This window comes from Pseudomonas sp. XP1 (genome assembly GCF_053557675.1).
This window is the reverse complement of sequence record NZ_JBNRIJ010000003.1, coordinates 8,991-51,363: the sequence shown is the minus strand read 5'-3', so window position 1 is coordinate 51,363 and position 42,373 is coordinate 8,991. Positions and strand designations below refer to the sequence as shown.

Genomic DNA, 42,373 nt, shown 5'->3' with positions numbered 1-42,373 from the left:
CGGCTGCTCTTTGTCGACAACGGCTTTCAGCGCCTTGGCCACGGCCAGGGAATTCAGTTCGTCAGCGGCTTCGACCAGGATGGCACGATCGGCACCCAGGGCCAGGGCGGTACGCAGTTGCTCCTGGGCAGTGGCCGGGCCGACGGAAACGACGACGATCTCGGACGCGACACCCTTTTCCTTCAGGCGTACGGCTTCTTCCACGGCGATTTCGCAGAAGGGGTTCATGGACATCTTGACGTTAGCAAGGTCGACGCCGGAGCTGTCCGCCTTGACGCGAACCTTGACGTTGTAGTCGACCACTCGTTTGACGCTTACCAATACCCTCATAGGCTCTCCAGTCATTGATGTTACGAATGCGGGGTAGGGGGGTTGCCTGGTAATGACGGTATCGCAGCGGGTGCGGGTGGGGATCGTCCGTTTCAACTAGCGGCCGGCTGTTACCTCGGATCAGAGCGGCTCACTTGAGCGGCTATTGGTTTTCTCTGGGGTTGATGTAGCGGGATGGTGCAGGTAGGTACCGTTCGGATCGGTAATCTGGAAGACGTTACCGTGCCGCCAACCATCAGCATGGGGGTCTGCTGCTGGGACTCGAATGTTGGCCCGCTGAGCTTTGATCTTGGCAGAATCCACTCCCAGACGCCGATTGCGCTGCTCGACCATGTCAGCGTTCGCTTGGCCGTCTGCTGTGAATCCCATCATCAACTGTGGTACGCCGACGGGAAGTGCTTTGTCCTGGTCTGTGTGCCAGGTGTGCCATGTCTTCCCATAAGTATGAGCAAGCCGCTCCACGAGCATATGTTCAGCAGACGCAGGGATCCCGGGAGCGATCAATTGCCCAGAGGAGACCTCATAGCCATGGCTGTGCCACATCGACTTCTCCTTGATCGGCAACGAAGCGAACAGCTTCTCGTCGATGATGTACTCGACGCCCATGATCTTCGCATCCTTGGTGTTGCCGTCGAAGATGACGCACTGGATGACATCCTCATTCAGGATGGAGCAGTAATGATGCGCTTCCATCTGCAGGTCCGGATGCCCGTTGTAAAAGTGAAAGCCATCCAGGTAGGCGTTGATAGCCTCAATGGGGGGCTTGGATTGCAATGCGGCTGCTCCGGCTTCCAGCAGGTGGGTTTTGGCTGACGCGGGCCTGCCAGGTGTCTCCACTGGTGACTTTGTATCGGTAGCGGAGCAAGCCCACAGCAGGCTACAGGCGAGAGAAAAGGAAATCGATTGAAGTAACTGGCGCATGAGCATGTCTCTGGTTGTAGTCCCTAGAGGACAACCTTGGCTTGGTAAGCGGACAGCCCAACAGACGAATGGCCGGATTCAGAGAGCAAACGCGGTGGTGACAGTCACAGTCACTGCATGTGCGAAGCTCACCCAATACGTCATTTAACATAATACTCATTATGCGCTAGTCTGTATTTGGTCACTTGACCACGAGTGAGCCACTTTGGGACCAAGGAATGCTCCCTGGTCTAGATAAACCGTCCTGATCCGTCGCTCGCTTACCATCACAAGCGCCAACTTGGGGCCTGTATGCGTCAGCCTCGTCTTTTGGACTGTTGGTTACAGCTGGACATCAGGCCAGGCCATTGCACCTGAACCCAGAGTGTTTAAATGAAGCTTGGTACGGTCACCTTCGACTTTGTTTCCCAGGAAAACCCGGTGCATGCATTGCCACGCTGACGACAAGTGCCTGTCAGTCAGTGCCTTGGAGGTTGCCACGCTGCTCATCGCTGGCAACCGAACACCCGGTGGATCGCTTGACGCGGTCAATTGTTGGAGCCCGCCTTGTGTCGCCATGGGCTTGCAAGGTAGCCCCCGGCAATTCATGCCTTTTCTTTGAAACTTTGGGGCCGCTGCGCAGCCCATCGCGGCACAGGGCCGCTCCTACAAGGGCCCGCGCAGGATTGGGAAGAAAGTTGATTACACTTAATGCAGGCCTCAAGCCTGCAAGCGCTATGACCAGTGCAAGCGACATCAGACACATCAGGACCGCGCGATACTTGAGGCCAAGGCACTCCCCATTTGCCGCGCTTAATATGCAAAATGGGTATAACTACACTAAATACTCATTTAGCGTAGTTATATAGAACCCGCCTCTGCACCCAATCCTCAAACAAGCCCGCCAAAACGCCTGTAAAAGCCTTCATTCACATCCGGCAAAGGCCCATCAGCCGTCTCCAGCGCTGCATTCAGCCATTCTTCCGCCTTGGCAAACACAAGCCGATAGAGGTTACGGCACAACTGCCGCGCGGCCCTTCCCTCCCAATCCCCAGGCAGTAGCTCGTCCGGCAGCTGCGGATCGCGCAGCAGCAGCCGGCGGTATTCGTGAATCAGCAGCGTTCGTGCCAGGAAACAATCCTGCGCATCGAGCTGTTGCTGCTCTTTCAAACCTTGCCAAAGTGGCCTGAACAGCTGGATGAACTCGCTGTACTGCTGCCCCAGCTCGTCGATTCGCCAGCTTTCCCGAACCTGGGCGCGCATGGCCTTGGATGCCAGCACTTCCTGGGTGTGGGTTTCGAAGACGATGCTGTCGTCGCTCGCCTCCAGGTCACGCAAGGTGGTGGCCAGGTCGGCGCGGTCTGCCCGTGGGCAGCCCAGCAGGTTCGGCGCCATGGCCCCGAAGCCCTGCCATTCCAACTCTTCACGCAAAGCCTTGCGTTTGCCGGCCTCCAGTTGCGAGAGCAACACCAGCGTCCAGGCACCGTCCCAGGCTGGCTGGCTCGGGCTGTAGACCCGCTTGAAGGCTTTCTCGAACCGCCGGCGGCCCGTACCTGTCAGGCTGTAGTAACTGCGGCGGCCGACCTTTTCGGCGGTGAGCCAGCCTTCCTTGGTAAGGCGGAAGATCGATGTGCGGATCAGGCGCTCGTTGATGCCGATCGGCTCCAGCAGGTTGATCAGGCTGCCCAACCAAACGGTTCCGCCGTGGGGTTCGATGGCGTCGCCGTATAAAGTGATGATCAGGGAACTGGCGCGGATTGGCGTCTGTTCCTGGAAGCGGGTGATCAAGTTGTTCAGTGGGGCGAGATTGCTCATGGGCGAACTATGCGCGGTTAAAGCACCGACTATACCTGCGCGGCGTGCCGCGTGGCCATTGCGCGACGCTGCCAGGCTCATGCCGATGCCTGGCCTTTGGGCCTGACGCCGGTGTCTTCCATGCGTGGGCGCTCGGGCTCGACCTCGGTCAGCGGCGGGCATTCGACCATGCTGTTCATGCAGCGTTGCGCCAAGTGTTGGTACTCCGCCGTGCCGCGTTGCTTCCAGGCCAGTTCCTGTTCGGTCAACGGGCGTTTGACCTGAGCTGGCGAGCCCATCACCAGGCTTTGCGCCGCACATTCGAAGCCCGCCTTGACGAATGCCGTGGCCGCGACAATGCAACGCGGTGCCACATGGGCACCATCCATCACCACTGCGTTCATGCCGATCAAGGCGTCTTCGCCCACGCGGCAGCCGTGCAGCACGGCACCGTGCCCGACATGCCCGTTGCGTTCGACCACCGTATCGCCACCCGGGAAACCGTGCATCACGCAGGTGTCCTGCAGGTTGGCGCCCTCCTCCAGCACGATACGACCGAAATCCCCCCTCATTGATGCCAGGGGGCCGACGTAGCAACGAGGGCCGACGATGACATCACCGATCAGCACGGCGCTGGGGTGCACGTAGGCTGTCGGATGAACCACGGGCGTCAGGCCGTCCAGTCGATAGCAAGGCATGGCAAAGCTCCTGAAATGATTTCAAATGCGCCTTGATCTTGTATCACAATCTTGTGGTGCGTCAATCAGCATGGTCGTGTATCGCTTTTGCTGGAGTCATCGCGCTCCCATAAATTCAGCATTATGCGTTGAATACAGGGTGATGAAGCGATTCAACATCATGAAACCCTTTGCTGAGGCAGTTGTCACTCACACAAAAAGAGATACATGAAACAATTTTGGATGTTGCATTGTTGTATCGCGTAATGCATATACTGGTTCCACCTGGACGTGATCCCGCATCACGCCCCTGCAAACAATTCCAAGAAATGCCGGCCCCACGATGTGCCGTGCGTGCAGCCAGAGGAACCCGACATGCCGCGATATCTCGATGTGCAGGCGCCCGACCACGGTGTGCTGCTCATTACTTTGCAACGGCCCGAGGCACTCAACGCCCTGTGCACCGAGCTACTGGCAGAGCTGGCCGCCGCGCTGGAAGCGGCCGGGCAAGACGAGCAGACCCGCGCGGTGGTCATCACCGGCAGCCGCAAGGCATTCGCCGCAGGCGCCGATATCCGCGAAATGGCCGAGCGCGATCTGGTCGGCATCCTCAACGACCCCCGGGTGGCCCACTGGCAAAGCATCGCCGCCTTCCCCAAGCCACTGATCGCCGCCGTCAACGGCTATGCCCTGGGTGGCGGCTGCGAACTGGTGATGTGCGCCGACATCGTCATCGCCGGCAGCGACGCCCGTTTCGGCCAGCCGGAAATCAACCTCGGCATCATCCCCGGCGCCGGTGGCACTCAGCGCCTGCTGCGGGCTGTAGGCAAGCCGCTGGCCATGCAAATGGTGCTGACCGGCGAAGCCATCACCGCCCGTCATGCCTTGCAGGCCGGGCTGGTCAGCGAAATCACCCAGCCGGAACTCACCGTCGAACGCGCCCTGCACGTCGCCCGCAGCATCGCCGCCAAGGCCCCGCTGGCGGTGCGCCTGGCCAAGGAAGCGCTGCTCAAGGCCGGCGATACCGACCTGGCCAGCGGCCTGCGTTTCGAACGCCATGCCTTCACCCTGCTGGCCGGCACCGCCGACCGCGACGAAGGCATCCGTGCCTTCCAGGAAAAACGCCAGGCCCGCTTCCAGGGCCGCTGATCACCTTTCCCTCGACTGACGGAGCGAGTCTGTCATGACTTTCCAGCACATCCTGTTTTCCATCGAGGACGGCGTCGCCCTCCTCTCGTTGAATCGCCCCGAGCAGCTGAACAGCTTCAATACCGCCATGCACCTGGAAGTGCGCGAGGCACTCAAGCAAGTACGCCAGAGCAGCGAAGCACGGGTGTTGTTGCTGACTGCCGAAGGCCGTGGATTCTGCGCCGGCCAGGACCTGTCCGACCGCAACGTCGCCCCGGGCGCCGAGATGCCGGACCTGGGCGAATCGATCGACAAGTTCTACAACCCGCTGGTGCGCACCCTGCGCGACCTGCCGCTGCCGGTAGTCTGCGCGGTGAACGGTGTGGCTGCCGGTGCCGGTGCCAACATTCCGCTGGCTTGCGACCTGGTGCTGGCGGCCCGCTCGGCCAGCTTCATCCAGGCCTTCTGCAAGATTGGCCTGGTACCCGACTCCGGCGGTACCTGGCTGCTGCCGCGCCTGGTCGGCATGGCGCGGGCCAAGGCCCTGGCGATGCTGGGCGAGCGCCTGGGCGCCGAACAGGCCCAGCAATGGGGGCTGATCCACCGCGTGGTGGACGATGCCGCGCTGCGCGACGAAGCCCTCACCCTTGCCCGACAGCTCGCCACCCAGCCCACTTACGGCCTGGCCCTGATCAAGCGCAGCCTCAACGCCAGTTTCGACAACGGTTTCGATGAACAGCTGGAACTGGAGCGCGACCTGCAGCGCCTGGCCGGGCGCAGCGAGGACTATCGTGAAGGCGTGAGTGCCTTCATGAACAAGCGCACGCCGGCATTCAAGGGGCGTTGATCATGAGCGCACTCGCAAGCAACGCTCAGGTGGCGGTGATCGGTGCGGGCGCCATGGGCGCAGGCATCGCTCAGGTTGCGGCTCAGGCCGGCCACCCGGTAAAGCTCTACGACAACCGCCCTGGCGCGGCAGCCCAGGCGGTGGCCGGCATAGAGCGGCAACTTGCCCGCCTGGTGGAAAAAGGCAAGTTGCCGGCTGCCGAACGGGAAGCCATCAGCGCCCGGCTGTGCCCGGTGGACCACCTCGAAGCCCTGGCCGATGCTCGCCTGGTGATCGAGGCCATCGTCGAGAACCTGCAGGTCAAGCAAGCGCTGTTCAACCAGCTGGAAGCCTTGTGCGCCACCGACTGCATACTCGCCAGCAACACCTCGTCGCTGTCCATCACCAGCCTCGCCGCCGGGCTGCAGCGCCCGCAACAGGTGGTTGGCATGCATTTCTTCAACCCGGCACCGCTGATGGCCCTGGTCGAAGTGGTCGCGGGCCTGGCCACCGCCCCGGCCGTTGCCACGTGCATTCATGCCACCGCCCAGGCCTGGGGCAAGCAGCCGGTGCACACACGCTCCACGCCGGGCTTCATCGTCAACCGTGTGGCGCGGCCGTTCTACGCCGAGAGCCTGCGCCTGCTGCAGGAAGGCGCAGCCGATTGCGCCAGCCTCGATGCGCTGCTGCGTGATGCCGGTGGTTTCCGCATGGGCGCGTTCGAACTCACCGACCTGATTGGCCACGATGTCAATTACGCCGTCACCTGTTCGGTCTTCGATGCATTTTATGGCGACTTCCGCTTCCAGCCTTCGCTGGTGCAGAAGGAACTGGTGGACGCGGGCCGCCTCGGGCGCAAGACCGGCCAAGGCTTCTATAGCTATGCCGAAGGCGCCGAACGCCCGCAGCCAGCCGAACTGCACAGCCCCGCCATCGTCGACGCCTGCGTCGTCGAAGGCGACCTGGGGGTGATGCAGCCGCTGATCGAACGCCTGCGCCAAAGCGGCATCGCCGTGACCCAGCGCGCCGGCAGCGGCTTGCTCCACGTCGGCGATGCCACCCTGGCGCTGTCCGATGGCCGCCTGGCCAGCCAGCGGGCCCGGGACGACGGCCTGCGCAACCTGGTGCTGCTGGACCTCGCGCTGGACTACACCACCGCCACCCGCCTCGCCATCAGCTGGTCGGCCGACACCAGCGACAACGCTCGCGACCAGGCGGTGGCCTTGCTGCGGCGTGCCGGCCTGAAGGTAACGGCGGTCGCCGACCTGCCCGGCCTGGTGGTGCTGCGTACCGTGGCGATGCTCGCCAACGAGGCCGCCGATGCTGTGCTGCAAGGTGTCGGCAGCGCCGCTGACATCGACCTGGCCATGCGTGCCGGCGTCAACTACCCCTGCGGCCCGCTGGCCTGGGCCGCGAACATCGGCATCCCCCACACCCTGCGCGTGCTCGACAACCTGCAGCGCAGCTACGGCGAGAGCCGCTACCGCCCTTCCCTGCTGTTACGCCGCTGCGAAGCCAAAGGAGGCACCCTGCATGACTGAAGTCGAACTGGCACAAGCCTGTGCCGAGGCCATGTACGCCCGCGACCAGGCCACCCAGGGCCTGGGCATCCGCCTGCTGGAAGCCGGCCCGGGCCAGGCGTGCCTGCGCATGCTGGTACGCGCCGACATGATCCAGGGTCATGGCACCTGCCATGGCGGTTTCCTGTTCGCCCTGGCCGACTCGGCATTTGCCTTCGCCTGCAACAGTTACGACCAGGCCACTGTCGCCCTGGGCTGCAGCATCGACTACCTGGCCCCGGCGCTGCTCGATGATGTACTTACAGCCCGCGCCAGCGAGGTCAGCCGCAAGGGCCGTACCGGCCTTTACGACGTCCGCATCGAGAACCAGCGCGGTGAGCTGGTGGCGATGTTCCATGGCAAGTCCTACAAAGTGCGCGGCACCGTGCTGGCGCAGGAGACGCAAGATGACTGAACACACCCTGGCCGATGCCTTGATCATCGACGCCGTGCGCACCCCCATCGGCCGTTATGCCGGGGCCTTGAGCGGCGTGCGCGCCGATGACCTGGCCGCCATCCCGCTCAAGGCCCTGATCCAGCGCAACCCCGGGCTGGACTGGAAAGCCATCGACGACGTCATCCTCGGCTGCGCCAACCAGGCTGGCGAGGACAACCGCAACGTCGCGCACATGGCCAGCCTGCTGGCCGGGCTGCCGATCGAGGTGCCCGGCACCACCATCAACCGCCTGTGTGGCTCCGGCCTGGACGCCATCGGCAATGCAGCCCGCGCCCTGCGCTGCGGCGAAGCCGGGCTGATGCTGGCCGGCGGCGTGGAGTCGATGTCACGCGCACCGTTCGTCATGGGCAAGTCGGAGCAGGCGTTCGGCCGTGCGGCCGAGCTGTTCGACACCACCATCGGCTGGCGCTTCGTCAACCCGCTGATGAAGGCAGCCTTCGGTACCGATTCGATGCCGGAAACAGCCGAGAACGTTGCCGAGCGGTTCGGTATTTCCCGCGCCGACCAGGACGCCTTTGCCCTGCGCAGCCAGCACAAGGCCGCCGCCGCCCAGGTACGTGGGCGCCTGGCACGGGAAATCGTGCCGGTCCAGATCCCGCAGCGCAAAGGCCCGGCCAAAGTGGTCGAGCACGACGAACATCCCCGCGGCGATACCACCCTGGAGCAACTGGCCAGGCTGGGTACCCCGTTCCGCGACGGCGGCAGCGTCACCGCCGGCAATGCCTCCGGGGTCAACGATGGTGCCTGCGCCCTGCTGCTCGCCAGCAGCGCTGCCGCGCGTCGCCATGGCCTGAAGGCCCGCGGCCGCATAGTCGGCATGGCGGTGGCAGGGGTCGAACCACGGCTGATGGGCATCGGCCCGGTGCCGGCTACCCGCAAGGTGCTGGAACTTACCGGGTTGTCGCTGGCCGATATGGACGTCATCGAGCTCAACGAGGCTTTTGCCGCCCAGGGCCTCGCGGTGCTGCGCGAGCTCGGCCTGGCCGACGACGACGAGCGGGTTAACCGCAATGGTGGTGCCATCGCCCTGGGTCACCCGTTGGGCATGAGTGGTGCACGCCTGGTCACCACCGCATTGCACGAGCTGGAAGAAACCGCCGGACGCTACGCCTTGTGCACCATGTGCATCGGCGTTGGCCAGGGCATCGCGATGGTCATCGAACGCCTCTGAGCGGCTGGGACCATCGGCTTGTTACCGAACCGAACGCAGCCGTATATGCTGCTTCCATGACACTCACCGCACGGCCTGCAACCGGTGCCGCGCGGCGTACAAGAACAATTCGAGTGAAGCCATGAACATGTACCATGATGCCGATCGTGCTCTGCTGGACCCGATGGAAACCGCCAGTGTCGACGCCTTGCGCCAGCACCAGCTGGAGCGCCTGCGCTGGAGCCTGAAGCACGCCTATGACAACGTGCCGCTGTACCGTCAGCGTTTTGCCGAATACGGCGCCCACCCCGACGACCTCAAGTGCCTGGAAGACCTGGCGAAGTTCCCCTTCACCGGCAAGAACGACCTGCGCGACAACTACCCCTACGGCATGTTCGCCGTGCCCCAGCAAGAGGTGGTGCGCCTGCACGCCTCCAGTGGCACCACCGGCAAGCCGACAGTGGTGGGCTACACCCAGAACGACATCGACACCTGGGCCAATGTGGTCGCCCGCTCGATCCGCGCCGCGGGCGGGCGCAAAGGGGACAAGGTGCATGTCTCCTATGGCTACGGCCTGTTCACTGGCGGGCTTGGCGCGCATTACGGTGCCGAGCGCCTGGGCTGCACGGTGATCCCCATGTCCGGTGGCCAGACCGAAAAGCAGGTGCAGCTGATTCGCGACTTTCAGCCCGACATCATCATGGTCACCCCTTCCTACATGCTCAACCTGGCCGACGAGATCGAGCGCCAGGGCATCGACCCGCAAGACCTCAAGCTGCGCCTGGGCATATTCGGCGCAGAGCCGTGGACCGATGAGCTGCGCCGCTCGATCGAGCAAAGGCTGGGCATCGATGCCCTCGACATTTATGGCCTGTCGGAAATCATGGGGCCAGGAGTGGCGATGGAGTGCATCGAAACCAAGGATGGCCCGACCATCTGGGAGGACCATTTCTACCCCGAGATCATCGACCCGGTCACCGGCGCGGTGCTGCCGGACGGCCAGCTGGGCGAACTGGTGTTCACCTCGCTGAGCAAGGAAGCGTTGCCCATGGTGCGCTACCGCACCCGCGACCTCACTCGCCTGCTGCCCGGCACCGCCAGGCCGATGCGGCGGATTGGCAAGATCACCGGCCGCAGCGATGACATGCTGATCATTCGCGGGGTCAACGTGTTCCCGACCCAGATCGAGGAGCAGGTGCTGAAAATAAAACAGCTTTCAGAGCTTTATGAGATTCACCTGTATCGTAATGGCAACCTGGACAGTGTCGAGGTGCATGTGGAACTGCGTGCGGAGTGCCAGCAACTCGATGAAGGCCAGCGCAAGCTGTTGACCGGGGAGCTGACCAAGCAGATCAAGACCTATATCGGCATCAGCACCCAGGTATGCCTGCAGCCCTGCGGCACCCTCAAGCGTTCCGAGGGCAAGGCCTGTCACGTGTTCGACAAACGGTTGGCCAGCTGATTCATTCGGCTGCCTTTACGGCCCCGGCATCGTCCGGGGCTTTTTTTTGCCTTAGAGATTGCTGGGGGCGCTTTGCGCCCCTTTCGCGACGCAAGGCCGCTCCTACAGGGGAACGCAATCTTCTGTAGGAGCGGCCTTGTGTCGCGAAAGGGCTGTACAGCAGCCCCCTTGGCCCGCAAAGCGATACACAAATCTTATTCGATACACATAAAACAGTTTGACGTTATGTTTTGTATCGCTTACAAATGACTCATGCCTTAGCAGGAGTCGGAACACATGTACGCACAGCTAGTGGAAACCGGAGTCAAGCGCGTCAAGTCGCTGGAGGAGATGTCGCCCGAGGAGCGCAACTTCCAGGAAAAGATCGACGCCGAAATCAAGATCGAAGCCAAGAACTGGATGCCCGAGGCCTATCGCCAGACCCTCATCCGGCAGATCTCCCAGCACGCCCACTCGGAAATCGTCGGCATGCTGCCCGAAGGCAACTGGGTCACCCGGGCCCCCAGCCTCAAGCGCAAGCTGCAGCTGATGGCCAAGATCCAGGACGAAGCCGGCCACGGTCTGTACCTGTACAGCGCCATGGAAACCCTGGGCGCCGACCGTGACGAAGAAATCGCCAAGCTGCACAGTGGCAAGGCCAAGTACTCGAGCATCTTCAACTACCCCACTCTCAGCTGGGCCGACATGGGCGCAGTGGGCTGGCTGGTCGATGGCGCCGCCATCGTCAACCAGGTGGTGCTGCAGCGCACCTCCTACGGCCCGTATTCGCGCGCGATGATCCGTATCTGCAAGGAAGAGAGCTTCCACCAGCGCCAGGGCTACGAAATCCTCCTAACCATGATGCGCCACGGCACCCAGGCCCAGCGGGACATGGTCCAGGACGCGATCAACCGCCTGTGGTGGCCGGCACTGATGATGTTCGGCCCCAGCGACGAGCACTCCCCCAACAGCGCCCAGTCCATGGCCTGGAAGATCAAGCGCCAGACCAACGATGAACTGCGCCAGCGCTTCATCGACCAGACCGTGCCGCAGCTCGAACTGCTCGGCTGCACCGCCCCCGACCCTGAACTGAAGTGGAACGCCGAGCGCGGCCATTACGACTTCGGCGAAATCCAGTGGGACGAGTTCTACGAGGTGATCAAAGGCAATGGCCCGTGCAACCAGGAACGTGTCGCCACCCGGCGCAAGGCCATCGAGGACGGTGCCTGGGTACGCGAGGCCGCCGTGGCCTACGCGCGCAAGCAACAGAACAAGAACGCCGCCTGAGCGGCGAATGATGCGGAGATCGAAAATGTCTGTCTGGACCCTCTACGAAGTGTTCGTGCGCAGCAAGCACGGCCTTAACCACAAGCATGTCGGCAGCGTGCACGCCGCCGATGCCGCCATGGCCATCGAAAACGCCCGCGAGCTGTACACCCGCCGCAGCGAAGGCGTGAGCCTGTGGGTGGTGCCTTCGGCACTGATCACTGCCTCTTCCCCGGACGAGAAAGACCCATTGTTCGCCCCGGCGGACGACAAGGTCTACCGCCATGCCAGCTTCTACGAACTGCCCGACGAAGTCGGGCACATGTGAGGTTGGCCATGCACAACGAAGCCCTTGTCCCCTACTTGCTGCTGCTCGGCGACAGTGCCCTGGTGCAGGGCCAGCGCCTCTGCGAATGGTGTGGCCGCGCCCCGGCCATCGAAGAAGAGCTGGCCCTGATGAACGTCGGCCTCGACCTGGTCGGCCAGGCGCGCAACTGGCTGGAGTACGCCGCCGAGTTGCTCGATGATGGCCGTGACGCCGATGCCCTGGCCTTCCGCCGTGACGAGCGGGCCTATCGCAACCTATTGCTGGTCGAGCAGCCCAACGGCGATTTCGCCGTGACCATGACCAAGCAGTTCTTGTATGACGCCTGGCATTTCGCCGTGCTTCAGGGCCTGGCCGGCTCGAACGACGAACGTATCGCCGGTATCGCCGCCAAGGCCCTGAAGGAAGTCACCTACCATCTGCGCCGTTCCAGCGAGTGGGTGCAGCGCCTGGGTGGTGGCACCGAAGAAAGCCGCCAACGCATGCTCGCGGCCATCCCGGCACTGTGGCGCTTCACCGTCGAACTGGCCACTGGTAGCGACAACGAAGTGTGCCTGGCGCAAGCGGGCGTCGCCGCCGACCCCGCTGCCGTCGGCGCGGCCTGGCTCAAGCAGGTTGTCGAGACCTTCACTTCGGTCGAGCTGCCACTGCCCAAGGCCGCCAGCCACTTTTACCTGGACGGTCGCAAAGGCTTGCACACCGAGCACCTGGGCCTGCTGCTGGCCGAGATGCAGTTCCTGCCAAGGGCGTACCCCGATGCAACCTGGTGAGCTGATTGCCGGCGACCGTGGTGCCCGCGCGCAACAAAGCGACGACCTGGCACGGGCCTGGGCGGTACTGGCCCAGGTCATGGACCCGGAAGTGCCGGTGGTCAGCGTGGTCGACCTTGGGATCGTGCGCGACCTCGACTGGCGCGCCGGGCACCTGCACCTGGTCGTCACGCCGACCTACTCCGGCTGCCCGGCCACCGAGGTGATCGAACGGGATATCCGCCAGGCGCTGGAGCAGGCCGGTTTCCCCGCGCCGGCTCTCGACCGTCGGCTGACCCCGGCCTGGAGCACCGACTGGATCAGCGAACTGGGCCGCGAGCGCCTGCGCGCCTACGGCATCGCCCCGCCACAGGGCAGCGCCAGCAAACGCAGCCTGCTCGGCGAGGCGCCGCAGGTGTGTTGCCCGCAGTGCGGCAGTGCCCATACCGAATTGCTCAGCCAGTTCGGCTCCACGGCTTGCAAGGCGCTTTACCGCTGCCGCGAATGCCTGGAGCCGTTTGACTATTTCAAATGCATTTGAGCCGTGGAGAACGCCATGAGCCAGTTTCACAGCCTTACCATCAAGCAAGTGCGCAACGAGACCCGCGATGCGGTGTCGATTGCCTTCGACGTGCCCGAGCACCTGCAGGCGCAGTTCCGCTTCACCCAGGGCCAGTACCTGGTCATGCGTACCCAGCTGGACAACGAAGAAGTCCGTCGTTCCTACTCCATCTGCAGTGCCGTGCAGGACGGCGAATTGCGTGTGGCGGTAAAGCGCGTGCCTGGCGGGCGTTTCTCGGCATTTGCCAACGACGTGCTCAAGGCCGGCCAGCAACTGGAAGTGATGCCGCCAACGGGCAGCTTCTTCGTGCCACTGGAGCCAGCCCGCCAGGGCAATTACCTGGGCGTGGCTGCCGGCAGCGGCATCACACCGATCCTGTCGATCATCGCCACTACCCTGGCCAGCGAGCCACACAGCCGCTTCACCCTGCTGTACGGCAACCGTTCAAGCTCCGGCGCACTGTTTCGCGACAAGCTGGAAGACCTGAAGAACCGTTACCTCGACCGCCTGAACCTGATTTTCGTGTTCAGCCGCGAGCAGCAGGATGTCGACCTGTACAACGGTCGCATCGATGCCGACAAGTGCGGCCAGCTGTTCTCGCGCTGGATGGACGTTGCCAACCTGGATGCCGCATTCATCTGCGGCCCGCAGGCGATGACCGAGACGGTGCGCGACAGCCTGCAGGCCAATGGCCTGGTCAAGGAACGCATCCATTTCGAGCTGTTCGCCGCAGCCGGCAGCGAAGCCCGGCGTGAGGCTCGTGAAGCGGCGCGCCAGGTGGACTCGGCGCTCAGCCACATCACCGTGATCAGCGACGGCCGCGCCCTCACCTTCGACCTGCCACGCAACACCCAGAACGTGCTGGACGCCGGCAATGCCATCGGCGCCGAGCTGCCGTACTCGTGCAAGGCCGGCGTGTGCTCGACCTGCAAGTGCCGGGTGATCGAGGGCGAAGTGGAGATGGACAGCAACCATGCCCTGGAGGACTACGAAGTGGCGGCCGGGTACGTGCTGTCGTGCCAGACCTACCCGGTGAGCGACAAGGTGGTGCTCGATTTCGACCAGCTCTGAAACCGCGTCGCCTGCTTCGCGGGCGCGCCCGCTCCCACAGGGATAGCGCAAGTCTCAAGCACACCGCCGCACCTGTGGGAGCGGGCATGCCCGCGAAGAGGCCCTAAGCAACACCGCAACACCCGCGTGACCTCAACAAAACAATTACAACACCCAGAGACCGCAACCCATGACACCCGAACGCATCGAAAGCATCGTCAACCACCCCGACTTCCAGCACCTGGTGCAACGCAAACGCCGCCTCAACGGCAGCCTGACCCTGGCCATGCTGGTGATCTACTACGGCTTCGTCCTGCTGGTGGCGTTCTCCCCCAGCACCCTCGGCCAGTCCCTCAGCGGTGGCGTCACCACCGTCGGCATGCTGGTGGGCGTACTGATGGTGCTGCTGTCCTTCGCCCTGACCGGTATCTACGTGCACCGCGCCAACAATGTGCTCGACCCGCTCAACGACAAGGTCAAGCAGGAGTGCGCGCAATGAACTGGACTGCCATCTCGATGTTCATGGTGTTCGTCTGCTTCACCCTGCTGGTCACCCGCTGGGCTGCCATGCGCACCCGCTCGGCCAGCGACTTCTACACCGCCGGCGGGGGCCTGACCGGCATGCAGAACGGCCTGGCGATCGCCGGCGACATGATCAGCGCCGCGTCGTTCCTGGGCATTTCGGCCATGATGTTCATGAACGGCTACGACGGCCTGCTGTATGCCCTGGGCGTACTGGCCGGCTGGCCGATCATCCTGTTCCTGATCGCCGAACGCTTGCGCAACCTGGGCAAGTACACCTTCGCCGACGTGGTCAGCTACCGCCTGGCGCAAACCCCGGTGCGCCTGACCTCGGCCTTCGGCACCCTGGTGGTGGCGCTGATGTACCTGGTGGCGCAGATGGTCGGTGCCGGCAAGCTGATCGAGCTGCTGTTCGGCATCAGCTACCTGTACGCGGTGATGCTGGTCGGCGTGCTGATGGTCGCCTACGTCACCTTCGGCGGCATGCTCGCCACCACCTGGGTGCAGATCATCAAGGCGGTGATGCTGCTGTCAGGCACCAGCTTCATGGCCTTCATGGTGCTCAGGCATTTCGGCTTCAGCACCGAGGCGATGTTCGCCAGCGCCGTGGCCGTGCATGCCAAGGGCCAGGCGATCATGGCCCCGGGTGGCTTGCTGTCCAACCCGGTGGATGCCATTTCCCTGGGCCTGGGCATGATGTTCGGTACCGCCGGCCTGCCGCATATCCTGATGCGCTTCTTCACCGTCAGCGATGCCAAGGAAGCGCGCAAGAGCGTGTTCTATGCCACCGGGTTCATCGGCTACTTCTACCTGCTGCTGATCGTCATCGGCTTTGGTGCCATCGTCATGGTTGGCACCGAGCCGTCCTACCGTGACGCCACCGGCGCGATCATCGGCGGCGGCAACATGGTCGCCGTGCACCTGGCCCAGGCCGTGGGTGGCAACCTGTTCCTCGGCTTCATCTCCGCTGTGGCTTTCGCCACCATCCTGGCGGTGGTCGCCGGCCTGGCGCTGTCCGGTGCATCGGCCGTTTCCCACGACCTGTATGCCTGCGTGGTACGCCAGGGCAAGGCCAGCGAGCAGGAGGAAATGCGCGTCTCGCGTATCGCCACCCTGCTGATCGGCCTGCTGGCGGTCATTCTCGGCCTGATGTTCGAGTCGCAGAACATCGCCTTCCTTTCCGGCCTGGTGCTGGCGGTGGCCGCCTCGGTCAACTTCCCGGTGCTGCTGCTTTCGATGTTCTGGAAAGGCCTGACCACCCGCGGCGCGGTGTGCGGCAGCATGGCCGGCCTGGTTTCGGCGGTGCTGCTGGTGGTGCTGGGCCCGGCGGTATGGGTCAACGTGCTGCATCACGAAAAGGCGCTGTTCCCCTACAGCAACCCGGCGCTGTTCTCCATGAGCCTGGCCTTCCTCGGCGCCTGGGTGTTCTCGGTCACGGACAGCTCCGAACGGGCCAGCCAGGAACGTGGCCGCTACCTGGCCCAGTTCATCCGCTCGATGACCGGAATCGGCGCTGCCGGCGCCAGCAAGCACTGACTTTCAGGGAAGAACAACCATGTCGGGTAAAACAACAACAATGAACCGCACGCACTTCATTTCGGCCGCCTGGCTGGCCACATTCGCCATGCCGTTGCCGGCCATGGCGGACTTCATCGGCGACAGCCACGCCCGGTTGGAACTGCGCAATCACTACCTCAACCGCGACTTCCGCCAGAGCAACGCACCGCAGGCCAAGGCCGAGGAATGGGGCCAGGGCTTTACCGCCAAGCTGGAGTCGGGCTTTACCGAAGGCCCGGTCGGCTTTGGTGTCGACGCCATGGGGCAACTGGGCATCAAGCTCGACTCCAGCCGCGACCGCCGCAATACCGGCCTGCTGCCTTTCGGCCCGAACAGCCATGAGCCGGTCGATGACTATAGCGAACTGGGCCTGACCGGCAAGGTGCGGGTGTCCAAGAGCACCCTGCGCCTGGGTACCTTGCAACCGATCCTGCCGGTGGTTGTGTACAACGACACGCGCCTGCTGGCATCTACCTTCCAGGGTGGCTTGCTCACCAGCCAGGATCTGGCCGGCCTGACGTTCAACGCCGGCCGCCTGACCAAGGCCAACCTGCGTGATTCCTCGGGCCGCGACGACATCGGCTACGGCGCCGCCAGCAGCGACCACCTGGACTTCGGCGGCGGCAGCTACGCCATCACCCCGCAAACCAGCGTCAGCTACTACTACGCCAAGCTCGAGGACATCTACCGCCAGCAGTTCGTCGGCCTGATCGATACCCGCCCGCTGGGCGAAGGCCTGAGCCTGCGCACCGACCTGCGCTACTTCGACAGCCGCAACGACGGCGCCGAGCGTGCCGGCAACATCGACAACCGCAACTTCAACGCCATGTTCACCCTTGGCGTACGGGCCCACAAGTTCACCGCCGCCTGGCAGCAGATGTCCGGCGACAGTGCCTTCCCGTTCGTGAACGGCGGCGACCCGTTCACCGTCAACCTGGTCACCTACAACACCTTCACCCGCGCCGGGCTGGACTCGTGGCAGGTGCGCTACGACTACGACTTCGTCGCCATGGGTATCCCTGGCCTGAGCTTCATGACCCGCTACACCGATGGCCGCCACGCCGAAACCGCCACCGTCAGCAATGGCCGTGAGCGCGAACGCGACACCGACATCACCTATGTCATCCAGAGCGGCCCGTTCAAGGACGTCAGCCTGCGCTGGCGCAACGTCACCTTCCGTTCCGGCAATGGCCTGACCAACGCCGTGGACGAAAACCGCCTGATCATCGGCTACACCGTGGCGCTGTGGTAACAGCGCCCCTCTACATTGGAGAACAGCATGTCTGCCGCCCCTACCCTGCAAAGCTTCATCGCTGGCCGCTGGCTTGGCCAGCACGGCGCCCAGGCCCTGCGTAGCGCCCTGGATGGCCACGTTCTGGCCTACAGCCACGAAGAGCGCCCGGATTTCGCCGAAGCCGTGGACTTTGCCCGCGCCCGTGGCCTGGCTGCGCTGATGGCCATGGACTTCCAGCAACGCGCTGCCCGCCTGAAGGCGCTGGCCCTGTACCTGGCCGAGCGCAAGGAGCAGCTTTACGCCCTGTCCCACCACAGCGGCGCCACCCGTGCCGACAGCTGGATCGACATCGAAGGCGGTAACGCCACGCTGTTCTCCTATGCGGGCATTGGCAGCCGCGAGTTGCCGTCGGGCAACCTGATGCATGAAGGCCCGGCCATTCCACTGGGCAAGCAAGGCCATTTCGCCGGCAGCCACATCCTGGTGCCGCGCGCCGGCGTGGCGGTGCACATCAACGCCTTCAACTTCCCCATCTGGGGCATGCTGGAGAAGTTCGCCCCGACCTTCCTGGCCGGCATGCCGTGCATCGTCAAGCCGGCGACCTCGACCAGCTACCTGACCGAGGCCGTGGTGCGCCTGATGAATGCATCCGGTCTGTTGCCCGAAGGCAGCCTGCAACTGGTGATCGGCAGCACCGGCGACCTGCTCGACCGCCTGCAAGGCCAGGACGTGGTGACCTTCACCGGTTCCGCCGACACCGCCGCCAAGTTGCGCGTCACGCCGAACCTGGTGCGCAACTCGGTGCCATTCACCGCCGAGGCCGATTCGCTGAACTGCGCCATCCTCGGCCCGGATGTGACCCCGGACAGCGAAGAGTTCGACCTGTACATCAAGGAGGTGGTCCGCGAAATGACCACCAAGGCCGGCCAGAAATGCACCGCCATCCGCCGTGCCATCGTACCGGCCAGGCACATCGACGCCGTTGCCACCCGCCTGCGGGAACGGCTGGCCAAGGTGGTGGTCGGTGACCCGTCGCTGGAAGGTGTGCGCATGGGCGCCCTGGCCTCCCACGACCAGCAGCACGATGTGGCCGAACGGGTGCGCAGCCTGCTGCAGAGCTGCGATCAGCTGTTCGGTGCCAGCGATGGTTTTGCACCGCGTGGCGAAGGTGTGGCCGAGGGGGCTTTCTTTGCCCCGACCCTGCTGCAGGCCCGTGACCCGCATGCCGAAGGCGGTGCCCACGATATCGAAGCGTTCGGCCCGGTCAGCACGTTGATGGCCTATGACGACCTCGATGAAGCTCTGGCGCTGGCCGCGCGGGGCAAAGGCAGCCTGGTGGCAACCCTGGTCACCGCCGACCGCAGCGTGGCAGCCAAGGCCATTCCGGTGGCTGCCGCCTGGCATGGCCGTCTGCTGGTGCTCGACAGCGAGGCGGCCAAGGAATCCACGGGGCATGGCTCGCCATTGCCACAGCTCAAGCACGGCGGCCCGGGCCGCGCTGGTGGTGGTGAGGAGCTGGGTGGCCTGCGTGCCGTCAAGCATTACCTGCAGCGTGCCGCAGTCCAGGGTTCGCCGAGCATGCTCTCGGCGGTAACCGGCGAATACGTGCGCGGTGGCGAAGTGATCGAAACCGAAGTGCACCCGTTCCGCCGCTATTTCGAGCAGTTGCGCATCGGTGAGTCGCTGCTCACCCACCGGCGCACCGTGACCGAAGCCGACCTGGTCAACTTCGGTTGCCTGTCGGGTGACCATTTCTACATGCATTTCGACGAGATCGCCGCCAAGCAATCGCAGTTCGGCAAGCGCATCGCCCACGGCTATTTCGTGTTGTCGGCAGCGGCCGGGCTATTCGTCTCCCCGGGTGCAGGCCCGGTACTGGCCAACTACGGCCTGGATACCCTGCGCTTCATCAACCCGGTGGGCATCGGCGACACCATCCAGGCGCGCCTGACCTGCAAGCGCAAGATAGACCAGGGCAAGACCAGCCCGCTGGGCCAGCCCCAGGGCGTGGTGGCGTGGGATGTGGAGGTGACCAACCAGCTGGGCGAGCTGGTCGCCAGCTACGACATTCTCACCCTGGTGCTGAAACAGCCCTGACAGTGCCGTTGGTCAGGGGCGGTGGGTATCCAACCGACCTCCCCTGGCTATGGCCGCTCTCATTCAATGAGGGGTGGTCAATGGCTTCGCCTCTCACTCCTGTATTGGGCCCGCCTGATCGCGGGCCGTTTTTTCATCGAGAACGAGGGTTGCAGGATGGAAGACTTGCTTGGTATGGGTGGCGGCAGCGCACCGGATGACTGGCCTGAACTCGAACCGGACCGGGGCAATGACCGGGCAGATGACCCGGATGCCGACCCCAACGTAACAGATGACGAAGAAAACCGCCCGGGCGTGCCGGCCAGCGACCCCGAGTCCGGTGCCTGACACTCATGCGGGCGGCCTGCACATACCTGCAGGAACGGCCTTGCCAACATAACCCTCGGGTTACGGCATCACCGGCGGCAGGTACTGCAACGTCGTGCCCAATGCCCACAGCAACACCAGCACCAGCGGCACGTGCACCAGCAACTGCACGAACGAAAAGCCGATCAGGTCACGTGCCTTGAGCCCCAGCACCCCCAGTAGCGGCAGCATGTAGAACGGGTTGATCAGGTTCGGCAAGGCTTCGGCGGCGTTGTAGATCTGCACTGCCCAGCCCAGGTGGTACTGCAGGTCATTGGCCACCAGCATCACGTACGGCGCCTCGATGATCCACTTGCCACCGCCCGAAGGGATGAAGAAGCCCAGCACCGCCGAATACACGCCCATCAGCACGGCATAGGTGTCATGCGTGGCGATCTGGGTGAAGAACAGCGAAATGTGGTGGGCCAGGGTCTGCTCGTCGACGCCCTTCACTTGCGTGAGGATGGCCGCGATCGAACCATACAGCGGGAACTGGATCAGCACCCCGGTGGTGGTCGGAACCGCACGCGCCACCGCATCGAGGAAGCTGCGCGGGCGCCAGTGCAGCAAGGCACCGAGCATGATGAACAACAGGTTGTAGGTGTTCAGCCCGGAAATGGCGGTAATCGCCGGCTTGGTGGCGAACTCCTGGTACAGCCAGCCGGCGGCCAGGGCCACCAGCAGCAGGATCAGAATGGGGCTGTGTTCAAGCCATTCGCCCGGGCGGGTGCGCTGGGGTGCCGGTGGCGCGGTGAAGCTTGGGTCGACTCCGCAGTCCTGGGCGCTGCGCGCACTGTTCGGGCCCGGGGCCGTGGCGTAGGCGATCACCAGCGAGACCACCACCAACGCCGCCAGCATCACGCCGGACTGCCAGAGGAAGATGGTTTCGGTGAACGGGATCACCCCGGTAATCGACAGGATCGACGGTGGCAGGCTGGCCGGGTTGGCCTGCAGTTGCGCCGCCGACGAAGACAGGCCCAGCGCCCACACCGCGCCCAGGCCCAGGTAGGCGGCGGCGCCGGCGGCGCGGTAGTCCATCTTCAGCTCGGTGCGCCGGGCCAGGGCGCGCACCAGCAGGCCGCCGAACACCAGCGACAGGCCCCAGTTGAGCAGCGATGCCAGCATCGAGATCAGCGCCACCCAGCACACCGCCGAACGGCCATTGCCGGGGATGCGCGCCAGGCGGTCGATCAGCCGCGCCGCGGGCGGCGAACTGGCTACCACATAGCCGCCGATCACCACGAAGGCCATCTGCATGGTGAACGGGATAAGGCTCCAGAAGCCATCGCCAAAGGCCTTGGCGGTGTCGGTCGGCTTGGCGCCCATGGCCAGGGCACCGATGCACACCAGCAGCACCGCCAGGGCGGCAAACACCCAGGAATCGGGGAACCAGCGTTCGGCCCAGTTGGAGCAGCGCAAGGCAAAGCGCGCGGAACGGCTGTCTTGAATTTCAGCGGCCACAGTTCAATTCCTTTTATTGGTTTTATCGGATACATCAGCAAACGCAAAACCCCTGTAGGAGCGGCCTTGTGTCGCGAAAGGGCCGCAAAGCGGCCCCTCGATCTCGGCATCGATGCCAAAATCGAAGGGCTGCGGTGCAGCCCTTTCGCGACACAAGGCCGCTCCTACAGGGGCGGTGCGCGGCGATAGATTAGAAGGTCATTTCCTTCACATCATCCGGCACGATCAGCTTGCCGGCGGTTTTCTCGATGATTTCCTCAACGCTCACCCCTGGCGCAGTCTCGCGCAGGATGAAGGCGCCGTCTTCGATTTCCAGGTAGGCCAGGTCGGTCAGCACCTTGCGGATGCAGCCAGCGCCGGTCAACGGCAGGCTGCACTGCGGCAGCAGTTTGGACTCGCCGTCCTTGGAGGCGTGAGTCATGGTGACGATGATGTTCTCGGCACCGGCCACCAGGTCCATGGCGCCGCCCATGCCCTTCACCAGCTTGCCCGGGATCATCCACGAGGCGATATTGCCTTGCACATCCACTTCGAAAGCGCCGAGCACGGTCAGGTCGACATGGCCGCCACGGATCATGGCGAACGACTGCGCAGAATCGAAGATCGAGGCACCGCGGCGGGCGGTGACGGTCTGCTTGCCGGCGTTGATCATGTCGGCATCGATGGTGCCTTCAGTGGGGAATTCGCCCATGCCGAGCAGGCCGTTTTCCGATTGCAACATCACATCCATGTCGGCGGGTACGTAGTTGGCCACCAGGGTCGGAATGCCGATGCCCAGGTTGACGTAGTAGCCGTCCTTCAGTTCACGGGCGACGCGTTGCGCCATCTGTTCGCGGGTCAGTGCCATGGTCAGGATCTCTTTGTTGTTCTGGTGGATGGCGCTCAGGCCTTGACGGTGCGCTTTTCGATACGCTTTTCGAAGGTGCCGACGATGACGCGGTCCACATAGATGCCCGGGGTGTGGATCTCGCTGGGCAACAGCACGCCAGGTTCGACAATCTCTTCCACTTCGACCACGGTGATCTTGCCGGCAGTGGCTGCCAGCGGGTTGAAGTTTTGCGCGGTGTTGCGGTACACCACGTTGCCGTAGTGGTCGGCCTTCCAGCCCTTGACGATGGCGAAGTCGCCGGTGATGGATTCTTCGAGGATGTACTTGCGGCCGTTGAACTCGCGCACTTCCTTGCCGTCGGCAACCGGGGTGCCGTAGCCGGTGGCCGTGTAGAAGGCCGGGATGCCGGCGCCACCGGCGCGCATTTTCTCGGCGAGGGTGCCTTGCGGGGTCAGTTCCACTTCCAGCTCGCCGCTCAGCAGCTGGCGTTCGAACTCGGCGTTCTCGCCCACGTAGGACGCGACCATCTTGCGGATCTGCCGGTCCTCCAGCAGCACGCCCAGGCCAAAGCCATCGACACCGCAGTTGTTGGAAACCACCGTAAGGCCCTTGACGCCACGGCGCTTGATTTCGCTGATAAGGTTTTCCGGGATGCCGCACAGGCCGAAACCACCAGCCAGTACCGTCATGTTGTCGGTCAGGCCTTCGAGTGCCTGTTCATAGGTTGCAACGCGCTTGTCCAGTCCGGCCATGCTGATCCGCCTTTTGTAGTTGTTGAACCGACGAGGCTGTCGGTGAGCGTGTGAGGACATCTTCACCGCAAGCGACTGATTTGTTAATTTTGTTTTCATCATCGATTGATAACTTTTGCAAAACAACCAAAAGGCCTGTCATGAACGTCAAGCAACTGCGCGCCTTTGTCGCTGTGGCCAAGTACCAGAGCTTCGCTCAGGCCGGTGAACACCTGCATGTCTCACAACCGGCCCTGAGCCTGACCATCAAGGCCCTGGAAGAAAACCTTGGCGGCGCCCTGCTGAGCCGCACCACACGCAGCGTCAGCCTGACTGCCGAGGGCGAGGTGCTGCTGCCGCTGGCGCGGCGCCTGCTGGCCGACTGGGACGACACCGAAGAAATGCTGCGCCAGCGTTTCACCCTGCAACTGGGCCGGGTTTCGGTGGCGGCCATGCCGGCCTTTGCCGGCAACCTGCTGCCCCACTCGCTGAAGGTATTTCGCCAGCGTTACCCGAAGGTCAACGTCACGGTGCACGATGTGATCAACGAACAGGTGCAGGAACTGGTGCGCCATCGTCGCGTCGAACTGGGCATCGGCTTCGAACCGGACAACATCGATGGCCTGGATTTCCACCCGTTGTACATGGACCGCTTCGTCGCCGTGGTGCCCGCCGATTCGCCCTTGGCGCAGCTGCCTCGGGTCAGCTGGGCACAGTTGCTGGCCGAAGACTTCGTTGCCCTGCAACGCCCTTCGGCGGTGCGCCTGCTGATGGAACAGAACGTGGCCGCCCAGCACGGCAAACTGGCGGTGGCTTTCGAAAGCCACCAGCTGTCGACCATCGGCCGCATGGTTGCCAGTGGCCTGGGGGTCAGTGCCGTGCCGGCACTGTGCATCAACCAGATGCAGGAGCTTGGCGCCCGCTGCGTGACCCTGGTCGAGCCCACGGTCGAGCGCCGCATCGGCGTGGTTGCCCTCAGCGAACACAAGCTTTCCACGGCGGCGCAAGCGCTGCTTGAGGTACTGCTTACCAATACCCGCATACCGGAGGTGACATGCGTTACGTGAAACTGGCAGGTTCGAGCGTTCCGGCCATCGGCCAGGGTACCTGGTACATGGGTGAAGATCCGGCCCGCAAGGCGGCCGAGGTGGCGGCCCTGCAACAGGGCATCGAACTTGGCCTGAGCCTGATCGATACCGCCGAGATGTATGCCGAAGGTGGCGCGGAAGAAGTGGTCGGCCAGGCCATTGCCGGGCGCCGCGACCAAGTGTTCCTGGTCAGCAAGGTGTACCCGCACAATGCCAGCCGGCTCGGTATGGCGGCGGCCTGCGAACGCAGCCTCACGCGCCTGGGCACTGACTGCATCGACCTGTATCTGTTGCACTGGCGTGGCCAGCACCCGCTGGAGGAAACCGTCGAGGCCTTCGAGCGCTTGCGCGAGCAAGGCAAGATCAAGCGCTGGGGTGTTTCCAATTTCGACGTCGACGACCTGCGCGAGCTGCACAACCCCGATTGCGCCACCAACCAGGTGCTGTACAACCCGGCCCAGCGTGGCATCGAGTTCGACCTGTTGCCGTGGTGCGAAAAGCGCGCCCTGCCGACCATGGCCTACTGCCCGCTGGCCCAGGCCGGGCGCCTGCTGCTGCACCCGGTGCTGGCGCAAATCGCCGAGCGCCATGGCGCCACGGCGGCTCAGGTCAGCCTGGCCTGGGTGACCCGGGATGACGGGGTGATAGCCATCCCCAAGGCCGTGGCGCCCGAGCATGTGCGGCTGAATGCGGCTGCGGGTTCGTTGACCCTGACCAGCGAAGACCTGCGGGCGATCGACCGGGCGTTCCCGGCACCGACACGCAAGCAACGGTTGGCGATGGTGTAACAGAACTGAATTCGCAGGCAATCCCGGTACCCTGTGGGAGCGGCTTTAGCAGCGAAGAGTCCAACGCGGTGCATGGCACCGGCTGCGCCGGTATTCGCGGCTGAAGCCGCTCCCACAGGGGCCGCGCAGAAATCAGGATTTTGCGCCATGTGTCGGGATCAATGGAAATCCCGGCTGCGTACGTCCAGCCCTTGCAACAACGGGCTCACATCCTCCAGCCGCCGCGCGATCAGGTGGCGTACGCCATTCGCCTGCTCCAGCCGCCCGCTGACCTTGAGCAACTGCGACCCCACCAGCGCCCGCCGCTGCCGTTCGGCGAGCTCCCGCCACACCACCACATTGACCATGCCGTGCTCGTCCTCCAGGGTGACGAAGGTCACGCCGCTGGCGGTCTGTGGCCGCTGGCGGCCCACCACCAGCCCAGCCACGGCAATATTGTCACCATGCCCGACACCTTGCAGCTCGCGCGAACTGCGACAGCCCAGTGCCCGCAGGCGTGAGCGCAACAAGGTCAAGGGATGCGGCCCAAGTGTGGTACCGAGGGCCTGGTAATCGGCCATCAGGTCCTCTGCCACGCTGGGAACGGGCAGTTCGACGGTGCTTTCCGGCAAGGCTTGCATATCGGCGAACAAAGGCAGTTGCGGCTGCACCGCCGCCACCTGCCAGCGCGCCTGGTGCCGGTCGCTGGCCAAGGCGCGCAGCGCGCCGGCATCGGCCAACCGGGCCCGGGCCCGCGAATCGAGCCCGGCACGCAGGCACAGGTCTTCGACATCGCGCCATGGCCGCTGCGCCCTCGCCTGCTCCAGGCGCCTGGCGTCGGCCTCGGCAAAGCCCCGTACCAGGCGCAAGCCCATGCGAATGGCCAGCACCTCTCCAGGTTCAGGCTCGAGCGTGCAGTCCCAGTCACTGTGGCACACATCCACCGGCCTGACCTCGATACCCTGGCGCCGGGCCTCTTGCAGCAACTGGTCGGGGCTGTAGAAGCCCATGGGCCAGCTGTTGACCAGCGCGCAGGTGAAAATCGCCGGCTCATGGCACTTGAGCCAGCTGCTGGCATAGCACAACAAGGCAAAGCTGGCCGCGTGCGATTCCGGAAAGCCATAGCTGCCAAAGCCTTTGATCTGCTCGAAGATGCGCTCGGCAAACGCCAGGTCGTAACCATTGCGCAACATGCCCTGCACCAGCCGCTCGCGGTGCGGCTCCAGGCCGCCGTGGCGCTTCCAGGCGGCCATGCTGCGGCGCAACTGGTCGGCCTCGCCCGGGGTATAGTCGGCCGCGACCATCGCCAGTTCCATCACCTGCTCCTGAAACAGCGGCACACCCAGGGTGCGCTCGAACACTTCCTTCAGTTGCGGCGAAGGGTACGTCACCGGCTCCTGCTTCAGCCGTCGGCGCAGGTAAGGGTGGACCATGTCGCCCTGGATCGGCCCGGGGCGGACGATGGCCACCTCGATGACCAGGTCGTAGAACTTTTCGGGCCGCAGCCGCGGCAACATGGCCATCTGCGCGCGTGACTCGATCTGGAACACGCCCATGGTCTCGGCACGGCTGATCATCGCGTAGGTGGCCGGGTCTTCGCCGGGGATGGTCGCCAGGGTCAGGTGCCGACCGCGGTGGCGGTGCAGCAGGTCGAAGCAACGGCGCAAGGCGCTGAGCATGCCCAGCGCCAGCACATCGACCTTGAGCAGGCCGAGCATGTCCAGGTCGTCCTTGTCCCACTGGATCACCGTGCGCTCCGGCATCGCGGCATTCTCCACCGGCACCAGCTCGTCCAGGGGTTGCTGGGCGATAACGAAACCGCCCGGGTGCTGTGACAGGTGCCGGGGGAAGCCGATCAGTTCGCCGGCCAGCACCAGCACACGGCGCAGCGAAGGGCTGCCCGCCTCGAAACCGGCCTCGGCCAGGCGCTGGTCATCGGGTATGCGATCGCTCCAGCGGCCACAGCATTTGGCCAGGGCGTCCACCTGGTCGGCGGGCAGCCCCAGCACCCGCGCCACATCCCGCACCGCACCGGCGGCATGATAGGTGTTGACCACCGCAGTGAGCGCCGCCCGGTGCCGGCCATAGCGACGGAATACGTACTGGATCACCTCCTCGCGCCGGTCGTGCTCGAAGTCCACGTCGATGTCCGGCGGCTCGTTGCGCTCTCGCGACAGGAAGCGCTCGAACAACAGGTGGTGTTCCATAGGGTCGAGCTCGGTGATGCCCAGCACGAAGCACACCACCGAGTTGGCAGCCGACCCCCGCCCCTGGCACAGAATGCGCTGGCTGCGGGCGAAGGCGACGATGTCGTGCACCGTCAGGAAGTAGCTTTCGTAGCCCAGCTCCTCGATCAGCGCCAGCTCCTTGGCCAGCACATCCCGCACCTTGCTGCTCGGCCCGTTTGGCCAGCGCGACGGCAAACCCTGCTGGCACAATTCGCGCAACCAGCTCGCCGGGGTATGCCCATGTGGCACCAGTTCGCGTGGGTACTGGTATTTCAATTCGCTCAGTTCGAACTGGCAGCGCGCAGCGATGGCCAGGGTCTCGGCCAGCAGGTCGGCGGGATAGAGTTCGCCCAGTTGCGCCTGGCTGCGCAGGTGCCGCTCGCCATTGGCAAACAGGAAGCGCCCGGCGTCGGCCACCAGGCAATGCTGGCGAATGGCGGTCATGCAATCCTGCAAGGCGCGGCGACCACGCACGTGCATGTGCACGTCGCCACAGGCCACGGCGCGGATGCCGACCCTGGCCGCCAGGCTACGCAAGCGTTCAAGGCGCAAGGTATCGTCACTGCCGCGGTGCAGGTGCACCGCCAGCCACAGACGCTCACCGAACACACCGTGCAGCCACTGCCCGGGGGTGTCATCGCCGCTGTCATCGGGTACCCACAATGCCAGCAGGCCCTGATGGTGCTGCTGCAGGTCATCGCCAAACAGTTGGTATTCGCCCTTCTGCGCCCGCCGCCGGGCCCGGGTTATCAGCGCGCACAGGTTCTGGTAGCCGGCCAGGTCCTGCACCAGCAGCACCAGCTTTGGGCCGCCCTGCAACTGCACTTCACTGCCCACGATCAGCCGCAGCTGGTGTTCCTTGGCTGCCTGCCAGGCACGGACGATGCCGGCCAGGGTGCATTCGTCGGTGATCGCCAGCGCCTGGTAGCCCTGTTCACGCGCGCGCCGGAACAGCTCGTCGGCGCTCGACGCGCCGCGCTGGAAGCTGAAGTTGGACAGGCAGTGCAGCTCTGCATACCCCGGGGTGTTCATGCGAACCAGCCATGCAGCCACAACGGGCCGGCCTTGCCCAGGTCGCGGTAGGCCCAGCCGCGCAGGCCGTCACGGGTTTCGATGCGGTAATAGTCGCGGCGCACATCGCCGCCATCCCACCAGCCCGATTCGATGCGCTCGGCATGGCCTTGCAGGCGATAGCCGCTTTCGTCCAGCGCCATGGGAGCCGACAGCAGCCAGCCAGGACGGCTGCCAGGGACGACCGGCATGTTGCCCTGGGCACCCTGCTCTACCGCTTGCCAGGCACATTCAGGGCGATGATCGGCTGCCGCGCTCAGGCCCTTGACCGCCTCATCGCCCAAGCGGGCACGCAGCCTTTCGCGCAATTGTTCCCAAGGTTGCGCCTGTTGCGCACGCGGGTCGAACAATGCCTGGCGTTGCGGCACGAAGGGTGGCAGGTCCTCGGCAACCAGCCGCAGGTTGCGCACCGGTGCGGGAATGCGCAGCGGTTCCAGGCGCCCGCGCGCCAGTTCGAACAGCATCGCGGCATCGCGTTCGGCGGCCAGCAGGCCTACCTTCAGCAAGGTATCCGGCCCTTCGACGTGCTCCAGGTGCAGGCAGAAACGCTGCACGCCACAGTCACGCCCGGCGAGGAACGCGGCAAGGTCGTTGAGCATGCGCCGCAGCGGGAACAGCAGGGCCTGGTGCGATTCGACGTCGAAATTCAGCTCCAGCCGGGTCTCGAAACGGTCCGGCGGCTGGTAGAAGCCCAGCCCCAGGTTGCGCAGGCCGAGCAACTGGTCAAGGTGCAGTTGCACCTGGGCCGGAAAGCGCCTGGCCAGGCTGTCGCGGGGCAAGGCCAGCACCTGGCTCAACTGGCGCAGGCCCATGCGGGCAAAGGCCTCGGCAGCCTGGGCTGGCAGGCCGATACGCTCGATGGGCATGCCCAGCAGCGCCGCACGGGTGGCATCGGCGTCACTCACGGCCAGGCCATCGTGAGCGTTGGCGAGCATGCGCGCCGCCACCGGGTTGCTGGCCAGGACGATACGTTGGCGCAAGCCCAGTTCCGCCAGTTCCTGGCGCAGGCGTGCCTCGAACAGCGGCCAGGGGCCGAACAGCTGCAGGCTGGAGCCCACCTCCAGCAACAGCGCCCGTGGGTAGTGCAGGCTGACCTGGGCACTGAAGCGGTAGGCCCAGGCTGCCAGCAACTGCTGCACCTGGTCGATGCGCCTGGGGTCGGCTTCGACGCAGCTGAAGCCATCGGCCAGCGCACGCGCCGCCGTCAGGGTTTGCCCGGCCCGCAGGCCGAGCGCGGCCGCCGCCGTGTTGACCGCCTGCAGCACGCGTCGCTGGGTCGGCCCGCCAAGCAGCACCAGGGGCGTATCGGGGTCGTCACGCTCACGCAGGACCGTGTCCAGCGCCAGCTGAGGGAACAGGATGCAGGCCCAGAGCATGTTGCATCAGCCCCGCCCCGGGCAGGCGATGGGCAGCGCCGGAGGCATGCCGCCACGGCTTTTCAGCACGCGCCATTGTGCCGGACGGGTGTCGACGGCAATGCGCAGCGCTGCGGGTGAAGGGTTGTGGGCCGCCTGTTGCGGCCGGCAGGCGAAGGCCAGCGCCTGCCCGGTTTCGGCAGCCACCTGCAAGCGCCGCAGGGCGCGGTCATCGGCTCGTTCCGGCCAGCACAGCACCGCCGCGCAACTGCCAGAGCGCAGGCACTGCTCGGCGGCCCACAGGGCATCGGCAGGTGCGGCGTCCACCTGTACCAGCCAGCGCAGGTCCACCCCCGCGGCCTGCCAGGCCGGGGCGTAAGGAATGAATGGCGGAGCCACCAGCACGATTCGGCTGGCCTCAGCGCTCAAGCGGGCCAGGGTTGGCCACAGCAGCTGCAATTCGCCACAGCCGGGGCTGGCCAGCAACAGCTCGCTGAGCGCAGCCGCGGGCCAACCGCCTTCCGGCAGGCATTGGTCAAGGGTGGCATGGCCCGTGGGCTGCAGGCCGAGCGGCCGCGCCTGGGCCTGCCGACCGCGCCATACCCGGCGCTGGTCGAGCAACCTGTCGAGGTCGACCACCGCGCCCATCAGTCACGCCTCAGCAAGCCGCAGAACACGCCTTCGATGAAGAACTCCTGTTCAGGCCGCACATCGATGGGCGCATAGGCCGGGTTGCGTGGCAACAGCCGGTAATTGCCACCCTGGCGCTGCAGGCGCTTGATGGTCACCTCGCCGTCCAGGCGCGCGACCACGATCTGGCCATCGCGGGCATCGGCCTGCTGGAGGATGCCAACCAGGTCACCGTCGAAAATGCCGTCGTCGATCATCGAGTCGCCGCGCACCTTCAGCAGGTAGTCGGGGGTACGGCGGAACAGGCTGGGGTCGAGCAGCAACTGCTCGTGAATGTCGAGGTCCGGGCCGATGGGGGCGCCTGCCGCCACCTGGCCCAGCACCGGCACTTCGAGGATTTCCGGGCGGCGCAGCCGTTCGGCCAGGCGTATGCCCCGCGCCTGGTTTGGCGTGACGTCGATGTAGCCGGCCTGACACAGGGCGGTGATGTGCTTGCGCGCGACACTGCGCGAGGCGAAACCGAAGCGCGTGGCGATATCGGCCAGGCTCGGCGGCTGGCCGTGATCGGCAATGCGTTCACGGATGAACTCGAAGATGGCGCGGCGTTTTGGGGTTAGATTGTCCATGGAGCACATTTGTACTCTTTTCGGGGCGCGCTGAACAGCCCCCTTCGTCGACGGCTTGACGGCTGCGTTCAATGGCTGGGCTGATACTCCAGGGAAAAGGCTGATGCTTTTGGATGGCGAAATGGGTTTACCCCTGTTTCACCCAGCCACAGGCGCATGCTCGGCCATCAACTCGATCATCCAGTCGATAAATACCCGCACCTTGGCGCTGACATGGCGATTCGGCGGGAATGCCAGGTACATCGGCATTGGCGTCATCTGCCAGTCTTCGAACAACGGCAGCAGCTCGCCGCTGGCCAGGTGCGGTCTGGCCATGTACTGCGGGAGCCAGATTATCCCCAGGCCAGCCAAGCCGGCGGCAAGGTACGCATTGCCGTCGTCGACCATCAGCTGCGAGCGGCCGTGGGCTTCCATGCGCTCCTCGCCCCGCTGCATCGCGTAGGGCAAGGCTTTGCCTGTACGAAACCAGAGGAAGCCGACGGTGTTGTGTCGGCCCTCCTCCAGCTCACGGGGGTGCACCGGCGTACCGAAGCGCTGCAAATAGCTGGGCGCGGCATAGATGCCGAGTTTCAAATCGCCCACATGCCTTGCCACCAGGGATTGATCGGTGATCTCGCCGCCACGCACCACGCAGTCGACGTTTTCACCAATGATGTCGACGATACGATCGCTCACGCCCACAGTCAGCTGAATTTCTGGATAGCGTGCAAAGAACCCTGGCAAGGCTGGTATCAGCAGCATTCGCGCCAGTGGGCTGGGTACATCGACTCGCAGCCGCCCGCGTGGTGTCATCGACGCGCTGGACAAACTGGTCTCGGCGTCGTCCATGTCGACCAGCAGCCGGACGACGCGTTCGTAGTAGGCCGCACCGTCGGCGGTGACATTGACCTTGCGTGTGGTGCGGTTGAGCAGGCGCACACGCAGCCTCGCTTCCAGTTGCTGAACGAGCTGCGTCACGGTGGTCTTGCTCATGTGCAGCGTGGCTGCCGCCTTGGTGAAACTGCCGGTTTCCACCACGCGGACAAATGCCTGCATTGCATCGAAACGGTCCATTCCACGTCTCACTCGCGCCTGGATTGTTTGGATTATACAAACAGTCATGGCCAGCGCTGCCCGTTTATTCAGGCCGGCGGCCTTTCTTATAGTGGCTTCACCCTAATCACCGGGCCGCCAGCGCCCCGAACGAGGTACGCAATGTCCAGCAAACGTGATGTCGTCTTCCCGCCTGATCGCCATGCTTTGTATGAGCGCCACCGTTACTCGCCAGCGATTCGTTCCAACGGTTTTCTGTTCGTTTCCGGCCAGGTAGGTAGCCGCAAGGACGGCTCGGCCGAGCCGGACCTCGCGGCGCAGGTTCGCATGGCCTTCGCCAACCTCAACGCGATCCTGGCCGAAGCCGGCAGTAGTTTCGAGGATGTGGTTGACACGACCATCTTCATGGTCGACCCGGACTCGAAATTCGAGACCATCTGGGAGGTGGCGGCCGAGTATTGGGGTGAGGCTCCCTACCCGACGGTGACCGCTATCGGCGTGACCTGGCTGTCGGGCTTCGACTTCGAGATCAAGGTGATCGCGAAACTACCGCAATGATGCTGAAGGCTATATGGCTGGTCCGGGAACCTGACTGCGGAAGACGGTGTGCGGGAAGCCCTCGCGGCGATCCGCACCATCGTTCAGGCGATGCAGCGCTCCAATAGACCGGATAGTGGAAATATATTTTGCGCACCAAATATCATCGCGCAATATTAAACCCAGGCAGCAAGCAGTCGCTGATCCCACTACCCAAGCTAACGGAGCATGACCATGAACATCATCAAAGCAATCACTCTCACCACCCTGACCTTCGGCAGCAGCGTCGGCGCCTTCGCCCAGACAGCCTCTGCGTACCAGTACGGCATGAACCTGGACATCGCCCAGGTGATCGCTGTGGAGGCTTCGAGCCACACCACCGGCAACGCCGAGATCGCCACCCTCACCTACCGTGACAGCGACGGCAAGGTACAGAAGATCAGCTACCTGCGCCCAGCCACCTACGCCAACCAGAACTGATGACCAAACTTCGAAAGCCGGAGCGTGCCAACGGCCGGTTACTCGGTTGCCTTTCCAGCTTTGGCAGTTGCTGACTCGATGCGCAGGCGCCAACCTCGAGTTCGAGCACAGCTCTGCCAAGGCTGCCGTACTCCAGTACACTCAGAAGTCGCGAAGTTCACGTAACTCCAAAGGCAAAGAATCTCCCTTCTGGCCCGCCCACGATTTCTGGACCTGAATACCCAATGCTGACTGCCCTGCTGTTCGACCTCGACGGAACCCTCACCGACACTGACACCCTGCACCTGCAGGCCTTTCGCCAACTGCTGCGCGAGCATGACGGCCGCGAGCTGAGCCAGGCGCAGTTCGATGCCCAGGTCAGCGGCCGCGCCAACGGCGAGCTGTTCGCCGAGCTGTTTGCCGGTGCCAGTGCCGAACAATGCCAGGTGCTGGCCGACCGCAAGGAGGCGCTGTTCCGCGACATGTCGCCGTCTCTCGAGCCGATGCCGGGCCTTGTGCGCCTGCTGGAGCATGCCCGGGCTCGTGACATCGGCATGTGCGTGGTGACCAACGCACCGCGGCTGAACGCCGAGCACATGTTGAACGCCATGGGCCTGGGCCAGCGCTTCGAGCATGTGCTGGTGGCCGAGGAACTGGCACGGCCCAAGCCGGACCCGTTGCCCTACCTGACCGGCTTGCAGCGGCTGGGTGCCGAAGCCGACCAGGCACTGGCCTTCGAGGATTCGCTGCCGGGGGTGGCGGCAGCGAGTGGCGCGGGGATCTTTACCGTGGGCGTGGCCACTACCCAGACGCCGGAGCGGTTGCTGGCGGCGGGGGCTGGGTTGGTGATCGATGATTTCAACGACCCGGCGTTGTGGGCGTTGATCGAGCGTCGGGCTTGAGGTATCTGGTGGGTTTGAGAGCGAAGCGCCGCGCGGGCGGCGCTCGATCTCAAACCCACCATAACCCCCAAGCCGCACACCCCAGGCCCCCATGCTGATCGACGAAGAACTGACCCTCAAGAAGCTGGAAACCTTCCTCGCCTTCATGCGCACCGGCAACCTCGGCCGCGCTGCCGCGGAGCTGGCCACCAGTGCCGTCAGCGTGCACCGCGCCATCCACTCGCTGGAAAGCGCACTGCGCTGCCCGCTGTTCAAGCATGAAGGCCGCCAGCTGATCCCGCTGGAAAGCGCCTACGTGCTTGAGAAAAAGGCCCGGCAGCTGATCCAGGACGCCGAGCAGATGGTCCGCCAGACCCGCGAGGCCGCCGGCTTCTACGCCGAGCGCTTCCGCCTGGGTGCGCTCTACTCGCTGACGGTGAAAACCGTGCCCAAGCTGGTCATGGGCCTCAAGCTGCGCCGCAGCGAACTCAACATCGACCTGACCCTTGGCTCCAACGTCGACCTGCTGCAACGCCTGAAGAATCACGAGTTGGAGGCCATCCTCGTGTCGCTCGACGAAAGCGTCAGCGACCCGGCCTGCGAGCAGCTGCCGCTGTTCTCCGACGACATCTTCCTCGCCGTGCCCATCGATTCGCCCTTCGCCGAGCAGGCCGAAGTGGACCTGGCCGACCTGGCCGGCTCCACCTTCATCACCCTGACCCAGGGCTTTGCCACCCACCGCGATGGCGCCCGGGTGTTCCAGCAGGCCGGCTTCGAACCCAAGGTGGCCATGCAGGTGAACGATATCTTCACCCTGCTGAGCATGGTCAGCTCGGGCGTGGGCTTTGCCCTGCTGCCCGGGCGGATCGCGGCGGTGTACGAAAACCGGGTCAGGTTGATTGCCCTGAAGCCGCAATATCGCTTGCAGCAGCATATCGGCGTGGTGTTCCTCAAGGCGCGGGAGCGTGAGCCGAACCTGCTGGCGCTGCTGGCGGAGTGCCGGATGTACAGCCTGGAGCGCTGAGGGGCCTCGGACACAGCTTCTTTTGTTGTTTGCTGCACTGGCCTCTTCGCGGGCTCGCCCGCTCCCACAGGGATGGTGCATTGCCTGAGACCTGCTCGGTACCTGTGGGAGCGGGCAAGCCCGCGAAGTGGCCGGTACAGGCTGACTCAAACCACCAAGGCCCGCTGCACCTCCCCCACCGTTGTCGCCAGGCTGTTCAGGTGCAGGTTCAACACCCGTTCCACCGGCGCCTGGTCCAGCGGCCAGTGCAAGGCAATGCTCCCGGCCAGGCGCCCTTCGGCATGCACCGGCAGGGCTATCGCGCGGATCAGGAACGGCAAGCGCACCGGGTACTCCCAGTGCCCTTCGGTGCGCTGGCCGAACCCTTTGTTCGCTTCTTCCTCGATATCGCGCAGCACCGTCTCGTCGCCCACCCGCTCATGGGCCGCCAGGCGCTGCACTTCATCGACTGCCAACTCACCCAGGCATGCCCGCCCCATCGCCGAATGGAACAGGCTGGCATGATGGCCGACGATCTGGCAGGTGTGCGGGTAGCGCTTGCGCAATACCTGGGGGATGGCGCTTTCCATCACCTCCAGCCGCTCGCCGTCGAAACACGACAGGTCGGCCACCAGCCCGGTGCGCTCGCTCAACTCTAGCAACATGGGCGCTGCGTGCTCCACCAGGCGCCGTTTGAAACGCAGCTGGCGGTCGCCGAACAGGCGCCGCGCACACAGCCGGTAACGCCGATCGCTGAGGCCGCGGTAGACCCAGCCCTGCTCCTGCAAGGTGGCGAGCATGCGCGACACCGTGGCCTTGGGTAGCGCGGTCAGGTAATGCAGTTCTTCCAGGCCCAGCGCCTGGTGTTCGCCCAGCAGGTCGACGATGGCCAGCGCCCGCTCCACCGAACGCACGCCGCCACTGTCTGCCGTGATACCCATGAGTGTGACCTCCCTGTAGCTGGATGGTCAGGATAGCCAGCAAGATCCGCGCCTGCCCAGCAGTTTCATGGCGTTTGCAGGCTCCGGGGCGGGCGCCGCGCTACCCAACGGGTGAGCTGTTCATGGGCATGGGCCAGCTGCAACACCGCATGGTCGGCCTGGGCCGGGCCGATGATCTGCAGACCCATCGGCAACCCGGCAGCGTTGAAACCGACCGGTACGCTGATGCTCGGCAAGCCGGCCAGGGTCGGCCCTATCACCACTTCCATCCAGCGGTGATAGGTGTCCATTGTCCGCCCCCCGACAACCGTTGGCCAAGGTTGCCGTGCATCGAAAGGGAACACCTGGGCCGATGGCAACAGCAGGTAATCGTAACGCTCGAACAGCTTGCCCAGCGCGCGGTACCAGTCGCTGCGGGCCACCGAAGCCTGGTACACCGCCGTCGCGCTCAGTTGCAGGCCACCCTCCACCTCCCACTGCGCCTCGGGCTTGAGCAGCGCGCGTTTGCCAGGGTCGGCATAGGCCGCACCAAGGTTGCCGTGCACCAGGAAGTGGCGATGGGTCAGCCAGCATTGCCACAAGCGCGCCAGGTCGAACGCCGGCTGGCAGGCCTCGACCCGGCAGCCCAGTTCGGCGAAGTCCGCCAGGGCCGCTTCGCACAGGCTCAGCACCCCGTCATCCATCGCCAGGTAACCGTCGTAGTCGCCCAGCCAGCCAACCCGCACGCCGCGGAAATCGCGCTGCAACCCGGCGGCAAAATCGCGCCGGCCCTCACCCAGCGACAACGGCGCCCGCGCATCGAAGCCCGCCTGGGTCGACAACAGCCGCGCCACATCCACCACGCTGCGGCCCATCGGCCCCTCGGTGGCCAGCTGCTGCACGAACAGTTCCGGCGCCGGCCCGTGGGGAACACGGCCCTGCGACGGGCGCAGGCCATACACGTTGTTGAATGCCGCCGGGTTGCGAAGCGAGCCCATCATGTCGCTGCCATCGGCGACCGGCAGCAGGCGCATGGCCAGCGCCGCCGCCGCCCCGCCGCTGCTGCCTCCGGCCACCTTGTCCGGGTCGTAGGCGTTGGTGGTGGTGCCGAACAGGGTGTTGTAGGTCTGCGAACCAAGGCCGAATTCGGGCACATTGCTCTTGCCCACGATCAGCGCCCCACTGGCCCGTACCCGCGCCACGCTGATTGCATCCTGATCGGGCACCTGCTCGGCGAACAGCGGCGAGCCCAGGGTGGTGCGCAGCCCGGCAGTGGCGGCCAGGTCCTTGATCGCCTGGGGCATGCCATGCATCCAGCCGCGCGAATGACCACGGGCCAACTCGCGGTCACGCTCATCGGCCTCGGCCAGCAGTGCCTCGGCCGGGCGCAGCGACACCAGCGCATTGACCTGCGGGTTGAAGCGTTCGATATGCGCCAGATAAGCCTGCATCACCTCCCGGCACGACATCTGGCGGGCATGGATGGCCCGGGACAATGCCTCGGCATCGAGGGCAACGATGGGGTCGATGGCTAGCGGCATCACGGTTTCACTCCAAGGTTGAAAGCAGCAGGCTTGCCCGCGCGTGGGGCTTCTTTCAGGCAATAGGTGCCCAGCAGTGTCAGCAGGCAGGCGAACAGCACATAGAACGATGGCGCCACTGGGGTACCGAGTACCTTGCTCAGCCAGGTGACGATCAACGGGGCGAAGCCGCCGAATACCATCACCGCCACGTTATAGGCCACCGACACACCGGTAGAACGCACCTCGACCGGGAACTGCTCGGCCAGGGCCGTGGGCGCCGGCCCGAAGAAGCCACCGATGGCGGTGCACAGCAGCAGCTGCATCACCAGCAGGCGCTCCAGCGACGGCGCGGCAGCCACCCACACATACAACGGGTAGACCATGACGAAGAACGCCAGGGTGAAGGCCATCAGCACCGGGCGCCGCCCCAGCCGGTCAGACAACGCCCCGGACAGCGGGATCACCACGGTCATCAGCCCAACGGCAAGCATCTGCACCAGCAGCACCTGGTCCAGCGGCAGGCCGAGGTTCTTGTGGGCGAAGGTCGGCATGTTCACCAGCACCACGTAGAACGACACCGTCGCGCCACAGGCCAGGCCCATCGATACCAACAGGCTGCGCCGATGCTCACGCAGCACCTGCCACAGGCTGGGCGACTGGCCCTTGGCCTGGCGGCGCGCCTCGATGAATTCCTCGGGCTCTTCCATGTGCTTGCGAATCCACAGCCCCACCGGGCCGATCAGCAGGCCGAGCACGAACGGGATACGCCAGCCCCAGCTGTCCAGCGCCGCAGGCGTGCACAAGTGGGTGACCAGGGCCACCATCGCCGCCCCCGAGAACACCGCCAGGCACTGCCCCACCAGCTGCCACGAGCCATACAAGCCCTTGCGGTGGGCCGGCGCGCTCTCCACCAGGAAGGCCGTGGCGCTGGCGTACTCGCCGCCGGTGGCAAAACCCTGCAGCATGCGCGCCACCACGATCAGCAGCGGCGCGGCCATGCCGATGGCCAGGTAGTCGGGGGCAAAGGCGATCATGGCAATCGACACGGTCATCAGCCGGATGATCATCTGCATCGCCGCCTTGCGGCCCTTGCGGTCGGAATACATGCCCAGCAGCACGCCGCCCACCGGGCGCATGAAAAAGCCGACGCCGAAGGTGGCCAGGGCCATCAGCAGCGAGGCGTACTCGTCGTCGGAGGGGAAGAACTGCCGGGCGATGATGCTGGCCAGAAAGCCGTACACGATAAAGTCATACCACTCCAGGGCGTTGCCGATGACGGCGGCGACCACTTGCCGGGTACGCGACACGCCGGTGCTCGAAGTCTGCATAGGAAACACTCCACACAATGATTGGGTGATCGCCCAGGCGCGGTCGCGCCCGGGTTCCAGCGGCAGTCGTCAACAGGAAGGTCAGGCGGGCGCGAGCCAGCGCTCTGCCAGCGCGCCCCAGTAGGCGGCGCCGGTCAGCAGGATGTCGTCATTGAAGTCGTAGGCCGGGTTGTGCACCATCGGCCGCGATACGCCATTGCCGATGAACAGGTAGGCGCCCGGGCAGCGTTGCAGCATCCAGGCGAAGTCTTCGCTGCCCATCAGCTTGCGGGTGTTGCCATCCACTGCCTCGGCACCGAGCAGCTCCACCCCCACCTGCCGGGCGAAGGCGTTTTCCGCGGCATGGTTGACCAACACCGGGTAGGCCGGGCGATGTTCGATGGTGGCACGGCAGCCAAAGCTCTCGGCCTGGTTGACGATGATCGCCCGCACCCGCTCCAGGGTCTGCGCCCGCACCTCGGCGTTCAGCGCTCGCAGGCTCAGGCGCAGCAGCGCCTGCTGCGGGATCACGTTGGCCGCTTCGCCGGCCTGCAAGGCGCCGACGGTAACCACGGCCGCCTCCTGCGCATCGATATTGCGCGCCACCACGGTTTGCAGGGCCATCACCACACTGGCCGCCGCCACCAGCGGGTCGACGGTCAGGTGCGGCATCGAGCCATGGCCGCCAACCCCGTCGAGGGTCACCGTGAGCAGGTCTTGCGAGGCCATCATCGGCCCCTCGCGAAAGCCCAGGTGCCCGGCCGGCAGCCCGGGCATGTTGTGCATGCCGAACAGTGCATCGCAAGGGAAGCGCTCCAGCAAACCATCGGCCAGCATTGCCTCGGCGCCACCCTGGCCCTCCTCGGCCGGTTGGAAGATCAGCGTCAGCGTCCCGTCGAACTGCCGGGTCGCCGCCAGGTAGCGCGCGGCGCCAAGCAGCATGGTGGTATGCCCGTCATGGCCGCAGGCGTGCATGCAGCCTTGGTGCTGGCTGCTGTACGCTGCGCCGGTGGCTTCGTGGATGGGCAGCGCGTCCATGTCGGCGCGCAGGCCCAGGCGGCGTGGGCTGCTGCCGCTGCGCAGTACGCCGACCACGCCGGTCTTGCCGATGCCGGTGTGCACTTCATAGCCCCATTCTTCGAGCAGTCGGGCAACCAGCGCTGAAGTGCGGCTTTCTTCGAAACCCAGTTCCGGGTGAGCGTGGATATCGTGACGGATTGCGTGCAGGTCGCTGGCCACATCGTTCAGCCAGGCCAGGATGTGCTGATGTCGGGACATGTAGAGTCTCCTCGCGCGGGTGGATTCCCGTTCTTGTTGTTCGCCTTGAGGTCACGACGGGTAAGGCAGGTCGTGCTTGGCTGACAGATAAGCGCGAGGAAGCTGGGAGCACAATCGAATCTGGTTTCACACGGTGGAACACAAAGTCGTGCCTTTGCTGTTACCTTGAGCGCACTGTTCAGCCAAAGCCAAGGACTGCGTCATGCCCCCACGCCCCACCACCCCCACTGGCTTCATCCGCGTCCGTGGCGCCCGCGAGCACAACCTCAAGAACATCGATGTCGATATTCCCCGTGACGCACTGGTGGTATTCACCGGCGTGTCCGGCTCGGGCAAGTCCTCGTTGGCCTTCTCCACTCTCTACGCCGAAGCCCAGCGCCGCTACTTCGAGTCGGTCGCGCCCTATGCGCGACGCCTGATCGACCAGGTTGGCGTGCCGGATGTCGACGCCATCGAAGGCCTGCCCCCGGCCGTGGCCCTGCAGCAGCAACGCGGCACGCCGAGTGCACGTTCTTCGGTGGGCAGCGTGACCACCCTGTCCAGTTCGATCCGCATGCTCTACTCCCGCGCCGGCCACTACCCAGCCGGCCAGGCGATGCTGTATGCCGAGGATTTCTCGCCCAACACGCCGCAGGGCGCCTGCCCGGAATGCCATGGCATGGGCCGGGTCTACCAAGTGGACGAAGCGACCATGGTCCCCGACCCGTCGCTGACCATCCGCGAGCGCGCCGTGGCGGCGTGGCCGATGGCCTGGCAGGGCCAGAACCTGCGCGACATTCTGGTGACGCTAGGCTACGACGTCGATATCCCCTGGCGCGACCTGCCACAGGCGCAGCGTGACTGGATCCTGTTCACCGAAGAAACACCCACCGCGCCGGTGTATGCCGGGTTGACCCCGGCGCAGACCCGCGCCGCCCTCAAGCGCAAGCTAGAGCCCAGCTACCAGGGCACGTTCATGGGTGCCCGGCGGTACGTGCTGCACACCTTCATGCACTCGCAAAGCGCGCAGATGCGCAAGCGCGTTGCCCAGTTCATGCGCCCCAGCCCGTGCCCGCTGTGCCAAGGCAAGCGCCTGAAGCGCGAGGCGCTGGGGGTGACCTTCGCCGGCCTGGACATCGCCGAGCTGTCGCACCTGTCGCTGCAGGCGCTGGCCGAGGTGTTGCGCAAGGTGGCGGCAGCAGACTACCTGGCACAACAGCAGGACGACCTGACCCTGGAAAAGCGCCTGGCTGCCCAACGCATCGCCAACGAGCTGCTCGAGCGCATCGACACCCTGCTCGACCTGGGCCTGGGTTATCTGGCCCTGGAGCGCAGCACGCCGACCCTGTCCTCTGGCGAGCTGCAGCGCTTGCGCCTGGCCACACAACTGAATTCGCAACTGTTCGGCGTGATCTATGTGCTCGACGAGCCTTCGGCCGGTTTGCATCCGGCCGACAGCGAAGCCCTGTTCGAGGCGCTGCAGCGCCTGAAGCACGCTGGCAATTCGGTCTATGTGGTGGAACATGATCTGGACACCATGCGCCGCGCCGACTGGCTGGTGGATGTAGGGCCTGCCGCTGGCGAGCATGGCGGCACCATCCTCTACAGCGGGCCGCCCAAGGGCCTGGCCGAGGTCGAGCAGTCGAGCACCCGTGCCTACCTGTTCAGTGCACCGTCCCAGACCACGCGCACACCACGCCAGGCCCGCGACTGGCTGAAGCTCGAAGGCATCAGCCGCAACAACCTGAACAACCTCAGTGCGCAATTCCCGCTGGGCTGCTTTACCGCCGTTACCGGTATTTCCGGTTCGGGCAAGTCGAGCCTGGTCAGCCAGGCCCTGCTGGAGCTGGTGGGTGCGCACCTGGGCCATGCCGCCCAGCGCAACGAGCCCGAAGAACAGAGCCTGGAAGATGAACCCGAACAGGCCAGCGGCGGGCATGTGAGCGCCGGCCTTGGCAGCATCAGGCGCCTGGTGCAGGTCGACCAGAAGCCGATCGGCCGTACGCCCCGCTCCAACCTGGCCACCTACACCGGCCTGTTCGACCATGTGCGCAAGCTGTTCGCCGCTACCGAACAGGCCAAGGCAAAAGGCTTCGATGCCGGGCGTTTCTCCTTCAACGTTGCCAAGGGGCGCTGCGAGAACTGCGAGGGCGAAGGCTTCGTCAGCGTCGAGTTGCTGTTCATGCCCAGCGTCTATGCGCCCTGCCCGACCTGCCATGGCGCCCGCTACAACCCGGAAACCCTGGCGGTGAGCTGGCAGGGCATGAACATTGCCCAGGTGCTGCAGCTGACGGTCGACCAGGCCCTGCAGGTGTTTGCCGAACAGCCTGCGGCGCGGCGCTGCCTGCAGGTGCTGCAGGACATCGGCCTGGGCTACCTGCGCCTGGGCCAGCCGGCCACCGAACTGTCCGGCGGCGAGGCGCAGCGCATCAAGCTGGCCACCGAGCTGCAACGCATGGCCCGCGGGGCGACGTTGTATGTACTGGACGAACCTACCAACGGCTTGCACCCGCAGGACATCGACCGGCTGCTGGTGCAGCTCAACCGCCTGGTCGATGGCGGGCACAGCGTGGTGGTGGTCGAGCATGACATGCGAGTGGTGGCGCAGAGCGACTGGGTGATCGACATCGGGCCGGGGGCCGGGGATGCCGGGGGCCAGGTGGTGGTCAGCGGTACGCCACAGGTGGTGGCCGGGTGTG

The 42,373-nt window shown here is 64.8% G+C and carries 38 protein-coding genes and 1 pseudogene; 23 read left to right on the top strand and 16 right to left on the bottom strand.

The window, feature by feature from the left end; genetic code table 11:
• The 4 genes from ACK1U9_RS04105 to paaY form a co-directional block, all read right to left on the bottom strand.
• On the bottom strand, positions 1–330 hold a 330-nt coding region (locus ACK1U9_RS04105), incomplete at its 3' end, for an electron transfer flavoprotein subunit beta/FixA family protein (protein WP_449109717.1).
• Positions 331–450: 120 nt separating this feature from the next.
• Complete coding sequence (locus ACK1U9_RS04100; protein WP_196183279.1) at positions 451–1,251, bottom strand: OBAP family protein; 801 nt, start codon at positions 1,249–1,251, stop codon at positions 451–453.
• A gap of 870 nt (positions 1,252–2,121) precedes the next feature.
• Complete coding sequence (gene paaX / locus ACK1U9_RS04095; RefSeq protein ID WP_181381639.1) at positions 2,122–3,045, bottom strand: phenylacetic acid degradation operon negative regulatory protein PaaX; 924 nt, start codon at positions 3,043–3,045, stop codon at positions 2,122–2,124.
• A gap of 77 nt (positions 3,046–3,122) precedes the next feature.
• A complete protein-coding gene (gene paaY / locus ACK1U9_RS04090; protein WP_046614145.1) occupies positions 3,123–3,722 on the bottom strand; it encodes a phenylacetic acid degradation protein PaaY in 600 nt (199 codons plus the stop codon).
• 354 nt (positions 3,723–4,076) lie between these two features.
• Here paaY and paaF point away from each other — a divergent pair, with 354 nt between their 5' ends.
• The 16 genes and pseudogenes from paaF (at position 4,077) to ACK1U9_RS04010 (ending at position 19,951) form a co-directional block, all read left to right on the top strand.
• Positions 4,077–4,850 carry a 2,3-dehydroadipyl-CoA hydratase PaaF gene (paaF, locus tag ACK1U9_RS04085; protein WP_108481036.1) on the top strand — a complete coding sequence of 258 codons (774 nt, stop codon included), beginning with the start codon at positions 4,077–4,079 and terminating at the stop codon, positions 4,848–4,850.
• A gap of 34 nt (positions 4,851–4,884) precedes the next feature.
• Positions 4,885–5,676: a 2-(1,2-epoxy-1,2-dihydrophenyl)acetyl-CoA isomerase PaaG gene (gene paaG / locus ACK1U9_RS04080; RefSeq protein ID WP_013972608.1), complete on the top strand. Its 792-nt coding sequence runs from the start codon at positions 4,885–4,887 to the stop codon at positions 5,674–5,676.
• 2 nt (positions 5,677–5,678) lie between these two features.
• Positions 5,679–7,196 (top strand): 3-hydroxyacyl-CoA dehydrogenase PaaH, encoded by a 1,518-nt coding sequence (gene paaH, locus ACK1U9_RS04075; protein WP_108481035.1) that lies wholly within the window; start codon positions 5,679–5,681, stop codon positions 7,194–7,196.
• Positions 7,189–7,629 carry a hydroxyphenylacetyl-CoA thioesterase PaaI gene (gene paaI / locus ACK1U9_RS04070; RefSeq protein ID WP_135003074.1) on the top strand — a complete coding sequence of 147 codons (441 nt, stop codon included), beginning with the start codon at positions 7,189–7,191 and terminating at the stop codon, positions 7,627–7,629. Before paaH ends, paaI begins: the two co-directional genes overlap by 8 nt.
• Positions 7,622–8,842, top strand: coding sequence for a 3-oxoadipyl-CoA thiolase (gene pcaF, locus ACK1U9_RS04065; protein ID WP_449109716.1), 1,221 nt, complete (start codon positions 7,622–7,624; stop codon positions 8,840–8,842). The genes paaI and pcaF overlap by 8 nt, the downstream gene beginning before the upstream one ends.
• Before the next feature lie 121 nt (positions 8,843–8,963).
• The gene (paaK, locus tag ACK1U9_RS04060) at positions 8,964–10,283 is read left to right on the top strand and encodes a phenylacetate--CoA ligase PaaK (RefSeq protein WP_046614151.1); all 1,320 of its coding nucleotides are present in this window, start codon (positions 8,964–8,966) and stop codon (positions 10,281–10,283) included.
• Positions 10,284–10,559: 276 nt separating this feature from the next.
• Positions 10,560–11,549, top strand: a complete 990-nt coding sequence (gene paaA / locus ACK1U9_RS04055) for a 1,2-phenylacetyl-CoA epoxidase subunit PaaA (RefSeq protein WP_015270325.1) — start codon at positions 10,560–10,562, stop codon at positions 11,547–11,549.
• Between the two features lie 25 nt (positions 11,550–11,574).
• A complete protein-coding gene (paaB, locus tag ACK1U9_RS04050; protein ID WP_013972614.1) occupies positions 11,575–11,856 on the top strand; it encodes a 1,2-phenylacetyl-CoA epoxidase subunit PaaB in 282 nt (93 codons plus the stop codon).
• 8 nt (positions 11,857–11,864) lie between these two features.
• Entirely contained in the window at positions 11,865–12,623 is a 759-nt protein-coding gene (gene paaC / locus ACK1U9_RS04045; RefSeq protein ID WP_108481392.1) for a 1,2-phenylacetyl-CoA epoxidase subunit PaaC, read from the top strand.
• Positions 12,610–13,143: a 1,2-phenylacetyl-CoA epoxidase subunit PaaD gene (gene paaD, locus ACK1U9_RS04040; protein WP_085600922.1), complete on the top strand. Its 534-nt coding sequence runs from the start codon at positions 12,610–12,612 to the stop codon at positions 13,141–13,143. Before paaC ends, paaD begins: the two co-directional genes overlap by 14 nt.
• A gap of 15 nt (positions 13,144–13,158) precedes the next feature.
• Entirely contained in the window at positions 13,159–14,235 is a 1,077-nt protein-coding gene (gene paaE / locus ACK1U9_RS04035; protein ID WP_108481393.1) for a 1,2-phenylacetyl-CoA epoxidase subunit PaaE, read from the top strand.
• A gap of 169 nt (positions 14,236–14,404) precedes the next feature.
• Entirely contained in the window at positions 14,405–14,713 is a 309-nt protein-coding gene (locus ACK1U9_RS04030) for a DUF485 domain-containing protein (RefSeq protein ID WP_046614155.1), read from the top strand.
• A pseudogene (locus ACK1U9_RS04025) lies at positions 14,704–16,272 on the top strand (cation acetate symporter); the annotation flags it as partial. The gene ACK1U9_RS04030 and the pseudogene ACK1U9_RS04025, both read left to right, overlap by 10 nt.
• A 40-nt stretch (positions 16,273–16,312) precedes the next feature.
• Positions 16,313–17,545, top strand: a complete 1,233-nt coding sequence (locus tag ACK1U9_RS04020; protein WP_108481394.1) for an OprD family porin — start codon at positions 16,313–16,315, stop codon at positions 17,543–17,545.
• Between the two features lie 27 nt (positions 17,546–17,572).
• On the top strand, positions 17,573–19,624 hold the full coding sequence (gene paaZ / locus ACK1U9_RS04015) for a phenylacetic acid degradation bifunctional protein PaaZ (RefSeq protein ID WP_108481395.1): 2,052 nt from the start codon (positions 17,573–17,575) through the stop codon (positions 19,622–19,624).
• 156 nt (positions 19,625–19,780) lie between these two features.
• Complete coding sequence (locus tag ACK1U9_RS04010) at positions 19,781–19,951, top strand: hypothetical protein (RefSeq protein ID WP_158090599.1); 171 nt, start codon at positions 19,781–19,783, stop codon at positions 19,949–19,951.
• Between the two features lie 60 nt (positions 19,952–20,011).
• Here the strand turns inward: ACK1U9_RS04010 and ACK1U9_RS04005 are convergent, their stop codons facing one another.
• The 3 genes from ACK1U9_RS04005 to ACK1U9_RS03995 form a co-directional block, all read right to left on the bottom strand.
• Positions 20,012–21,430 carry a short-chain fatty acid transporter gene (locus ACK1U9_RS04005; RefSeq protein ID WP_013972720.1) on the bottom strand — a complete coding sequence of 473 codons (1,419 nt, stop codon included), beginning with the start codon at positions 21,428–21,430 and terminating at the stop codon, positions 20,012–20,014.
• Between the two features lie 190 nt (positions 21,431–21,620).
• On the bottom strand, positions 21,621–22,277 hold the full coding sequence (locus ACK1U9_RS04000) for a CoA transferase subunit B (RefSeq protein WP_025339254.1): 657 nt from the start codon (positions 22,275–22,277) through the stop codon (positions 21,621–21,623).
• Positions 22,278–22,312: 35 nt separating this feature from the next.
• Positions 22,313–23,011, bottom strand: a complete 699-nt coding sequence (locus ACK1U9_RS03995; protein ID WP_015270421.1) for a CoA transferase subunit A — start codon at positions 23,009–23,011, stop codon at positions 22,313–22,315.
• A 140-nt stretch (positions 23,012–23,151) separates the two neighbouring features.
• On the opposite strand from ACK1U9_RS03995, the gene ACK1U9_RS03990 reads away from it, so the two are divergent.
• Both ACK1U9_RS03990 and ACK1U9_RS03985 read left to right on the top strand, forming a co-directional pair.
• On the top strand, positions 23,152–24,057 hold the full coding sequence (locus ACK1U9_RS03990) for a LysR family transcriptional regulator (protein ID WP_085600926.1): 906 nt from the start codon (positions 23,152–23,154) through the stop codon (positions 24,055–24,057).
• Positions 24,045–24,866, top strand: coding sequence for an aldo/keto reductase (locus ACK1U9_RS03985; protein ID WP_108481396.1), 822 nt, complete (start codon positions 24,045–24,047; stop codon positions 24,864–24,866). The genes ACK1U9_RS03990 and ACK1U9_RS03985 overlap by 13 nt, the downstream gene beginning before the upstream one ends.
• Positions 24,867–25,024: 158 nt before the next feature.
• On the opposite strand, the gene ACK1U9_RS03980 is transcribed toward ACK1U9_RS03985, so the two are convergent.
• The 5 genes from ACK1U9_RS03980 to ACK1U9_RS03960 all read right to left on the bottom strand — a co-directional run bounded on the left by ACK1U9_RS03980 (position 25,025) and on the right by ACK1U9_RS03960 (position 31,808).
• Positions 25,025–28,105 carry an error-prone DNA polymerase gene (locus ACK1U9_RS03980; RefSeq protein WP_108481397.1) on the bottom strand — a complete coding sequence of 1,027 codons (3,081 nt, stop codon included), beginning with the start codon at positions 28,103–28,105 and terminating at the stop codon, positions 25,025–25,027.
• A complete protein-coding gene (locus ACK1U9_RS03975) occupies positions 28,102–29,520 on the bottom strand; it encodes a Y-family DNA polymerase (protein WP_046614257.1) in 1,419 nt (472 codons plus the stop codon). Before ACK1U9_RS03975 ends, ACK1U9_RS03980 begins: the two co-directional genes overlap by 4 nt.
• A gap of 6 nt (positions 29,521–29,526) precedes the next feature.
• Entirely contained in the window at positions 29,527–30,147 is a 621-nt protein-coding gene (imuA, locus tag ACK1U9_RS03970; RefSeq protein WP_108481398.1) for a translesion DNA synthesis-associated protein ImuA, read from the bottom strand.
• Positions 30,147–30,755: a transcriptional repressor LexA gene (gene lexA / locus ACK1U9_RS03965; RefSeq protein ID WP_013972727.1), complete on the bottom strand. Its 609-nt coding sequence runs from the start codon at positions 30,753–30,755 to the stop codon at positions 30,147–30,149. Before lexA ends, imuA begins: the two co-directional genes overlap by 1 nt.
• A 138-nt stretch (positions 30,756–30,893) precedes the next feature.
• Complete coding sequence (locus tag ACK1U9_RS03960) at positions 30,894–31,808, bottom strand: LysR family transcriptional regulator (RefSeq protein WP_108481399.1); 915 nt, start codon at positions 31,806–31,808, stop codon at positions 30,894–30,896.
• Between the two features lie 141 nt (positions 31,809–31,949).
• Here ACK1U9_RS03960 and ACK1U9_RS03955 point away from each other — a divergent pair, with 141 nt between their 5' ends.
• The 4 genes from ACK1U9_RS03955 to ACK1U9_RS03940 all read left to right on the top strand — a co-directional run bounded on the left by ACK1U9_RS03955 (position 31,950) and on the right by ACK1U9_RS03940 (position 34,688).
• Positions 31,950–32,345 (top strand): RidA family protein, encoded by a 396-nt coding sequence (locus ACK1U9_RS03955; protein ID WP_108481400.1) that lies wholly within the window; start codon positions 31,950–31,952, stop codon positions 32,343–32,345.
• Between the two features lie 213 nt (positions 32,346–32,558).
• Complete coding sequence (locus ACK1U9_RS03950) at positions 32,559–32,804, top strand: DUF2790 domain-containing protein (RefSeq protein WP_449109715.1); 246 nt, start codon at positions 32,559–32,561, stop codon at positions 32,802–32,804.
• 224 nt (positions 32,805–33,028) lie between these two features.
• Positions 33,029–33,685, top strand: a complete 657-nt coding sequence (locus ACK1U9_RS03945) for an HAD family hydrolase (protein WP_046614261.1) — start codon at positions 33,029–33,031, stop codon at positions 33,683–33,685.
• Positions 33,686–33,776: 91 nt separating this feature from the next.
• Complete coding sequence (locus ACK1U9_RS03940; RefSeq protein WP_046614262.1) at positions 33,777–34,688, top strand: LysR family transcriptional regulator; 912 nt, start codon at positions 33,777–33,779, stop codon at positions 34,686–34,688.
• Positions 34,689–34,834: 146 nt separating this feature from the next.
• Here the strand turns inward: ACK1U9_RS03940 and ACK1U9_RS03935 are convergent, their stop codons facing one another.
• The 4 genes from ACK1U9_RS03935 to ACK1U9_RS03920 form a co-directional block, all read right to left on the bottom strand.
• Positions 34,835–35,608 carry an IclR family transcriptional regulator gene (locus ACK1U9_RS03935; RefSeq protein ID WP_046614263.1) on the bottom strand — a complete coding sequence of 258 codons (774 nt, stop codon included), beginning with the start codon at positions 35,606–35,608 and terminating at the stop codon, positions 34,835–34,837.
• A 65-nt stretch (positions 35,609–35,673) separates the two neighbouring features.
• Positions 35,674–37,128, bottom strand: coding sequence for an amidase (locus ACK1U9_RS03930; protein WP_196188244.1), 1,455 nt, complete (start codon positions 37,126–37,128; stop codon positions 35,674–35,676).
• Positions 37,128–38,438, bottom strand: a complete 1,311-nt coding sequence (locus ACK1U9_RS03925; RefSeq protein WP_039613655.1) for a citrate-proton symporter — start codon at positions 38,436–38,438, stop codon at positions 37,128–37,130. The genes ACK1U9_RS03930 and ACK1U9_RS03925 overlap by 1 nt, the downstream gene beginning before the upstream one ends.
• An 81-nt stretch (positions 38,439–38,519) precedes the next feature.
• Positions 38,520–39,695, bottom strand: a complete 1,176-nt coding sequence (locus tag ACK1U9_RS03920; RefSeq protein WP_108479786.1) for a M20 aminoacylase family protein — start codon at positions 39,693–39,695, stop codon at positions 38,520–38,522.
• Between the two features lie 202 nt (positions 39,696–39,897).
• Between ACK1U9_RS03920 and ACK1U9_RS03915 the strand changes: the two genes are divergently transcribed.
• The coding region (locus ACK1U9_RS03915) for an excinuclease ABC subunit A (RefSeq protein WP_449109714.1) at positions 39,898–42,373 on the top strand (2,476 nt) is incomplete at its 3' end.

Coding starts and splice junctions, on each gene's coding strand:
- paaA (WP_015270325.1), top strand. CDS start 10,560: ATGTACGCACAGCTAGTGGAAACCGGAGTCAAGCGCGTCAAGTCGCTG.
- ACK1U9_RS03940 (WP_046614262.1), top strand. CDS start 33,777: ATGCTGATCGACGAAGAACTGACCCTCAAGAAGCTGGAAACCTTCCTC.
- paaE (WP_108481393.1), top strand. CDS start 13,159: ATGAGCCAGTTTCACAGCCTTACCATCAAGCAAGTGCGCAACGAGACC.
- paaY (WP_046614145.1), bottom strand. CDS start 3,722: ATGCCTTGCTATCGACTGGACGGCCTGACGCCCGTGGTTCATCCGACA.
- ACK1U9_RS03950 (WP_449109715.1), top strand. CDS start 32,559: ATGAACATCATCAAAGCAATCACTCTCACCACCCTGACCTTCGGCAGC.
- ACK1U9_RS03920 (WP_108479786.1), bottom strand. CDS start 39,695: ATGTCCCGACATCAGCACATCCTGGCCTGGCTGAACGATGTGGCCAGC.
- paaF (WP_108481036.1), top strand. CDS start 4,077: ATGCCGCGATATCTCGATGTGCAGGCGCCCGACCACGGTGTGCTGCTC.
- paaI (WP_135003074.1), top strand. CDS start 7,189: ATGACTGAAGTCGAACTGGCACAAGCCTGTGCCGAGGCCATGTACGCC.
- paaX (WP_181381639.1), bottom strand. CDS start 3,045: ATGAGCAATCTCGCCCCACTGAACAACTTGATCACCCGCTTCCAGGAA.
- paaG (WP_013972608.1), top strand. CDS start 4,885: ATGACTTTCCAGCACATCCTGTTTTCCATCGAGGACGGCGTCGCCCTC.
- ACK1U9_RS03930 (WP_196188244.1), bottom strand. CDS start 37,128: ATGCCGCTAGCCATCGACCCCATCGTTGCCCTCGATGCCGAGGCATTG.
- ACK1U9_RS03980 (WP_108481397.1), bottom strand. CDS start 28,105: ATGAACACCCCGGGGTATGCAGAGCTGCACTGCCTGTCCAACTTCAGC.
- ACK1U9_RS04020 (WP_108481394.1), top strand. CDS start 16,313: ATGAACCGCACGCACTTCATTTCGGCCGCCTGGCTGGCCACATTCGCC.
- lexA (WP_013972727.1), bottom strand. CDS start 30,755: ATGGACAATCTAACCCCAAAACGCCGCGCCATCTTCGAGTTCATCCGT.
- pcaF (WP_449109716.1), top strand. CDS start 7,622: ATGACTGAACACACCCTGGCCGATGCCTTGATCATCGACGCCGTGCGC.
- ACK1U9_RS03995 (WP_015270421.1), bottom strand. CDS start 23,011: ATGGCCGGACTGGACAAGCGCGTTGCAACCTATGAACAGGCACTCGAA.
- ACK1U9_RS04100 (WP_196183279.1), bottom strand. CDS start 1,251: ATGCGCCAGTTACTTCAATCGATTTCCTTTTCTCTCGCCTGTAGCCTG.
- paaK (WP_046614151.1), top strand. CDS start 8,964: ATGAACATGTACCATGATGCCGATCGTGCTCTGCTGGACCCGATGGAA.
- paaB (WP_013972614.1), top strand. CDS start 11,575: ATGTCTGTCTGGACCCTCTACGAAGTGTTCGTGCGCAGCAAGCACGGC.
- imuA (WP_108481398.1), bottom strand. CDS start 30,147: ATGGGCGCGGTGGTCGACCTCGACAGGTTGCTCGACCAGCGCCGGGTA.
- paaZ (WP_108481395.1), top strand. CDS start 17,573: ATGTCTGCCGCCCCTACCCTGCAAAGCTTCATCGCTGGCCGCTGGCTT.
- ACK1U9_RS03975 (WP_046614257.1), bottom strand. CDS start 29,520: ATGCTCTGGGCCTGCATCCTGTTCCCTCAGCTGGCGCTGGACACGGTC.
- paaC (WP_108481392.1), top strand. CDS start 11,865: ATGCACAACGAAGCCCTTGTCCCCTACTTGCTGCTGCTCGGCGACAGT.
- paaH (WP_108481035.1), top strand. CDS start 5,679: ATGAGCGCACTCGCAAGCAACGCTCAGGTGGCGGTGATCGGTGCGGGC.
- ACK1U9_RS03935 (WP_046614263.1), bottom strand. CDS start 35,608: ATGGGTATCACGGCAGACAGTGGCGGCGTGCGTTCGGTGGAGCGGGCG.
- ACK1U9_RS03925 (WP_039613655.1), bottom strand. CDS start 38,438: ATGCAGACTTCGAGCACCGGCGTGTCGCGTACCCGGCAAGTGGTCGCC.
- ACK1U9_RS04000 (WP_025339254.1), bottom strand. CDS start 22,277: ATGGCACTGACCCGCGAACAGATGGCGCAACGCGTCGCCCGTGAACTG.
- ACK1U9_RS03955 (WP_108481400.1), top strand. CDS start 31,950: ATGTCCAGCAAACGTGATGTCGTCTTCCCGCCTGATCGCCATGCTTTG.
- ACK1U9_RS04010 (WP_158090599.1), top strand. CDS start 19,781: ATGGAAGACTTGCTTGGTATGGGTGGCGGCAGCGCACCGGATGACTGG.
- ACK1U9_RS04030 (WP_046614155.1), top strand. CDS start 14,405: ATGACACCCGAACGCATCGAAAGCATCGTCAACCACCCCGACTTCCAG.
- ACK1U9_RS03985 (WP_108481396.1), top strand. CDS start 24,045: ATGCGTTACGTGAAACTGGCAGGTTCGAGCGTTCCGGCCATCGGCCAG.
- ACK1U9_RS03960 (WP_108481399.1), bottom strand. CDS start 31,808: ATGGACCGTTTCGATGCAATGCAGGCATTTGTCCGCGTGGTGGAAACC.
- ACK1U9_RS03945 (WP_046614261.1), top strand. CDS start 33,029: ATGCTGACTGCCCTGCTGTTCGACCTCGACGGAACCCTCACCGACACT.
- ACK1U9_RS03990 (WP_085600926.1), top strand. CDS start 23,152: ATGAACGTCAAGCAACTGCGCGCCTTTGTCGCTGTGGCCAAGTACCAG.
- paaD (WP_085600922.1), top strand. CDS start 12,610: ATGCAACCTGGTGAGCTGATTGCCGGCGACCGTGGTGCCCGCGCGCAA.